General features: G+C 49.3%; 52 protein-coding genes, 1 rRNA gene, 1 pseudogene and 1 riboswitch. Of the genes and pseudogenes, 10 read left to right on the top strand and 44 right to left on the bottom strand.

Annotation, left to right across the window (positions count from 1 at the left end; translation table 11 throughout):
* Positions 1 to 114 precede the first annotated feature (114 nt).
* Complete coding sequence (locus tag I8U19_RS09250; protein WP_033099653.1) at positions 115 to 2,451, bottom strand: FtsK/SpoIIIE family DNA translocase; 2,337 nt, start codon at positions 2,449 to 2,451, stop codon at positions 115 to 117.
* Positions 2,452 to 2,834: 383 nt separating this feature from the next.
* On the opposite strand from I8U19_RS09250, the gene I8U19_RS09245 reads away from it, so the two are divergent.
* From I8U19_RS09245 to I8U19_RS09235, 3 genes are read left to right on the top strand one after another with little or no spacing between them, the layout of a single operon-like run.
* Positions 2,835 to 3,581, top strand: coding sequence for a (Fe-S)-binding protein (locus I8U19_RS09245; protein ID WP_033099652.1), 747 nt, complete (start codon positions 2,835 to 2,837; stop codon positions 3,579 to 3,581).
* Positions 3,571 to 4,998: a LutB/LldF family L-lactate oxidation iron-sulfur protein gene (locus I8U19_RS09240; protein WP_198055753.1), complete on the top strand. Its 1,428-nt coding sequence runs from the start codon at positions 3,571 to 3,573 to the stop codon at positions 4,996 to 4,998. The genes I8U19_RS09245 and I8U19_RS09240 overlap by 11 nt, the downstream gene beginning before the upstream one ends.
* Positions 4,995 to 5,708 carry a LutC/YkgG family protein gene (locus tag I8U19_RS09235; RefSeq protein ID WP_033099650.1) on the top strand — a complete coding sequence of 238 codons (714 nt, stop codon included), beginning with the start codon at positions 4,995 to 4,997 and terminating at the stop codon, positions 5,706 to 5,708. The genes I8U19_RS09240 and I8U19_RS09235 overlap by 4 nt, the downstream gene beginning before the upstream one ends.
* A 157-nt stretch (positions 5,709 to 5,865) precedes the next feature.
* On the opposite strand, the gene I8U19_RS09230 is transcribed toward I8U19_RS09235, so the two are convergent.
* The 8 genes and pseudogenes from I8U19_RS09230 to I8U19_RS09200 form a co-directional block, all read right to left on the bottom strand.
* Entirely contained in the window at positions 5,866 to 7,341 is a 1,476-nt protein-coding gene (locus I8U19_RS09230) for an NAD-dependent malic enzyme (protein ID WP_198055752.1), read from the bottom strand.
* 222 nt (positions 7,342 to 7,563) lie between these two features.
* Positions 7,564 to 7,767 carry a hypothetical protein gene (locus I8U19_RS09225; RefSeq protein WP_198055751.1) on the bottom strand — a complete coding sequence of 68 codons (204 nt, stop codon included), beginning with the start codon at positions 7,765 to 7,767 and terminating at the stop codon, positions 7,564 to 7,566.
* Between the two features lie 59 nt (positions 7,768 to 7,826).
* Positions 7,827 to 9,257 carry an FAD-binding oxidoreductase gene (locus I8U19_RS09220; protein WP_033099723.1) on the bottom strand — a complete coding sequence of 477 codons (1,431 nt, stop codon included), beginning with the start codon at positions 9,255 to 9,257 and terminating at the stop codon, positions 7,827 to 7,829.
* Between the two features lie 42 nt (positions 9,258 to 9,299).
* Positions 9,300 to 10,628: pseudogene (locus I8U19_RS17275) on the bottom strand ((Fe-S)-binding protein); the annotation flags it as partial.
* Complete coding sequence (locus I8U19_RS09215; RefSeq protein WP_052153948.1) at positions 10,618 to 11,967, bottom strand: FAD-binding oxidoreductase; 1,350 nt, start codon at positions 11,965 to 11,967, stop codon at positions 10,618 to 10,620. The pseudogene I8U19_RS17275 and the gene I8U19_RS09215, both read right to left, overlap by 11 nt.
* Before the next feature lie 338 nt (positions 11,968 to 12,305).
* The gene (locus I8U19_RS09210; protein ID WP_033099647.1) at positions 12,306 to 12,521 is read right to left on the bottom strand and encodes a YlzJ-like family protein; all 216 of its coding nucleotides are present in this window, start codon (positions 12,519 to 12,521) and stop codon (positions 12,306 to 12,308) included.
* Complete coding sequence (locus tag I8U19_RS09205) at positions 12,518 to 13,258, bottom strand: ClpP family protease (protein ID WP_033099646.1); 741 nt, start codon at positions 13,256 to 13,258, stop codon at positions 12,518 to 12,520. The genes I8U19_RS09210 and I8U19_RS09205 overlap by 4 nt, the downstream gene beginning before the upstream one ends.
* A gap of 387 nt (positions 13,259 to 13,645) precedes the next feature.
* Positions 13,646 to 14,716 (bottom strand): undecaprenyldiphospho-muramoylpentapeptide beta-N-acetylglucosaminyltransferase, encoded by a 1,071-nt coding sequence (locus I8U19_RS09200; RefSeq protein WP_033099721.1) that lies wholly within the window; start codon positions 14,714 to 14,716, stop codon positions 13,646 to 13,648.
* A gap of 275 nt (positions 14,717 to 14,991) precedes the next feature.
* On the opposite strand from I8U19_RS09200, the gene bacA reads away from it, so the two are divergent.
* Positions 14,992 to 15,795 carry an undecaprenyl-diphosphate phosphatase gene (gene bacA / locus I8U19_RS09195; RefSeq protein ID WP_033099645.1) on the top strand — a complete coding sequence of 268 codons (804 nt, stop codon included), beginning with the start codon at positions 14,992 to 14,994 and terminating at the stop codon, positions 15,793 to 15,795.
* 128 nt (positions 15,796 to 15,923) lie between these two features.
* On the opposite strand, the gene I8U19_RS09190 is transcribed toward bacA, so the two are convergent.
* From I8U19_RS09190 to I8U19_RS09180, 3 genes are read right to left on the bottom strand one after another with little or no spacing between them, the layout of a single operon-like run.
* Positions 15,924 to 16,091, bottom strand: a complete 168-nt coding sequence (locus I8U19_RS09190; RefSeq protein WP_081943679.1) for a FeoB-associated Cys-rich membrane protein — start codon at positions 16,089 to 16,091, stop codon at positions 15,924 to 15,926.
* A gap of 15 nt (positions 16,092 to 16,106) precedes the next feature.
* Positions 16,107 to 18,119, bottom strand: a complete 2,013-nt coding sequence (gene feoB, locus I8U19_RS09185) for a ferrous iron transport protein B (RefSeq protein ID WP_198055750.1) — start codon at positions 18,117 to 18,119, stop codon at positions 16,107 to 16,109.
* Entirely contained in the window at positions 18,116 to 18,352 is a 237-nt protein-coding gene (locus I8U19_RS09180) for a FeoA family protein (RefSeq protein ID WP_235281589.1), read from the bottom strand. Before I8U19_RS09180 ends, feoB begins: the two co-directional genes overlap by 4 nt.
* Before the next feature lie 303 nt (positions 18,353 to 18,655).
* Here I8U19_RS09180 and I8U19_RS09175 point away from each other — a divergent pair, with 303 nt between their 5' ends.
* On the top strand, positions 18,656 to 19,273 hold the full coding sequence (locus I8U19_RS09175) for a DedA family protein (protein ID WP_152568464.1): 618 nt from the start codon (positions 18,656 to 18,658) through the stop codon (positions 19,271 to 19,273).
* A gap of 50 nt (positions 19,274 to 19,323) precedes the next feature.
* Here the strand turns inward: I8U19_RS09175 and I8U19_RS09170 are convergent, their stop codons facing one another.
* The 4 genes from I8U19_RS09170 to I8U19_RS09155 all read right to left on the bottom strand — a co-directional run bounded on the left by I8U19_RS09170 (position 19,324) and on the right by I8U19_RS09155 (position 24,087).
* Positions 19,324 to 20,298, bottom strand: a complete 975-nt coding sequence (locus I8U19_RS09170) for a pyridoxal-phosphate dependent enzyme (protein WP_198055749.1) — start codon at positions 20,296 to 20,298, stop codon at positions 19,324 to 19,326.
* A 378-nt stretch (positions 20,299 to 20,676) separates the two neighbouring features.
* Entirely contained in the window at positions 20,677 to 21,162 is a 486-nt protein-coding gene (locus tag I8U19_RS09165) for a hypothetical protein (RefSeq protein ID WP_198055748.1), read from the bottom strand.
* Complete coding sequence (locus tag I8U19_RS09160; protein WP_232337246.1) at positions 21,134 to 23,212, bottom strand: HelD family protein; 2,079 nt, start codon at positions 23,210 to 23,212, stop codon at positions 21,134 to 21,136. The genes I8U19_RS09165 and I8U19_RS09160 overlap by 29 nt, the downstream gene beginning before the upstream one ends.
* A 170-nt stretch (positions 23,213 to 23,382) precedes the next feature.
* On the bottom strand, positions 23,383 to 24,087 hold the full coding sequence (locus I8U19_RS09155) for a cysteine hydrolase family protein (RefSeq protein WP_198055746.1): 705 nt from the start codon (positions 24,085 to 24,087) through the stop codon (positions 23,383 to 23,385).
* A gap of 195 nt (positions 24,088 to 24,282) precedes the next feature.
* Between I8U19_RS09155 and I8U19_RS09150 the strand changes: the two genes are divergently transcribed.
* Both I8U19_RS09150 and pdaA read left to right on the top strand, forming a co-directional pair.
* Entirely contained in the window at positions 24,283 to 24,648 is a 366-nt protein-coding gene (locus I8U19_RS09150) for a four-helix bundle copper-binding protein (RefSeq protein WP_198055745.1), read from the top strand.
* Between the two features lie 131 nt (positions 24,649 to 24,779).
* Entirely contained in the window at positions 24,780 to 25,565 is a 786-nt protein-coding gene (gene pdaA / locus I8U19_RS09145; protein WP_198055744.1) for a delta-lactam-biosynthetic de-N-acetylase, read from the top strand.
* A 63-nt stretch (positions 25,566 to 25,628) separates the two neighbouring features.
* Here pdaA and I8U19_RS09140 read toward each other — a convergent pair whose 3' ends face one another.
* Positions 25,629 to 26,720 (bottom strand): alkaline phosphatase, encoded by a 1,092-nt coding sequence (locus I8U19_RS09140; RefSeq protein WP_255517832.1) that lies wholly within the window; start codon positions 26,718 to 26,720, stop codon positions 25,629 to 25,631.
* A 507-nt stretch (positions 26,721 to 27,227) separates the two neighbouring features.
* On the opposite strand from I8U19_RS09140, the gene I8U19_RS09135 reads away from it, so the two are divergent.
* On the top strand, positions 27,228 to 27,575 hold the full coding sequence (locus I8U19_RS09135; RefSeq protein WP_198055743.1) for a YkgJ family cysteine cluster protein: 348 nt from the start codon (positions 27,228 to 27,230) through the stop codon (positions 27,573 to 27,575).
* Positions 27,576 to 27,807: 232 nt separating this feature from the next.
* Here the strand turns inward: I8U19_RS09135 and metE are convergent, their stop codons facing one another.
* The 24 genes from metE to rimP all read right to left on the bottom strand — a co-directional run bounded on the left by metE (position 27,808) and on the right by rimP (position 51,651).
* On the bottom strand, positions 27,808 to 30,099 hold the full coding sequence (gene metE, locus I8U19_RS09130; protein WP_198055742.1) for a 5-methyltetrahydropteroyltriglutamate--homocysteine S-methyltransferase: 2,292 nt from the start codon (positions 30,097 to 30,099) through the stop codon (positions 27,808 to 27,810).
* A 143-nt stretch (positions 30,100 to 30,242) separates the two neighbouring features.
* A riboswitch (cobalamin riboswitch) is annotated at positions 30,243 to 30,446 on the bottom strand.
* 208 nt (positions 30,447 to 30,654) lie between these two features.
* Complete coding sequence (gene rnjA, locus I8U19_RS09125) at positions 30,655 to 32,328, bottom strand: ribonuclease J1 (protein WP_033099635.1); 1,674 nt, start codon at positions 32,326 to 32,328, stop codon at positions 30,655 to 30,657.
* Positions 32,329 to 32,511: 183 nt separating this feature from the next.
* Positions 32,512 to 33,384 carry a 4-hydroxy-tetrahydrodipicolinate synthase gene (gene dapA, locus I8U19_RS09120; RefSeq protein WP_198055741.1) on the bottom strand — a complete coding sequence of 291 codons (873 nt, stop codon included), beginning with the start codon at positions 33,382 to 33,384 and terminating at the stop codon, positions 32,512 to 32,514.
* 28 nt (positions 33,385 to 33,412) lie between these two features.
* Positions 33,413 to 34,642 (bottom strand): aspartate kinase, encoded by a 1,230-nt coding sequence (dapG, locus tag I8U19_RS09115; RefSeq protein WP_033099633.1) that lies wholly within the window; start codon positions 34,640 to 34,642, stop codon positions 33,413 to 33,415.
* A 14-nt stretch (positions 34,643 to 34,656) separates the two neighbouring features.
* On the bottom strand, positions 34,657 to 35,694 hold the full coding sequence (locus I8U19_RS09110) for an aspartate-semialdehyde dehydrogenase (RefSeq protein ID WP_198055740.1): 1,038 nt from the start codon (positions 35,692 to 35,694) through the stop codon (positions 34,657 to 34,659).
* A 103-nt stretch (positions 35,695 to 35,797) separates the two neighbouring features.
* A complete protein-coding gene (locus I8U19_RS09105) occupies positions 35,798 to 36,400 on the bottom strand; it encodes a dipicolinate synthase subunit B (RefSeq protein ID WP_033099716.1) in 603 nt (200 codons plus the stop codon).
* Positions 36,401 to 36,408: 8 nt separating this feature from the next.
* Positions 36,409 to 37,305, bottom strand: coding sequence for a dipicolinate synthase subunit DpsA (dpsA, locus tag I8U19_RS09100; protein WP_198055739.1), 897 nt, complete (start codon positions 37,303 to 37,305; stop codon positions 36,409 to 36,411).
* Positions 37,306 to 37,414: 109 nt separating this feature from the next.
* On the bottom strand, positions 37,415 to 37,657 hold the full coding sequence (locus I8U19_RS09095; RefSeq protein ID WP_033099630.1) for a YlmC/YmxH family sporulation protein: 243 nt from the start codon (positions 37,655 to 37,657) through the stop codon (positions 37,415 to 37,417).
* Between the two features lie 226 nt (positions 37,658 to 37,883).
* Positions 37,884 to 38,066 carry a Spo0E family sporulation regulatory protein-aspartic acid phosphatase gene (locus I8U19_RS09090; RefSeq protein WP_033099629.1) on the bottom strand — a complete coding sequence of 61 codons (183 nt, stop codon included), beginning with the start codon at positions 38,064 to 38,066 and terminating at the stop codon, positions 37,884 to 37,886.
* 15 nt (positions 38,067 to 38,081) lie between these two features.
* Positions 38,082 to 38,525, bottom strand: a complete 444-nt coding sequence (gene dut, locus I8U19_RS09085; RefSeq protein ID WP_033099628.1) for a dUTP diphosphatase — start codon at positions 38,523 to 38,525, stop codon at positions 38,082 to 38,084.
* Positions 38,522 to 39,772, bottom strand: coding sequence for a M16 family metallopeptidase (locus tag I8U19_RS09080; protein WP_033099627.1), 1,251 nt, complete (start codon positions 39,770 to 39,772; stop codon positions 38,522 to 38,524). The genes dut and I8U19_RS09080 overlap by 4 nt, the downstream gene beginning before the upstream one ends.
* 81 nt (positions 39,773 to 39,853) lie before the next feature.
* A complete protein-coding gene (locus tag I8U19_RS09075; RefSeq protein ID WP_232337245.1) occupies positions 39,854 to 40,819 on the bottom strand; it encodes a polysaccharide deacetylase family protein in 966 nt (321 codons plus the stop codon).
* 110 nt (positions 40,820 to 40,929) lie between these two features.
* Complete coding sequence (gene pnp / locus I8U19_RS09070; RefSeq protein WP_198055738.1) at positions 40,930 to 43,047, bottom strand: polyribonucleotide nucleotidyltransferase; 2,118 nt, start codon at positions 43,045 to 43,047, stop codon at positions 40,930 to 40,932.
* Between the two features lie 131 nt (positions 43,048 to 43,178).
* Positions 43,179 to 43,448 carry a 30S ribosomal protein S15 gene (rpsO, locus tag I8U19_RS09065; protein ID WP_033099624.1) on the bottom strand — a complete coding sequence of 90 codons (270 nt, stop codon included), beginning with the start codon at positions 43,446 to 43,448 and terminating at the stop codon, positions 43,179 to 43,181.
* A gap of 142 nt (positions 43,449 to 43,590) precedes the next feature.
* Positions 43,591 to 44,535: a riboflavin biosynthesis protein RibF gene (ribF, locus tag I8U19_RS09060; RefSeq protein ID WP_198055737.1), complete on the bottom strand. Its 945-nt coding sequence runs from the start codon at positions 44,533 to 44,535 to the stop codon at positions 43,591 to 43,593.
* Positions 44,535 to 45,443 carry a tRNA pseudouridine(55) synthase TruB gene (truB, locus tag I8U19_RS09055; protein ID WP_198055736.1) on the bottom strand — a complete coding sequence of 303 codons (909 nt, stop codon included), beginning with the start codon at positions 45,441 to 45,443 and terminating at the stop codon, positions 44,535 to 44,537. The genes ribF and truB overlap by 1 nt, the downstream gene beginning before the upstream one ends.
* A complete protein-coding gene (locus I8U19_RS09050; protein WP_033099621.1) occupies positions 45,440 to 46,414 on the bottom strand; it encodes a DHH family phosphoesterase in 975 nt (324 codons plus the stop codon). Before I8U19_RS09050 ends, truB begins: the two co-directional genes overlap by 4 nt.
* Positions 46,414 to 46,770 (bottom strand): 30S ribosome-binding factor RbfA, encoded by a 357-nt coding sequence (gene rbfA / locus I8U19_RS09045; protein WP_033099620.1) that lies wholly within the window; start codon positions 46,768 to 46,770, stop codon positions 46,414 to 46,416. Before rbfA ends, I8U19_RS09050 begins: the two co-directional genes overlap by 1 nt.
* A gap of 26 nt (positions 46,771 to 46,796) precedes the next feature.
* Positions 46,797 to 47,081: a DUF503 domain-containing protein gene (locus tag I8U19_RS09040; protein WP_033099619.1), complete on the bottom strand. Its 285-nt coding sequence runs from the start codon at positions 47,079 to 47,081 to the stop codon at positions 46,797 to 46,799.
* Positions 47,081 to 49,384 carry a translation initiation factor IF-2 gene (gene infB, locus I8U19_RS09035; RefSeq protein ID WP_198055812.1) on the bottom strand — a complete coding sequence of 768 codons (2,304 nt, stop codon included), beginning with the start codon at positions 49,382 to 49,384 and terminating at the stop codon, positions 47,081 to 47,083. The genes I8U19_RS09040 and infB overlap by 1 nt, the downstream gene beginning before the upstream one ends.
* Positions 49,385 to 49,407: 23 nt before the next feature.
* A complete protein-coding gene (locus tag I8U19_RS09030; protein ID WP_033099617.1) occupies positions 49,408 to 49,707 on the bottom strand; it encodes a YlxQ family RNA-binding protein in 300 nt (99 codons plus the stop codon).
* Positions 49,700 to 49,984: an RNase P modulator RnpM gene (gene rnpM, locus I8U19_RS09025; RefSeq protein ID WP_033099616.1), complete on the bottom strand. Its 285-nt coding sequence runs from the start codon at positions 49,982 to 49,984 to the stop codon at positions 49,700 to 49,702. Before rnpM ends, I8U19_RS09030 begins: the two co-directional genes overlap by 8 nt.
* A gap of 25 nt (positions 49,985 to 50,009) precedes the next feature.
* Positions 50,010 to 51,167 carry a transcription termination factor NusA gene (nusA, locus tag I8U19_RS09020; RefSeq protein WP_033099615.1) on the bottom strand — a complete coding sequence of 386 codons (1,158 nt, stop codon included), beginning with the start codon at positions 51,165 to 51,167 and terminating at the stop codon, positions 50,010 to 50,012.
* 22 nt (positions 51,168 to 51,189) lie between these two features.
* Positions 51,190 to 51,651: a ribosome maturation factor RimP gene (rimP, locus tag I8U19_RS09015; protein WP_198055735.1), complete on the bottom strand. Its 462-nt coding sequence runs from the start codon at positions 51,649 to 51,651 to the stop codon at positions 51,190 to 51,192.
* A gap of 338 nt (positions 51,652 to 51,989) precedes the next feature.
* On the opposite strand from rimP, the gene pepF reads away from it, so the two are divergent.
* Positions 51,990 to 53,801 (top strand): oligoendopeptidase F, encoded by a 1,812-nt coding sequence (gene pepF, locus I8U19_RS09010; RefSeq protein WP_033099613.1) that lies wholly within the window; start codon positions 51,990 to 51,992, stop codon positions 53,799 to 53,801.
* 327 nt (positions 53,802 to 54,128) lie between these two features.
* Entirely contained in the window at positions 54,129 to 55,442 is a 1,314-nt protein-coding gene (locus I8U19_RS09005; RefSeq protein ID WP_198055734.1) for a serine hydrolase domain-containing protein, read from the top strand.
* Positions 55,443 to 55,795: 353 nt separating this feature from the next.
* Here I8U19_RS09005 and I8U19_RS09000 read toward each other — a convergent pair whose 3' ends face one another.
* The 3 genes from I8U19_RS09000 to I8U19_RS08990 all read right to left on the bottom strand — a co-directional run.
* Positions 55,796 to 56,659, bottom strand: a complete 864-nt coding sequence (locus I8U19_RS09000) for a phosphotransferase family protein (RefSeq protein ID WP_198055733.1) — start codon at positions 56,657 to 56,659, stop codon at positions 55,796 to 55,798.
* Positions 56,660 to 56,954: 295 nt separating this feature from the next.
* On the bottom strand, positions 56,955 to 57,428 hold the full coding sequence (msrB, locus tag I8U19_RS08995; protein WP_198055732.1) for a peptide-methionine (R)-S-oxide reductase MsrB: 474 nt from the start codon (positions 57,426 to 57,428) through the stop codon (positions 56,955 to 56,957).
* Positions 57,429 to 57,587: 159 nt separating this feature from the next.
* Positions 57,588 to 57,671 (bottom strand): 16S ribosomal RNA (locus I8U19_RS08990); the annotation flags it as partial.

Raw genomic sequence — 57,671 nt, 5'->3', positions numbered from 1 at the left:
AACATATTCCGAAACCGAATTTTATGTATTTCGGAGAACTATGTTTATATAAATTGAATCCATTTTTTCCGGCTGTTTTTTATTGCTCATAGTAATTTATATCATGCTTGTTCACTATTTGGCTACATTTTTCTTTTCTTGATATTGCTCCAGTGTTATTAATACTTCCCTGGGCTTGCTGCCTTCATACGGCCCGACGATTCCATTGCTTTCCATCATGTCGATCAAGCGCGCCGCCCTTGTATAACCAACCCGCAATCTCCGTTGCAAAAGCGAAACGGACGCCGTCTTCGCTTCCAAAACGAGCTGAACCGCCTGCGGAAACAGTTCATCATCCACCCCGTCCATCCCCTGATCCGGGGCCGTGGGAATCAACTCTTCCTGATAACGCGGTTCCTGCTGTTTGCTCACAAAGCGGACAACCGCTTCCACTTCATCATCGGAGAGAAATGCCCCTTGTACGCGGATCGGTTTGGAAGCACCGATCGGCAAATAAAGCATATCACCCCGTCCCAGCAATTTTTCCGCTCCCCCCATGTCCAAGATGGTGCGGGAGTCGGCCTGTGAAGAAACGGCAAAGGCAATTCGCGAAGGAATATTCGCCTTGATCACCCCTGTGATTACATCGACAGAGGGCCGCTGCGTGGCGATGATTAAATGAATCCCTGCCGCCCTGGCCATTTGGGCAAGCCGGCAAATCGCGTCTTCCACGTCGGAAGGAGCCACCATCATCAAATCGGCCAGCTCGTCCACAATGACGACGATGAAGGGAAGAGGCTCCAGGTTCTTCTCTTTGTTTTCGGCCGCCATCTGGTTATAGCGCTCAATATCTCTCGCCCCGTGCTTGGCAAACATTTCATACCGTTTTTCCATCTCGGTCACCACTTTTTTCAGGGCGATCGCCGCCTTGCGCGGATCCGTGACAACAGGGACCAGCAGATGGGGAATTCCGTTATATACATTCAATTCCACCATCTTGGGATCGATCATCATCAATTTCACTTCGTCCGGCCGGGCTTTGTACAGCAAACTGGTGATGATTCCGTTGATGCAGACGCTTTTTCCCGAGCCGGTCGCTCCCGCTACCAGCAAATGCGGCATGCGCGCGAGGTTGTCAACAATTGGTTTGCCGTAAATATCCCGCCCCAGCGCAATGCTCAATTTGGAGGGATGATCGCGATATTCAGGGCTTTCCAAAATATCCCTCAGTCCGACCAGAGAAACCTCCTGGTTCGGCACCTCGATGCCAACAGCCGGTTTTCCCGGTATGGGCGCCTCAATGCGGATATCTTTCGCGGCCAGGGCCAAAGCGATATCATCTGCGAGATTGACAATCCTGCTCACTTTCACCCCGATCTCCGGCTGAATTTCATACCGCGTCACAGTCGGGCCCCGATGAATCCCGGTCACCTTGGCCTTGACTCCGAAGCTTTCCAGCGTCTCCTTCAGTGTGCGCGCATTCTCCCTATGGTCGTCTTGGTCCACCAGACTGCGCTTTTTCGTTTCCCGGAGCAAGGTCGTCGGCGGCATCAGATAATGCGCCATTTCATCTTTCGAATGAAAGCGCACTTCCATCGTTTCTTCTTCCTCGGCATCCTGCTTCTCCACCTGCTCAGTCTTCGGTTTCGTTTTCAACTTTAGCGCTTCCGGAATCATTTTTTCCAGTTCCAGCTCCATTTGCGTTGCTTGCTGCGCCTTTTCTTTTTCATTTCCCCCGTAGATGGCGTCTTCAAAGTCATAAATCACCGGTTCGATCGGATCGCGGCTGACAGAGGCTGCCGCCTTCGTTTCCCCGGATCTTTTTCTCCTGATCCGCTTCGGTGGTTGCTTCTGTTTGTAGTATTGGCGCAACCAATCGATGATCAGCTGTCTGCCCCGTTTTTTCCAGGCACGGAATAATTGTTTCACGATCCCGAAGAATTTCACATAAGAAAAATCGGCCACGAGCAAAATTCCGCACAGCACCAATGCGCCCAGTACAATCAATGTCCCCATATCATCAAATAAAAAGTGCAATAAGGCATAAGCGAAAGCACCGGTCATTCCGCCCCCGACATCAAGAGGAAGGCGGGAAGTCCGTTCCTCCAAAAGCAAATTCCATGTCGTGTCCACAATTCCGCTGTTCGTATGGATCGTTTGAAAAGTCCAATAGTGATTTAACGTCAGAAATGAAACGAGAATCATCGTCAACCCGCTCATGCGCGGAGTCCATTTCCGTGGCCATTTGCGGTTGGCCATGACATAAACGGCCAGCCAGACTCCCAGAAGCGGAATCACAAAATTCCATGTACCGAAGACAAACCGGGCCAAGTAAGTCAAGTTCCGCCCGATTGCCCCGTAGCTGGCCATGGTAATAAAAGAGGCAGCGAGAATCACAATCCCGTAAATCTCAAACAAAATCTCATTTTTGAGCGATTTCTCCGCATTTGCTTTTTTCTTTTTTCGTGCCATATGTATCACCTTTCACAAAACCGTCACTCTTCATTATAACATGGAAAAGCTTGCCTGCAGAATGGTCCGTCCTAAATTTTGGGAATAGAGTGAAAGAAGAGATATTTTTATTGCCTGACCGAAGAGGTACGTTTTGCCAATCTCAGCAGGGGATCGGGCCTGTTGAGACCCTTCGGAACACAGGCAGGTTGGATAGCATATTCACGAGCCGATTTGCAACAAGCTTTCAAAAAGGATCATTCCCCTCCAAGCGTAGTTGAGGCGGCCGGGTCTTTTATACGGAAATAATTAGATATGATATAATAATCTAAAAAAATTTAATTGTTACAGAGAGGAGGCAGGCGCCGTCACTGGCCTTTCGCAAGTGGTCCAAGGCGTAAAAAATGAGGGTTTCCTTATTCGTAACCTGTTTGACTGATGTATTTTTCCCGGAAGTGGGTAAAGCCGTTGTCGAGATACTGGAAAGGCTTGGATGCGAGGTGGATTTTCCCGAAACGCAGACATGCTGCGGCCAGCCTGCCTATAACAGCGGGTACCACCTGGAAACCAAAGAGGTGGCCGAGCATATGATCGAAACGTTCGAACCGGCTGAATATATCGTAACACCATCCGGTTCATGCGCAGCGATGTTCCATGAATATGAACAGTTATTCAGCGGTCAGCCGGATTTACAAGCACGTGCCCGGGCCCTGGCGAACAGAACCTATGAATTCACCCAATTTTTGACTGAGATCTTGCAGGTTGACGACCTCGGGGCGGAACTCCACGCAACAGCCACTTATCACCCTTCCTGCCACATGAACCGTCTTTTGGGGGTAACGGAAGCTCCGTACCGCCTGCTGGAAAATGTCAAAGGGCTGAAGTTGATTCCACTTCCTCATGCGCATGATTGCTGCGGGTTCGGCGGCACCTTCTCTGTCAAAATGAATGCGATTTCATCCCGGATGGTCGATGAAAAAGCACAGCATATCGAGGAAACAAGAGCCGGGCTCCTGATCGGAGCCGATTGCAGCTGCCTGATGAATATCGGCGGCCGTTTGAGCCGCTTGGGAAAACCGGTCAAAGTGATGCATATCGCCCAAGTGTTAAACCATCTCCGGCAGAGAGGGGATGAAAAAGATGCCGATTAAAATCGGACAAGATCCCTTTTTTAAACGCGTCGAAAGCGGAATCAACGACCGGCAGATGCAGAAAGCCGTCAGTTCCGCACAGGAACGATTTCAGAAACGCCGGCGGGAGGCAACAGAAGAGCTTGGAAACTGGGAAGAGTGGAGAAAATGGGGTGAAGCGATACGCGCTCATACCATGCGCTATCTGGACTACTATTTGGAGCAACTCTCCGAAAATGTAAGCAAAGCCGGCGGGCACGTTTTTTTCGCCCGGACTGCCGCGGAAGCGAATGAATACATCATCCGGATCATTAAAAGCAAACAAGCAACCCGTGTTGTGAAATCCAAGTCGATGATGACTGAGGAAATCAGTTTAAACAAAGCCTTGGAAGAAGCAGGCTGCGAGGTATTGGAAACGGATTTGGCCGAATTTATCTTGCAAGCCGATGATCATGACCCTCCTTCCCATATTGTCGTCCCTTCTTTGCACAAGGACAGGGAAAAAATTCGTGAAATATTTGCGCGCCTGGGGTATCAGGGTTCTGCCGTCCCCGAAGAAATGACGCGTTTTGCCCGCAACTATCTGCGCAAGAAGTTCCTGTCCGCCGAAATCGGCATTACCGGTTGCAATTTTGCGGTAGCCGAATCCGGTTCGGTCGTTTTGGTGACAAATGAAGGAAATGCCCGCCTCTGCACAACCCTTCCCAAGACGCAAATCACCGTAATGGGGATGGAGCGGCTGGTTCCCACTTGGGAAGAACTGGATGTATTGGTCACATTATTGTGCCGAAGCGCTGTCGGCCAAAAATTGACCACTTACGTAACCGGGCTGACCGGTCCCCGGCGGGAAGGCGAGGGAGACGGGCCGGAAGAATTCCATTTGGTCATTCTCGATAATGGCCGTTCAAATATATTGGGCACGGAATTTCAAAGCATCCTTCACTGTATCCGCTGTGCTGCCTGCATCAATGTCTGCCCCGTCTACCGCCATATCGGCGGGCACGCATACGGATCGATTTACCCCGGGCCGGTCGGGGCAGTCTTGACTCCGCTGCTGGCTGGTTATGACGAGTATAAGGAGCTTCCTTACGCTTCCAGTTTGTGCGCGGCATGCACCGAAGTTTGCCCTGTCCGGATTCCCCTCCATGAATTATTGATCGAGCACCGCCGGAAAATAGCGGAGGACGAGAAAAAAGCTCCGCCGGGTGAACGGCTGGCCATGAAAGGATTTCGCCTGGCCGCCACTTCGCCAAAACTTTATCGGCTTGCGTCCAAAGCCGCGTCCATAATGGCAAAACCGTTAACGGAAGAAGCAAAGCTGAAAACGGGCTTCGGTCCGCTTAAACCCTGGCTGGAAACACGTGACTTCCCGGCACCGGAACAGGAAACTTTTCGGGAGTGGTTCCAAAAACAGCGGAAAAAGGGGGAAAATTCATGACCATTTTAAACCGGGACGCTTTTTTAAATAAGCTGGCCGAAAGGCTGGGGCGCCCGCGCATGCGGGAGGAGATACAAAAACCGGAGTGGGATCAGGCCAGACTCGTTCCGCCGGAAGATAGAAAGGGGTGTGAAGAGTGGGTTGAGCGCCTGGAAAAACAAGCACAACTCAATCGCACCACCTTTTTCCGCATACCGGCTGACTTCCTGCCCGAAGCAGTTTGGAAGATGATCAAAAAGGCCGGGGCGAAAACGGTTATTACCTGGGATGATGTGCGTTGGAACGAGTACGGACTCGATCCGGCATTGAATGCCAAGTTGGAGGAGCATAGGATCAGGCTTCAGCAATGGTGTGACGAACAAGCAGCGGAAAGCATTTCGCTGGCTGAACAGGCGATGATCGGCATCACCTTCAGTGACTTGGCTCTGGCCGAATCTGCAACCGTGATGTTACTCAACGGACGGGGAAAAGGAAGATCCGTCAGCCTGTTGCCGCACAAGTACATCGCCATCATTCCGAGAAGCACCATCGTGCCACGGCTCACCCATGCAACCCGTGAAATCCGTCGCCGCATAGAGAAAGGGGAATTGCTTCCTTCCTGCATTAACTTTATTTCCGGACCGAGCAACAGCGCAGATATTGAAATGAATCTGGTGGTGGGCGTTCACGGACCGGTGGAGGTCACTTATATCGTCGTGGATGACCGCTAAGCGTTATCCCTGCGGTGAGAAGGGACGAGTGCTTATCTGAGCGCAAAAAAAGCCCACTCTTTTGATCGAGCGGGCTATTTCCGGCAAATCCAATCACATGGCAGGAGTGATCGCCAGTGGGGAAAGGAACCTCTTCCACTCAGGCTTTGTCATTCTGTCACATCGAAAAACTGAAGGCATTTACCTTGGCAGCAATCCCTTTGGCCATTTCTTTTTGCGTGCTGCGCCGGTCGCGCCTGGCCACTCCCGACTGATAGGCGGCTTCGATCACCGCTTCTCTCACCTTTTCCACTACACGGCTGTTAAATACACTGGGAATGATATACTGCTCACTCAGCTCCTCATCGGAAACGACGGAAGCGATGGCCTGAGCGGCAGCCAATTTCATCTCTTCGGTGATTTTGGACGCGCGGCAATCGAGGGCGCCTCGAAAAATCCCGGGAAAACACAGCACATTATTAATTTGGTTCGGATAATCGGACCGGCCTGTCGCCATCACCCGAACATAAGGTTCCGCTTGATCCGGCGCAATTTCCGGAACCGGATTGGCCATGGCAAATACAATCGGATCGGGAGCCATGCTTTGAATATCTTCCACTTTCAAGACACCGGGACCCGAAACCCCGATAAAAATATCCGCTCCTTTTATCACTTCGGACAGAGAGCCTTCAAGCCTGCGGGGATTGGTATGGGCTGCATACCAATTCCAGAAAGAATTCTCATACCTGCGGGTTGCGACAATCGCCCCTTCCCGATCGACACCGATCACATCCCGCACACCGGCGGCCAACAGCATCTTGGTGCAGGCAATTCCGGCTGCACCGATGCCGCAAACGACCACTTTGCAATCGGCCAGATCTTTGCCGACCAATTTGACCGCGTTAATCAGCCCGGCCAGGGCCACGACCGCCGTTCCGTGCTGATCATCATGAAACACGGGAATATCCAGTTCCTGCGAAAGCCGTTGTTCAATCTCAAAGCATTTCGGAGAGGCGATGTCCTCCAGATTAATCCCGCCGAACGTCGGGGCCAGCGCCTTGACAATTCGGATGATCTCCTCCGTATCCTGCGTCGCCAGGCAAATTGGAAAAGCGTCCACTCCGGCCAGCTGTTTAAACAGCATCGCCTTCCCTTCCATCACCGGCATGGCCGCTTCCGGTCCGATGTTTCCCAACCCGAGCACTGCTGAACCGTCTGAGACAACCGCCACTGTATTTCGTTTGATCGTGAGTGAATGGGCCCGCGAGGATTTTTCCTGAATCGCCTTGCAGACCCTCGCCACTTCCGGAGTATAGACGCGGGACAGATCATCGCGGTTTTTGATCGGCATTTTGGGCACCGTTTCGATTTTTCCTCCCAAGTGCATTAAAAAGGTGCGGTCCGAAACGTTGATGACGTGAACACCGGAAATTTCTTTCACGATCGACACCAGCCGGTCGCCCAATCCGTAGTCGGTAATATTGACGGTAATATCGCGAATGGTGAATGTTTTTCCTTCCTGAATCACGTCGATGGCAATGATATCCCCGCCTGCTTCACTGATGATTGAGGCGATTTTCCCGAACGAAACCAATTCTTTTTCCAGTTTTAATCGCAAGATGATACTCGTCTTTGCCCCCATTGAAATGCTCATTCAGATCGCCTCTTTTCTGATGATATATAGTCCGGGAAGGAAATGGCCCGATTAACCTCCGGTATAAGCCCTGATTGGTTTGCCCGCCGGATCGCTCCTGTCCTCCGACCGCATTCTCCCATGCGGATGAATCGGCAGCTTCAAAACAGCCTAAAGACCGATGCTCCGCGTTCAGGGCATGTTTCACCATTTTGCGGTTGCCGGACCCGGTTCTGTACACCTTCAGGGACGGGAACGATTTTCCAGCCCCGCCTCGACGGAAGCGGTTTTATCAGAAATCCGGCAATGTTCCGGCATCAATCGCTTTCTGCCGTTCAATCCGCTTTTATTCCATGGCATCCCGGGACAAAAAATTCGCGTGCCAATCCCGAAAGGGAATGCAAGGGCTTCATTCGTTGTGGTTATTTCGACTCCCTTTATTTTCATTTCTTATCCATCCCCACCGGAACTCCTTTTCTCTTTTTTTAACACTTCGTGAACTTCAATCAAGAGCGGCCTCCACTTCTGTCATCCGTTCCTGCCGGCCGCCTTTTCATCTCGGCACAGCGGGCCGGCGTCGGAAATATTTTGCCGGGATTGCATAAATTTTCAGGATTAAATACCTCGCGAATTGCCAATTGCACAGCCAGCTCCTTCTCGGAGAAGAGATAGCGCATCTCTTCCCGCTTTTCCAGACCGACACCGTGCTCCCCGGTGATGCTGCCACCCACCTCGGTGCAAACCTTCAAAATCGCCGATCCCGCCCGGACGGCTCTCTCTTCTTCACCGGGGATTCGCGCGTCAAACATGATGAGCGGATGCAAGTTACCGTCTCCGGCGTGAAAAACATTGGCAATGCGCACTCCATGTTCGCGGCTGATCTCTTCAATCCGGGACAGCACTTCCGGAAGCCGGCTGCGGGGGATGACTCCGTCCTGGACCAGATTATTCGGGGAAATGGTTCCGACGGCGCCAAAAGCAGTCTTGCGGTTATTCCACCAGCTCTTTCTTTCTTCCTCGGAAGAAGCCGGGCGCACTTCCCGCACCCCGTGTTTCCGGCACACGTCCACAATGCGCTCAATCTGTTCGTCCAAACCCTCGGCAATTCCGTCCACCTCGACCAATAAAACAGCCCCGAGATCGCGTGGATACCCTATCGGAAACGTCCCTTTTTCCACGGCTTCTATCGCCAGGTTGTCCATCATCTCCAAAGCCGCCGGGTAAATCCCCGCAGCGATGATGCCGGTAACCGCTTCGCTCGCCTGTTTCACCTCATCGAACATGGCGAGCACGGTTCGCACCCCTTCCGGCTTTTTTTCAAGCCGTACCGTGATCTCCGTCACAATGCCCATCGTCCCTTCCGATCCGACAACCAATCCGGTTAAATCATACCCGGGTTCGTCGGGAAGACCGCCGAGTTGAACCACTTGACCGTCGGGCAACACCATGGTCAAACCGAGAACGTGGTTGGTGGTGACGCCGTATTTGAGACAGTGGGCCCCTCCGGCATTTTCACCCACATTTCCCCCGATGGTACAAACCTGCTGACTCGAGGGGTCCGGGGCGTAATAGTAGCCGTGACCGGCAACGGACTCTGTCAGGTGCAGATTGATATACCCTGGTTGCACCACTGCCCGCCGGTTCGGGAGATCGATTTGCAACAGGCGGTTCATCCTGGCCAGACTGATGATGACCTCGCCACCCGTCGGAGTGGCCCCTCCGCTCAAACCGGTTCCCGCTCCGCGCGGAATAAAGGGAATTCCCCTCTGAGCCAGAAAGCGGACGACCTCTGCTGTCTCTTCCGTGCTCCCGGGAAAGACAACGGCTCTGGGCAACGCCTTTTTCAGGGTGTAGGCATCACACTCATAGGCGAGTAAATCTTCCTGACGGAAAAGGACGGCATCCTTTCCGACACAGCGCTGCAGGGCGGCAATCAGTTCCTGATGTTCACCGCCATCCTGTCTGCCGGCCGTCTCCTGCTCATCCCCTTCCCCGCAGCGATAAGCCTCGTCCAGCAATTCAACCGTATGCACGACCCGTTCCCGTCCGCGGCGCTGATGAACGCCCATCGATATTTGCAGCATGCAACCGGGATTTCCCATAGCAATCCAGTCCACGTCCGGCGGAACATCATCCATTTTACGTTCCAGAAGGCGCCCGGCCATATCAGGGTAAACCAGGTTATAAATCCCCGCACTCCCACAGCAACGGTCGGCTTGGGGCATCTCAATCAAAGTCAGCCCCGGAATTTGTTTAAGCAGCTGCCGCGGCTCGTTTCGCACTTTTTGTGCATGGGCCAAATGACAGGCATCGTGATAGGTTACGACCCCTTCCACCCTGCCGGACGGCGGTCTCAGACCGATCTCGCACAAAAAAGCGGAAATGTCCCGCACCTTTTTTACAAACTCCTGCGCCTTTTCATGGTAATCGGGATCGTTTCTGAGGAGTTGGTCGTATTCTTTCATCGCTGCCCCGCAACCAGCTGCATTGACAATGATGGTATCCACATCCGCCCGCAAAAACGAATCAATATTTTGTTTCGCCATTTTTTTTGCGGTCTCCCGATCCCCTGCATGTATTTGCAGGGCCCCGCAGCAAACCTGCCCCCGCGGCACCGCCACTTCCAAACCGTTGCGGCTTAAAACCCGGACTGTTGCTTCATTGATTCCCGCGTATAAAACATCCATCACACACCCGGCCAAGAAAGCCACACGCCCGCGCTTTTCGCCAAGCGCCGGGGTCACTTCCGCCAGGGTCTGCCGGGAAAATCGCTTCGGAACCGGCGGCAGAACCGCCTCCATCTTCCGGATGTGCTCGGGTAACAACCGGAGAATCCCCGTTTTTCTGACTAAAGACTGAAGACCTGATTGCTGGTAAAACCGGAGCAGACGGCCCAGCGCATGCAAGCGGCCGGGATTGGGAAAAAAATGCCGCAAAAACAACCGGTTGATCCGTCCCTTTACTCCCCGTGGAGGCATGGCCTGATAAAGCTGACCGCGCGCCTCTTCGATCAAGGCACCGACCTCCACCCCCGAGGGACAGGCCGTTTCGCAAGCCCGGCAATCCAGGCACTGAAAAACCGGATCAAACAAGCCTTGGTTTAAGGAAATCCGCCCTTCGCCCGCTGCTTTGATCAAATGAACGCGCCCTCGCGGAGAATGGGGCTCCAGTTTCTCTTCCTGATAAGTGGGGCACGCGTCCAAACACATGCCGCAATGGATGCATTTTGACCATTTCTCCGGATCGGGCGGATCAGCAAACGGATATCCTGTCAGCGGTTTTGTTTTCTTGATCGGATCAGGCACGATTGATCCCTCCTGCCCATCGACCCGGATTAAAACGCCCTTCCGGGTCCAAACTGGATTTGATCTTTTGCATCAAAAACAGTCCGGACGGCATTTTGCCCCAAACGGGGATCTTCTCTTTCAAAAAGGAAGGGGCATGCAGCATCACCACATAACCAAACCCTTCTTCAATCCGCTGCCGCACCTTTTCAATCAGTTCTTTGGCACAGGCCCATTGATTCTCGTCTGGCCGGAGGACAGCCAGGGTGATCCCGGTGCCCGGTCCCCCGTGAACCAACGCTTCTATGCCCGCTTCTTCCGCCAGACGATGCACCAGTTCAACCACCGAGTCCGCCTGATCAGGCAGCGTGCTGATTTTCAATGCAACTTTTTCCGCACTTTGCGCATCCCTGGCATGTGGCAGAAGTTCTCCCAATGAACGCCATAGTGCAGCCGCCCATTCATTTCGCAAAATCTCCCGAATCGTTATCCCTTCTTCCTTTGCCCAGTTCACCACCTGGTTCTGCTCCTTGGCAACCGCCTTGCTCTCATCTTCAAATCCGATCATCAAGCCAAACGAATCATGCTCACCGGGAAGAAGCGATGTCAGCACCGAATCATTCACCAATTCGGCCGCAGAAGGTTCCAGCGACGAATCCAGCAGGCGCCGGCTGAACCGCTTCAGGGAAGGAAGATCCCCGTTTTCCAGGATGATCACTGTTTCCTCCGGCGGCAAGGGACGCAATTTAAATGTGCATTCACTAATCACGCCCAGAGTTCCGAGCGATCCGACAAACAGCTTATTCATGTCATATCCGGCGACATTCTTGACGACTTTTCCACCAGTCGAAATGATCTCGCCATCAGCCAGAATCACTTTAAGTCCGGTCACCCAGTCACGCGGCGTTCCATACTTCAACCGTTTGGGGCCGGTCAGGGCGGCAGCGACTATTCCGCCCGCCGTACTCAACTCCGGCCATCCCGGATCGAGCGGCAACATTTGCCCTTTTTCCCGCAAGACCGACTGGATCCTGCTCAGCGGAATACCCGCTTGCACTGTCACCATCAAGTCTCCGGCGGAATATTCCGCAATCTGATTGTATCTGGCCAGCGACAAGGTAACCGCCGCCTCTCTCCGGTCAGGATGGCCATAACTTGCGCGCGCCCCCAGACCTTGAGGGTTGATTACTGCTCGCGCCTCGCCGGCCCAGCGGATCACTTCAACTGCATCTTCCTCCGATTCGGCAAAAACGACCAAATCGCCACCGGCATCATCAGCCGGTAACATCACTTTGTTTTCTCCCAGCCGTTCAATCAGACGGTTTCGGTCTGTTTGGGTTATATCGCGTTTATTCACGGTCACAGCCTCTCCCCTGTATGACAAGATGACAGCGCCGGGATTTCAATTTTCCCTTTGATACAATTCAACATACGATTGTCTCTGATGGTGCAAATGATGCTCCATTTCCTTCGCCGCCGTTCCGTTCGAACTCCGTAAAAACAACCGATCGCATCATCCTCCTTTTCCCCTTGTTTCAGTCCAGCCAACGTATATCGTATATAATATATTATATAGAATAATTAAATTATTTTCCCATGTCATTTCATCTCTGTCATCGCAAGGAGAACTCCGGCAACATTACCCAAAAAGAAAAAAAGAACCCTTAACGAATTAAGAGTTCCTGAGGTGTTTTTCACAAATTAAACCCGTGGCTGGTTGGTAATCTTCATGCCCGGTTGGTAGCGCGGATCCAGGTAATGAGCCGGATCGGGACTGATCAGGCGAACCAGCGTCGCCTCTCCTTCATTTTGCTTGTTCACCAGCATGGTTATTCCATCCACAGTCATCTCTTCCAGTTTTATTTGCGACGGATCATAATAAGCGAGGTCCAACGGAAAGGCAGAATAATAAATCATTGCAGCAACGCTCCCTTTTTTCGGGCTTCAATTCTCGTGTTCAATTCGGCCAGTGCATCAGAGATGCCCCCGACCTTGTCGATCAATCCATACTCGACGGCATCCCGGCCGATCACGTTCGTTCCGATGTCCCGCGCCAATTCCCCCGTCCGGAACATCAATTCGCGAAATTTTTCTTCCGAGATATCGGAGTGTTCCGCCACAAACCGGACAACCCGATCCTGCATTTTTTCCAGATATTCAAATGTTTGTGGCACACCGATCACCAAACCGGTCAAGCGTACGGGATGGATGGTCATGGTTGCCGTTTCGGCGATAAAGGAAGTGTCGGCAGCGACAGCGATCGGCACCCCGATGCTGTGCCCTCCCCCGAGAACGACTGAAACCGTCGGCTTGCTCATCGTGGCGATCATCTCCGCAATGGCCAGTCCTGCCTCGACATCTCCGCCGACCGTATTAAGGACGACGATCATCCCTTCGATTTTGGGATTTTGTTCCACCGCGATAATCTGGGGAATCACGTGTTCATATTTTGTTGTTTTGTTCTGCGGCGGCATCACTAAATGCCCCTCGATCTGGCCGATAATATTTAGACAAAAGACATTGGTTTCCAACTGGGGCACATTAATTTGCCCTAACTGTTGCAAGGCATGAACCGTTTCATTCTTCTTCTTTAACTCCTCTTCGGAGGGCCTCGCCTCGGTTTTTTCTTTTTCCTCATTCGGTTGGTTGGTCATGGAAAATCATCCTTTCCTCTCATCTCTCCTTAGTATGTACGAGAGGGAGGCCTTCTAATAAAAAATTAAACAATAACGCCGGGTCTCAATGTTTTCCAATATTTTGACCAACGGCGCATCTTTCTTCATTTATTTTCCATAAATTCCTTTGTTATCTTTATTTCAACTTTCCTTCCTTTTTCTTATAATAGAGGAGAGATAGCATCCTTCCATTTGCACTCCTTGTCCAAGCTATCTCAAACGGAAACGATGTTCCCCGGTTTTGAGGACGCCAGTCGTCCTCTTTTTTTTGCATGCAAAAGCACCTGTTCTCCCCAGAAAGGAGGCAGGTGCTCACTGGTTTGACCAAGAAGTGTCGGTTTGTCCTGTTGCCGGAACACGGCGCTCTTAAGCCTTTGCCAGTTCCTCAATCATCCGGATCACTTTGTCGCGCGGATCTTCACCCTCATTTTTTTCCATTTGCGCAACCACTTCCGCCCTCCGGTCAAACAGGCGAAATACTGCATTTAAAAAAGTTTCCGCCGTCATTTCTTCTTCCTGCAGCACGTCGCAATATCCCATCTTTTTAAATGACTCTGCGTTCAGGATCTGATCCCCGCGGCTCGCTGCTTTTGAAAGCGGAATCAAGAGCATCGGTTTTCTCAGGGCCAAAAATTCAAAGATCGAATTGGAACCGGCGCGGGAAATGACCAGATCGGCCATATTCATGAGATGCGGCAATTCGTCAGAAACGTACTCAAACTGCTTATAACCCTCAAATTGCAGCGAACTGTCAACTTGCCCTTTACCGCAAATATGGACAATTTGAAATTGTTCCAGCAGTGAAACCAGATTTTCCCTTACCGCTTCATTAATCCGCTTGGCACCAAGACTTCCTCCCATGATAAGCAAAACGGGTTTATTCGGCGAAAACCGGCAGATCGCCAATCCCTGTTCGCGATCTCCTTGTTTCAGCTCTTCACGGATCACGGCTCCCACATATTCGGCGCGATCCGACTTGAAATAGCGGGTCGTTTCCGGAAAGGTCGTAATCACCTTCGAGGCAAACGGGGTCGCCAATTTGTTGGCCAGACCCGGAGTTAAATCGGATTCATGGATGATCACCGGAACCCGATTCAACCAACCGCCGATTACAACAGGGACGGAAACAAATCCTCCCTTGGAGAAAATAAGCCCGGGCTTTTGCCGTCTGATCAGCCGGTAAGCCTGAAAAATCCCTTTTAAGACGCGAAACGGATCTTTAAAATTGTTCCAGTCAAAGTAACGGCGCAGCTTACCGGTGGAAATCGCATGGTACCGGACCTGATCCAGCCCGGCGATCAACTGCTTTTCAATCCCGTTTTCAGATCCTATGTATTCCACTTCCCAACCTTCCCGCAAAAAGTGCGGAATCAACGCCAGATTGACGGTGACATGCCCTGCAGTCCCGCCGCCGGTAAACAAAATACTCTTACGCAAAGAAAAGCCTCCTTTCCGCTTTTGCCTTTTGGAATAAATCCATTTTAACAGCTTTTTCACCAACCACATCAAAAAATTATTTGAAAGAATAATGGAAAACAGAAATTTCCATTTTAATGGATGATCCCCCTGATCATCCGGGTAAAAAACCATAACCGTAATCATCCAAAGAGGGCATACCATACATGTGGACATTTACTTTTTCCGTCAGGTTAAAATCCTGTGATCAGCTGCAACCTGATTTATTCATCCCGAGAAAGGCGGAGTGAAAATTAATGGATATTTTAATCGGATCGATTTTGGGCATGGTGGAAGGCTTGACGGAATTCGCCCCTGTCTCCTCCACCGGACACATGATACTCGCCGGTCATCTGCTGGGATTTGAAGGAACCGTCCGGGCTACGACGTTTGAGGTGGTGATCCAACTCGGTTCGATCTCGGCTGTCGTTGTCTTTTTTTGGAAACGCCTGCTGAGCCTGGTTGGGCTCTATCGCACCCCCGGGCAGGAAAAAAGCGCGCACTTGAATCCCGTTCATATCCTCCTCGGAATGTTTCCGGCCTGTCTCCTCGGACTCTTGTTTCACAACTACATAAAAGAGAAGCTGTTTACAGCGCAAACGGTGATCTGGGCTTTAATCCTCGGTGGGATTCTGATGATCCTAGCTGAGGCATTTCGCAAAGCGCCCCCCTCTGCTGCAAACTTGGATCAGGTAACCTACAGCCAGGCGTTTATTGTCGGCTTGTTTCAATGCCTTGCTCTGTGGCCCGGTTTCTCGCGTTCCGGTTCGACCATTTCAGGTGGATTGCTGGCGGGAATGAATCATCAGACGGCATCGGAATTCACCTTTATCCTGGCTGTTCCGATGATGGTGGCCGCTACCGTAAAAGACCTTCTGGATAACTGGGAGCTTCTTCACGCCAGCGACCTTCCTCTCTTTATAGCCGGGTTTGTCACTGCGTTTGTCTTTGCCCTGATTTCGATCCGGTTTTTCCTTCGACTGATCAGCCGGCTGAAATTGACGCCTTTCTCCATTTACCGGTTTATCCTGGCCATCGCCTTTTGGGGTCTCATGAAATGATGCGGAGATACCATGATCAATATCAGAAAAGCCGGGAACAAAGAGATCGCGCGGCCCGGTCCGAACAACCCGCAAAAAAAGAACAGCCGGAGAGGCGAAACTCTCAAAGCTGTTCTTTTGCCTTGTCCTTATGTCAGTTTTGATGGGTCGGTTTTAAGGTCGGCACACGGACTGGAGCATGATTTTTTCATCGAACAGGCCTGACATTTCCCCAGCTTGCTCCTTTTGACAAAACGGAACAAAGTGAAGGCGGCATAACCGAAAATGATGAGACCGAGCAAAATGTCCACCAGCATCCTCTCTCCCCCTTTTCATTGAAATCCCAACCATTTGCCCCCCTGATAAATGATCAGCGAGATCACGTAGGCGACCGCCAGCGCATATCCGACGGAGAACCAGGTCCATTTCGCCGATCCGGTTTCCTTTTTGATGACGGCCACAGTCGCCAGACACGGAATATAGAGGAGGATAAAGGCCATAAAGCTGTATGCCTGCAGCGGGGTGAAAAAGTGCGAAATGATTTGCCCCAGGCCGGCATCACCCGAAGTCGCGTAAATGATGTTCATGGTCGACACAACGACCTCTTTGGCCAGGAAACCGGTAAGCAAGGATGCTCCCGCCTGCCAATTGCCAAATCCGAGCGGGGCCAAAAGCGGAGCGAGGATTCCTCCGATTTTGGCCAAAAAGCTCTGGTTCATCTCGACTCCGAACCCACCGGGTCCCGCATACCCCAACAGCCAGATGGCAACGGAACCCCCAAAGATAAACGTCCCCGCTTTTCTCATAAAACCTTTTCCCTTTTCCCAGGTGCTCCGCATTAACGTGAGCCACTGCGGAACCCGATAGGGCGGCAACTCCACGACAAAAATCGATTCTCCGTCATCCATCAGGCCGGTTGAGAACAGTTTGGCCAAAATCAAAGCCACAACCACCCCCAACACATAGAGGGACAGGACGATCAGCGCCTGATGTTCTTTAAAAAAAGTTCCCACAAACAGACTGTAAACCGTCAACCGTGCTGAACAGGACATCAAAGGGGTCAGGATGATGGTCAGCAACCGCTCTTTTGGCTGCTCGATGGTGCGGGCGGCCATCACTCCCGGCACATTACAGCCGAAGCCGATAATCATCGGAATAAAAGCTTTGCCGTTGAGGCCCACCGCTTCCATCAATTTGTCCATCACCATCGTCACACGCGCCATATATCCTGAATCCTCAATAAAGGAAATGAGCAAAAACAGGATAAAAATTTGCGGAACAAAGACGAGAACGCCGCCGACTCCGGCCACAATTCCCTGAATCACGACAGCCTTCATAAATTCCGACGCCCCGATTTGTGTCAATAACTGCGTCAGGGTGTCAGCGAGCGGACCATTGATCCATTCATCAAGCAAGTCGGACAATGGTGTGCCGAGCCAATCAAAAGTAAGCTTAAACATCAAGTACATAAACAGCAAGAAAACAGGAATGCCCAGAAAGCGGTTCGTCACAATCTGATCAAGGCGATCAGTGAAGGTGACGCCAACTTCCTTGGCCCGGGTCACACAGCTTTCCAAAACGGATTGGATAAAGCGGCTGCGCACCCGGTGTATATGCTGCTGAAGCGATTTTACAGACGCTTCGGCGCACACCTCACGTTCTGCCTGTTCAAACAAACGCTTCAAGTCTTCTTCGGAAATGTATTTGGTTAACAGCCCTTTCACCGTCTGGTTGCCTTCAAAAAATTGCAGGGCAAGCCAGCGCTTTGAAGGCAATGACAGCCCGTCCGGAATCTTTGAACACAACTCGCGCATGGCTCGTTCCAAAGGCAAACCGTAATCCAGATGCAAAGGCTCTTTGTTTTCTTTGGCACTTTCCGACAATCGGCCGGCCAATTCGGCGCAACCTTTGCCGGTGCGGGCGACAATGGGAACCACCTGACAGCCGAGCTGTTCTCCCAAACGCTCCGCCTCAATCAGGCTCCCCCGTTTTTGGGCCACATCGATCATATTAAGCCCGATCAAAACCGGTTTTCCATACTCCAGCAATTGGATGGTTAAATACAAATTTCGTTTTAACTGTGAAGCATCGACAATATTTAATATCAAGGAAAATTCATCATGTAGCAAAAAGTGCGTCGCCACGCTCTCATCGCGTGATACAGGATTGAGCGAATAAATTCCGGGAAGGTCGATTAAGGTGCCTTGCTTGTTTTTCAGGGTACCCACTTTCTTTTCGACGGTCACTCCGGCCCAGTTGCCGATATATTCGTATGAACCGGTCAGGATATTAAACAGGGACGTTTTCCCCGTATTTGGGTTACCGGCCAACGCAATGTTGATCATATGCGTTCCACTTGAATGCCCAGAGCTTCCTGACGCCGGATGCCAATGCATTGACCATCGATCTCGATTGCGATCGGCCCCCGAAACGGCAAAATCCGTTTAACCGAAACAACGGAGCCTTCCATAATGTCCAAATCGACCAAACGCTGTTGCACAATCGGATTTACATTCGCTGTATCGATAATCCGTACACGATCTCCCTGTTTGATTTCCGTGAGTAAAATGGTTCTCACCCCAGTAAAATAATGATAATCATTATCAATTCATTTACATTATATGAGATAAATTCTCATCTGTAAATGATTTAATGCAAGCATGTGATGGAGGTATTCATGAAAGCGAGCGGCCTTTGTCTCCGCTGAAGTGGTCTATGTCAATAATCAACGCACTTGAATTTGATCATTATATCTGCTGTTTTCACAGCAAGAAAAAAAGGAAAAAATAAAGGGGAGGAGTATCAAATCCGATTGCCAGCATGTTGCTTCTGTAACATTGCCTCAAATCAGTTGACAAACCACCTGACAGAAGGGATTCCTTTGGAACACAAAGCACTTATTCACTTGCTCCTGCATTACAAATATATCGGCATCTTCAGCCTCTTTATGTTCGGGTTGATCGGGCTGCCCGTGCCGGATGAAGTATTGCTCACACTCATCGGCATTTTGGTCACAGAAAAAAAACTGGCGTTGATCCCGAGCGCGCTGACCAGCTATGCAGGCAGCGTAACGGGGATGTCTTTCAGCTACTGGATCGGCCGGGCTTTAACCAAGACCTTAGTCAAAAGATTCGGCCGTTGGTTTGGCATCACCCCGGAGCGATTGGGAAAGGCACATACATGGTTTGAACGGTACGGAAAATGGACGATCAGCGCCAGTTACTTCATTCCCGGTTTGCGTCACGTGATCGCTTACTTTTCCGGTTTCAGCCGTTTATCCTACCCCCGTTTTCTCCTGTTTGCCATCATCGGCGCCGGCTTCTGGATCACCCTGTTTCTTTCTTTGGGCCTGTTGCTCGGACGGGATTGGCTGTTTTTGCTGGCGGCCATTCACCGCTATATGCTGATTGCCGTTTGTCTGGCCGCAATGTTGTTGCTGTTCGGCTGGTCTCTCAAAAAAACCATGACAAAACCCCGGAAGAATCCCGAACATGATTAACATGCCGCCTTCCGGGGCCTTTCTTTTCCGCGCCATCCTCTTTGGCTCCGCTATATATCCCACTTTCCGCTGATTTTCGCCCACAAGCCGGGGTCCAGATTCCCCCCGCTGATGATGACACCGATTTTCTGCCCGCATGCAAAGGGAACTTTCCCTGCCAACAAGGCGGCCACCGTTACGGCTCCTGACGGCTCCACCACCCACTTGAAGCGAGTAAAAATATAGCGCATCGCCTCGATAATCTCCTCTTCCGTCACCGTGACGATTTCGGAAACATGATTTTGGATGACGGGAAACGTCAATGTCCCGAGTGAAGTGGTTCGCAGTCCGTCCGCGATCGTATCGGGTGAGTCGATGGTTACCCGCTCTCCTTTTGCCAAGGATAAGGCTGCATCATTTGCCTTGGCGGGTTCGGCTCCGACGATGCGAATCGACGGATTCACTCCATGCGCGGCAATGGCCGTCCCGGAAATTAATCCGCCCCCGCCAACCGGGGTCATGATTCCATCCAATTCCGGTACTTCTCTCAAAAGCTCCAATGCAGCCGTCCCTGCCCCGGCGATCACGCGCGGATGATCAAAAGGGGGAATCAAGACCATTCTCTTTTGCTCCATCCACCTCTTGGCAACCTGTTCGCGATCTTCTTTCCACCGGTCATAAAAAACGATCTCCGCCCCATAGCCCCGGGTTGCTTCCACTTTTACCCCGGGGGTATCCTGAGGCATGACGATGACCGTCTCAATCCCCAGAATTTTGGCGGCCAGCGCAATCCCCTGGGCGTGATTTCCGGAAGAAAAAGCGATAACGCCCCTTTTTTTGTCATCGTCGTCCAGTCCGCTGACAGCATGGTAAGCCCCGCGAAACTTAAAGGCTCCGCCGCGCTGAAAATGTTCGCATTTGAAATAAACTTCGTACCCCGTCCACTCATTAAATGAACGGGAAGTCATGACCGGAGTCCGGTTTGCAATCCCGTCCAGATTCTGCGCTGCTTGCACAATATCATCAAAGTTTACGCTTTTCCCCACTTTGATCCGCTTCTCCCCTCTTGGAGCCGGCCATCGCAAGATCCGGGATACGCCGGCAAAATTCCGGGCAGTAACCAAAGCCCGGATAGAAAACAAGCCCGCTCCGTTTCTTTCCTTCGCCTTCTTTAGATCACCCTCAAGGAAAAAAACCCATTCCCTTCTTCAGAAATCCGCCTCTTCACCGGGAATCACTGCCGAAAAACGCAGCACAGCCCGGTGTCCTCCGGCTGAACCACCTCAAAACATGCAAATGCGATGCGTGAGCAATATTCCCCCGCTTTTCTCCTTCCTGGGCAATCATCCATACGGCTGTGCCAAAGACTACATATAACGAATACATATATTGTATCCCAATTGTCAGTGCGAAAGGAATGAAGACTATGCACCACAAACAAAGGGGAGAATTTGACCACCCCTATGCCCATCTCCAGCAACAGCCATTTCCGTTTCCTCCGAGCCGGCCTCAACAACCGATGCAGCCCGGACAACCAACCACCCCGTCTCAGCCGCTGACGCCATACCCGATGATGCCACGGCAACCTTCGCAACCCGGACCGGGAGGACCTTCCCCGACCAGGCCATCGTACCCATCCCCCATGCCAGCCAGACCGCAACAACCTTCACCGCCGGGGCTCGGAACTGGTCCGACCCGTTCGATGCCGAATCCCCTGCAATGGTTTCTTCAATATATTTATCGACCGCCGCATCGGTATTAAGAACACCTTGGCGCGTCATCGACAGGGCTGACGATTTCCAACTGAAAGAAACCGTCAGCCCGTTTTTTGGCCCCGCCACTCTGCATGATTTTCTCACCCCGCCAGGAAAAATAGACGGTTCAATCAACTGAAGACAAAAGGCCTTCAACTGCCCCTTCCTGTACAGCATCGGCCAACGAACGGCCGATGAGCGGCGAACAAGGATCGTTGCAGAGCAAATAAAGCTGATGCAGGGCCCGTGTACACCCGACAAACAGCAACTTTGCGTTTAATTCGTCATCAGGATAATGTTGATCATCAAGGTCCATCATCACCACCGCATCAAATTCCATCCCTTTGCTCAAATAAACGGGCAGGATGGAAAGGCCGCCCCGATACTCAGTTTGACCGGAGAGGATCAGGTTGGGCTGCCATCCGTTCGCCAACAATTGTTCATATATTTTTCTGCTTTCTTCTTCCGTTCGCATGATAATCGCCAGCGATTGAACTTTGGCAAACGTTTGCCGGAGCAATTGCAAAAGCTTCTCCAGCCTCTCCTCCCTGCCGGCGTGAATCACACGGACGGGTTCCCCGCTGCGGTAAACAGGTTTGGCCAGAGCGACATCCCCTGCATATTTGCTCACAATCTGATTGGCAAAGCGTATGATCTCCATCGTGGAGCGATAACTTGTATTCAGCTCAAATTTCCGAACCTGATCCTGATCGAACACCTCAGCCAATTCACGCCACTCTGTAATCCCGCGAAAGGAATAAATGTTTTGCAACAAGTCGCCCAAAATTGTAAAAGAATTTCCCCGGCAGTGCTTTTTTAAGATCGCCAGTTGATAAGGCGATACGTCTTGCGCCTCATCCAAAACAATGTGATCATACACTTCCTTGGCATCCAGTCCGAAAAAGCGGTGCTTAATTGCCACGAGCGGGGCCAAGTCTTCCCATTCGATTTCTTTCTTTTTCCCGGCCACCATCCCGTATTCCGCCGGCAAAGATCGCAGCAGCTGCTGATACCATTTCAAGGGAGTGTGATTCGGCCATGTTTTCATAAAGCTGCGCAACCGGGCGGATGCTTTCTTTTTTATCTCTCTGCGCGGATCAAGATGGCGGATTTCTTTATATTCCGTTTCCAACCAGCGTTTGATCCGGGCCATCACCCGCTCTTTGCGCTTCATCAGCGGCTCATGCCGATATTCCTCATAAAACCATTTTTGAATTTCTTCAGCCGGCAGATGCTTGTTCTCCCAGGCCACAAACGGACGGTCTGGCACAAAGGACGCCTCATACTCATCCAGTCGTTTTTCCACCAGTTGCATAAAACGGATGCTTCCTTTGAAACGGGCAACCTCACTGCCCTTTGTCCCCTCCGTTCGCTGCTCAAACCACCATTCCAACCGTTCATCCTGACTTCGCAACTCCACTTGCTCTTCCAATTGTTCCAAAGCCCAGTCGGCAAATGTGGTTTGTTTTACATCCCCCACTCCCAGTTCCGGCAGTACATCGGAAATATAATCAATAAACATTTGGTTTGGAGCAAATATAATCATTTTCTCCGGGCGGATCTTTTCCTGGTAGCGGTAGAGTAGATAAGCGAGCCGATGAAGCGCGACCGTCGTTTTCCCGCTGCCGGGTACACCCTGAATGATGATGGCCCGGTTACGCTCCGCGCGAATAATCTGATCCTGTTCATACTGAATCGTCGACACAATGTCCCGCAGGCGGTGATCTTTATTTTCCTCCAGACGATAAAGCAAAAATTCATCAGTCACGTTCACATTTTCCGCACCGCGCACATAACTGTCGACGACCCGCTCCAACTGCTGATTTCGAATGGCGATATTCCGTTTCAAATGGACTGTTCCTTCAATGCGTCCATCGGGAGAATCATAATAAGCCCGATCACTCTGTCCGGAAAAAGAATAAAACATGCTCGAAACCGGCGCCCGCCAATCAACCACCAGCAAATCGCCAGTATCCTCGTCTTGAAGTCCCACTTTGCCAATATAAATGGGAACCACCCGGCTTGTTTGCTGCTCCTGAAAATCAAACCGTCCGAAATAAGGTTCCTTTTTGGCAATGTCCAGATTTTGCCTTTGTTTTTGCCGCTGAGCGTCCAGCGCTTGTTCCACAGGATCCTTCCCATAATAACGGGGGATTCCATCCAGTGTTTTTTGTTGCTGTTCCACTTTTTTCAATACATCTGCCAATTTTTTCTTCTCCTCATTAAAAGGGTATCCAACCGATTCACATCCTTCCAAGAACAGTAAAAAGCACCGGGATTGGACGGTGCTTGCATTAAATCCATGTAATTTTTTAAAACGGGAAATGGTTATATTCTACACCATTTCTTTCTTTCCTCCAAAAATAATATCAAAACTCATTCGAATTCCGAAAAAAGGTCCAGTACAGAAGACGAAGTGGGCAAACACCAATCTCTTTGCAAAACAAACGCCAAAGTTTTCCAGCTGATCAGACATACTCCCGCCAAGATCATCTGCTGAATGACGGATTCCGTCACAACCGTTTTCTCCTCTTCTTCTCCAATCACCATAAACACCTGGTATCCCTGTGATACTGCCGTGAGCGCGGTAAAGACGGCGGCCGGATCGAGTCCTATCCCGGCCAAAATCAGACTTTTGCACTTCGTCTGCCTGATTGCCCCAACAAAATCACAATGCTCCCAGGCATTGGTCTCTGTTCTCGGAAGAATCGGCACTGCCGGAAAGAGGCTGTGCAATTTTTGCTCCAGCACCCCTCTCCTGCTTCCCTTCTCCGTCCTCAGCAAAGATATCAACGCCGGCATCTGAAAAATCCCCGCCAGCCGGCCAAGCGCAATCATCCGTTTCATCAATCCGGAATGTGCCACCGGACCGGCAGCAGCCAGCAGCTCCTCTTCCAGATCCAGATAGACCAGAACCATCCTGCCCGGATCGTGCTGCGGAGGAGCGGGCCCCATTTCCGGAAACGGTTTTCCTATTTTAAACCAACCGGGATCAACACCTTCATAATGGCGTTCATTATGAACTTCATGATGCACTTCATGGTGCACTTCCGTAAAAGTGCCACGTCGCTTCCTATTCATAATATTCCCCTTTTTACCCCTCTGATCCTTTCTTCAATGTATGCCCGGTTCTTCACAAAAGAGACTGTCTCATCTGTAACCGGACAGCAGGCCATTGCAATAAATCCCTGAACATGGGAAAAACGGCCATATCCTTTTGTGTTCATGACGAATAGCTTAATTAGGGACATCAGCAGAGGAAATGGAGGAATCATGATGCCACGTCGTACCGAATTGGCCCGGACGGCCGAACAATGTGCACGAACCTGTGAACAGCTGGCCCATACCCTTTGGCACCGGCAGGACGTGCACCGGAGAATGAGACAAATCCGCCTGTTGCAGGATTGTGCCTTTTCCTGCAGACATTTACACCTGTTACTTATCAGAAATCGTCCGGAAGCAAGACAAGAAGCGGAGCGCTGTGCTTCAATCTGCGAAAGATGCGCCAGGGAGTGCCGGAAATTCTCCGATCCGGAATCCCGCCACTGCGCCGAGGTGTGCACGAACTGCGCCAGAGATTGCCGAAACTACGTCCGCGCTCGGTCGTTCAGTTATGAGTGGGATCTGTACAGCTATTTTTAAACCGGGGCCTCCCGGTTTTTTTATGCATCCATCCAATATCCTATATATGGATGGATAACTGTCCGCTGAGCGAGAGATATTACCCCTAGCCAAATTCAGGAGCCATCAAAAGGAAAGGAGTGAAAACCAACATGAAACAAGTGCGATTGTTTGGCCTTGTATTCGCCATCATCTGTCTGTTAATTGTTCCCCTTGACGCCAAGGCACATGAAGCAAAACCGTATCACTTCGGGTTTAAAAAGAGCAAAAACGGCCAGCTTCCTTCCATCGCCCAGGAAGGATTCATGGAGATCCTGAAAGAGCATGGGGCCATTTTCCTCGGGGATTCTCATAAAAAAGAGCTGTATCTCACCTTTGATAACGGATATGAAAATGGATATACCGGCAAAATCCTCGACATTCTCAAAGAAAAAAAGGTTCCTGCGGCCTTTTTTGTTACGGGTCATTATGTCAAAGACCAGCCCGAATTGATCAAACGAATGGTTAAAGAAGGACATGTGATTGGCAATCATTCATGGAATCATCCGGACCTGACCCGGGTTTCGGCCGACACGATCAAAAACGAGCTGACCCAAGTGAAAGACGAGGTCACCCGTATAACCGGTACGAAAGATATGCATTTCCTCCGACCGCCCCGGGGGATTTTCAGCGAGCAATCCCTGGCTGTCAGCGGCAAACTTGGCTATACGAACGTTTTCTGGTCCGTCGCTTACAAGGATTGGGATCCCAAAAGGCAAAAAGGCTGGAAATATGCTTATGAGAATGTAATGTCCCAACTCCATCCCGGGGCTGTGATTCTGCTGCATACCGTCTCTAAGGACAATGCCGAGGCATTGAGCAAAATCATCGATGATGCCAGAAAGCAGGGGTACCAATTTAAGAGCTTGGAACAACTGAAAGTGAAAAATTACCGGTAGGAATATGGAAAAAAGAAGGAGCCATGCCCGGCTCCTTCGACTTCATTTTTCACGGGTATGTCCTTATTCTTTTCTTGATAAACCCATGGCCTGAATCAGGGCTTCATGGATTCGCGTGTTTTCATAAACCCCCATAAACAGCCGGCCGCCACATCCTGCTGCCGTCAACGGAACATCAACAGCCGTATGCCCCGTGGTTGTCCAATCAGCAAAAAACTTCTGGTCAGAATGGGCTACATCGAAAGGCCCGTCTTCTCCGGATATGGATTTTTCGTCACCAGACTCATCTTTGCTGTCCGCCTCTTCCACAGCCAAGCCGCCGGTTTCATGATCAGCGAGGACGATGACTAAAGTATCCGGATGTTTTTTGGCATATTCCTTTGCCAGGGCAACTGACTTGTCCAGCTGTTGTCCTGCTTTGATCATTCGTGTCGCGTTATTTTGGTGCCCCATCTCATCAATCGCTTCCTCTTCGACCATCAGGAAAAAACCTTTTTTGTTTTTGGACAAGGTATCGATCGCTTTTTTCGTCATTTCAGGGAGGGAAACAACCGGGGCATACTGATCGCCATCGCCTTCAGGAAGCTGTTTGAACATTTCTTCATTCGCAAAAAGCCCAAGCAGTTTGTCACCATCCGCTCTTTTTAATTGCTCTGCATTGGTAACATAGTCATAACCGAGCCGCTTCGCTTCTTCAACAAGATTCCCCTTTGTCCCTTTGCTCGCTTCACTTTGGCCTTCCGCCGGATGATCAGGATAAGCGCCGGGATTTCCCGCCGGGTACCAATAATCTTCCCCACCGCCAAGGAGAACGTCGACTTTGCTGTTTTCAAGGTACTGTTTGCCGATCTCGCTCTGCAAGGAACGATCGGAGACATGTGCTCCAAAGGCTGCCGGCGTGGCATCGGTAATCTGGCTGGTTGTAACCAAACCGGTTGATTTGCCTGCCTTTTTCGCCCGTTCCAAAACAGTTTCCACCGGCTGGTGATTGACATCCACTCCGATGGCCCCATTGTAAGTTTTTACCCCGGATGCCATTGCCGTTGCGGCAGCGGCCGAATCCGTCACCACACTGGCTGAAGAAGTGTGAACCTGACCGATGTAAGGCATATCATTCATGGACAGCGCAGCCGTTGCGATCAATTTTCTGTTCAACTTTTCCCTCTCCTATCACTGATTTGTTTAATCTCCTCCATTCTAAATCGGTTTTATTAAACAATCTTGAAGAAACTGCAAAAATAGAATTCATTTCGTGTTACTGAATCAAATTTCCAACAACTGACCTAAGAGACAGACCTACAGCCTGCGCGCTGAACAGACCGAGATCCATCATGCTCGAGAAGAGGCATCAGCATTTCCCGAATGATGATAATCCATTTTTTGAACCGGAAGGAGATGAAGGGATTTTGAAATTCAGACAAGAAAAACTTAGCGCGGGAGACGGTTACCGGGGTACAAGGAAGAGCATGTCCAAAATTGCCCGGCGTTTACACAAACAACGTCTTGTTTTCGAATAAAGCGCGTTCCACGCACCCATTTAATATTGACAAATAACTAATTTTATGTTATTATTAAATTTTATTTGACAAACTAAAACACCACCTGTTATGATGGATACGAGACGAAACCCAATCCGGCAATCCACAGAGACAGGGGGTACATATGGAAAACTTACCATGCAAGGGATGCAGAGGATTATGTTGCGGACCTGTTCCTGTTACAGAGCGAGAGCTTAAGATAATAAAAAAGAAAATTAGATCGATGCCACATAAACAACGTTTGGCATTGGAGAAACAACCGCGGTTTTATGGAACGTGTATCTTTTATGACCTGGAAAAGGACCGATGTGGGATTTATTCGGCAAGACCGGAAATTTGCCGTGTGTTTGGCTATCATAAAAACCTGTCTTGTTTCCGCAAACCCGAATTGGCGACAAAAGATAATTGGACAGCCAAAGAAAAACATGTTGGTATATTGTCTAAGGATTTTACTTGGAAGGACTTCAAATGACGTTTTTTGGTTTTTTTCAACGCTTGGCAATTTGATCATCCGCCATCCTTCATTTGCGTGAATGGAATGCGGATGCATCTTTTGTTCGAAAGAAAACAATTTTTTCACTATAAAGAATAAATCCAAGGCCATGAAACAGTTCGATGGCCTTGGATTCATTACCCACTGCGCCGACCTCTCCGTTGATCCCAATCCGGCATTGTTCCGGAAATTACCCCGTTCTGCAGATTGTTCAGCACTCGGACAAACGATTACGGACAATCTGTGTCGCTTTCACCATATTTTTCAGTGAAGCGACGGTTTCCTCAACTCCACGGGTTTTTAAGCCGCAATCAGGATTAACCCAGAACAGTTCAGGTTCCAGAACTTGCAGGCCGCGTTCAATGATGGCAATGATTTCATCAGCGGACGGAATTCGCGGACTGTGGATATCATATACTCCCAGTCCGATTCCTTTGTCATAGTCATAATCTGTAAACGCAGATACCAATTCCCCGTGGCTTCGCGATGTTTCGATTGAAATCACATCCGCATCCAACCGGCTTATGGAGTCGATAAAGTCATGAAACTCACAGTAGCACATATGAGTATGGATTTGCGTCGTGTCTTTCACCGAAGAAGTCGTTAGGCGAAATGCCTTCACTGCCCAATCCAAATACTCCTTCCGTGACGATTTTTTAAGCGGCAATCCCTCCCTGAGGGCTGGTTCATCCACTTGGATCATCTTTATTCCGGAAGCTTCCAACGCTTCCACTTCTTTTCTCAATGCCAGAGCAATCTGCCAGGCCACTTGCTGTCTCGGCAGATCATCACGAACGAATGACCAATTCAAGATGGTTACGGGCCCTGTAATCATTCCCTTGACCGGTTTTTCCGTGAGGGATTGGGCAAAAACACTTTCCTTCACACTCATGGGTTCAAGAAACTCCACATCACCATAAATGATGGGTGGTCTTACACAGCGCGATCCATATGACTGAACCCACCCATTCTGCGTAAAGGCAAACCCTCCCAGCTTCTCACCAAAAAACTCCACCATATCGGTCCGTTCAAATTCCCCGTGAACCAGAACATCGAGCCCGATCTCTTCTTGAATATGGATCCAGTTTTTGATTTGCTTCCGGATAAATTCATCATAACGCTCTCCTGTCCACTCTCCCTTTCTCCACTTTCGCCTGGCTTGCCGCACTTCTGAAGTCTGCGGAAAACTCCCGATCGTCGTGGTCGGCAACAGCGGGAGTTTCAATACGTCCTGTTGCTTCTTTCGCCGCTCCTCAAACGGGAGGTTACGTTGCAGATGATGAGTTTGCAGATTTTCGACAGACCGATGCACTTCCGCACGGTTTCTCACCGGGGATTGAGCCAATTGACGCAGTGCCGCACGGCTGTTGTCCAATCTCTCCGAAACAGTGTGGAAACCATGGTTAAACCCTTTGACCAAAGCGGCGATTTCATCCAGTTTTTCATCGGCAAAAGCGAGTGCATTTTTTATTTCCGGTTCCAAATAAGTCTCATGTTTGACGGAGACAGGAACATGCAACAAACTGCAGGATGGTTGCAGCCATATGCGGTCCGGGGAAACATAACCGGTGATTTCCCTGATCAACTCCGATTTTTTCGGCAAATCCGAACGCCAAACATTTCTCCCGTCAACCAGCCCAACCCCCAGCACTTTGTCAGCAGGAAAACCATACATTTTGATATATTCAAGATTCTTCTCCAAACCGTATGCAAAATCCAGCCCAATCCCTTGGACGGGCAAATCGATCAGCTCCGGATACCATTCGGCATAATCAAAATAAGTTTGCAGCATGATGCAAAGCTGAGGGGCTGCTTCGTGCAATTGCCTGTAAATGTATGCGACCGTTTCCATCTCTTCTTTGCTGATGGATGTAACCAGAACCGGTTCATCAAATTGAATCCACTCAACGCCTTCCTGCTCCAATTCCTGCAAGATTTGCACATACAACGGCATCAACTGCAAGATAAACGCAGGCAACTGTGCGCGTTCGTACCCCTTGGAAAGTTTTATAAACGTATAAGGCCCGACAATCACCGGCTTCCCTTGAATCCCCAGTTTTTCTTTTGCCTCGCGATAAGCTTTAAGAGGTTTATTTTCCGTCAGGGTTGGTTGCACTCCCTCATATTCCGGAACAATGTAGTGATAATTCGTGTTAAACCATTTTGTCATTTCACAGGCAACTGCTGTCTGATTTCCTCGCGCCATCGAAAAATAAATATGAAGCGGAACTTCTCCTCCTTCATGGCGAAACCGTTTTGGTACCAGCCCAAACATGACAGCCATATCCAACATATGATCATAAAACGTAAAATCGCCCACAGGGATCAAATCGATTCCATGATCTTTTTGCTTTTGCAGATGCGACAGACGAATCTGTTCCATTCGTTTAAGAAAATCGGCTTCTTCCAATTTTCCTGCCCAAAACGCTTCCAGAGCCTTTTTCCACTCGCGATTTTCCCCAATGCGCGGATAGCCTAAGTTACTGCTTTTGATCCTGCTCATTCTGCAAACCTCCCATATGAGTTCATACATAATAAAAAAGCATTCCCAACGTTCACAGAGAGCGTTAGAAATGCGAAAATAAGCAGGATCAGACAGACGAACCCCTTCACTTTTCTAACACCTCCCTATCTCCCGTAGGTCAAGCAGTGTTGTCAGAATAGGCAGGTCTCCTGGCTCCAGGATCTTCACCAGCTAAACCGCCTTCCCAATCCAGTCAAGGATCAGTGACATCATCTTTTTAGCTGATTCCCCTGTCACAGTGGCGGGACCGCACCGGATTCACACCGGTTTCCCTATTAAACTTTAGAGATGGCTTCCTCTAAAGTACCTATTCCCACTATTTTCATTTGTTTTTGCTATTATAAAGGATCATCAAAGAAAGAACAAGAACAAATTGCTGAATTGTTTTTTTACTGTCCCAAAAACAGATTTCCTCCATGCGCCCATAACACAATCCGTTTATAAATGTTGTCAGCAATCGATTTTACCTCAAATTAAAAAGCCACAACCCCTGATGTTTCAAGGGTTGCAGCCTCTTGTGCGGTTTAGATCCGATTATACTTCCATGATGATTGGCAGAATCATGGGACGGCGGCGGGTTTTCTCAAACAAGAATTTGCTTAGCGCATCACGAATACTTGTTTTCAGGGAAGCCCACTCGCTCACTTGTTCCCTCATACATTTTTCCATCGTTTGGCTTACAATGCGATTCGCTTCTTCCAAAAGCTGTTCTGATTCGCGAACGTAGACAAAGCCGCGCGAAATAATATCCGGACCGGAAAGAATCGTACCGTTTGTTTTACTTAGGGTAACCACAACGACTAAAATGCCGTCTTGGGAGAGTAGTTTACGATCTCTTAGTACGATGTTTCCAACATCTCCAACGCCTAGTCCGTCAATCAGCACTTTCCCTGTCTGAATTTTGGGACCATATCTCGCTTTTCCGTCTGAGAATTCGACTGTATCTCCGTTGTCACAGATAAAAATATTTTCTGGGCGCACTCCCACAGATTCGGCAAGTTGGGCGTGAGCACGCAACATGCGGTACTCACCGTGAATCGGAATAAAATATTTGGGTTTCATCAGGCTTAGCATCAGTTTCAAATCTTCTTGAGAACCATGTCCTGACACGTGAACATGAGAAGTCGTACTGTAAACGACATCAGCGCCGATGCGGAACAGCTGGTCAACAGTGCGGCCGATCAATTTTTCATTCCCCGGAATCGGCGTCGCGGCGATGATCACCGTATCGCCGGGCAAAATCTCCACTTTCCGGTGGGAAGCGTTTGCCATGCGCGTAAGTGCAGACATCGATTCCCCCTGGCTGCCGGTGGAAATCACCGCAACCTTGTTGGCCGGAAGGTGATTAATTTCATCCGGATCTATCAATAAATCTGATGGAATCTCCAGATAACCCAATTCCGAGGCGATATTTACCACATTCACCATACTGCGTCCGACCACCGCCAATTTCCGCCCGTACGTGTGGCAAGCGTCCACCACTTGCTGGATGCGGTGTATGTTGGAGGCAAATGTGGCTACAATGACCCGTTGCTTCGCTTTCCGAAATACTTCTTTAATTCCGTCACCAACCGTGCGTTCCGAACCGGTAAACCCGGGACGTTCTGCGTTGGTACTGTCCGACAACAAACATAAAACGCCTTTTTTCCCTATTTCCGCCATTTTGTGCATGTCGGCCACACGACCCCCGACAGGGGTCAAATCAAATTTGAAATCACCCGTATGCACCACAGCCCCTTCGGGAGTCTCAATGCAGACTCCGACCGAGTCCGGAATGCTGTGGTTCGTATTGAAAAACGTGGCCTTCAAATGGGAACCTAATTTGATTTCCGACTGGTTATTGATCACATGCCGTTTCGTGTCATTCAGCAGATGTGCTTCTCGAAGCTTATGTTCGACCAATCCCATTGTCAGTTTCGTCGCGAAAATGGGAACGTTTAGTTGCCGCAAGATATATGGAAGACCGCCAATATGATCCTCGTGTCCATGTGTTAAGATAATTCCGCGTACTTTCTCCCGATTCTCAACAAGATACGTGATGTCCGGAATGACAATGTCGATTCCCAACATGTCCTCTTCAGGGAACATTAAGCCCGAGTCAATGACGACAATGTCATTCTCGTACTGCACCACATACATGTTTTTTCCGATTTCATCCAACCCACCGAGAGCAAAAACGTAGAGTTTGCCCCGCTGGTTTTTTGTCACAAATGTACCTCCTATATATTCTGTTGTCGTCACCCTAAACCGCACAAATCTCACTTGTTCTCATTATATACGATCAAAAAATATGTATGCAACCAATTCTTGTTGAAACGGAGCTGAAGAAATCATCGCGATTGAGGAAAAATGAGAAAAACCGACCTGCACATACAGATCGGCTCATTCTGATTATAATAATTCCCTGATCCATTCATCCGTTGCCGCCCTTTGCAGTTCATCCATTTCTGTGAGCGGCAACCGGACATAAGGCTCCGACCAGCCCTTTTGCGCCATCGCATACTTTAACGGCACAGGGCTGGATGTGATAAACAAACCGTGGAAGACGGGCAACAGTTTCTGATGAATGGCGATCGCCTTCTGATTGTCACCGGCAAAAAAGGCATCGATCATCTCTTTTATCTCTCTGCCGACCAAATGACTGGCCACACTGACCACACCGGCTCCGCCCACAGCCAGCACCGGCAGGGTGATTCCGTCATCGCCGCTGTAAACGGCCACATCCGGGGAAATGGAAGCGATCAGGTTGGAGATTTGCCCCATGTTTCCGCTCGCCTCTTTGATCGCCACGACCTGATCCAATTCGGCCAGGCGCTGCATCGTATCAACAGTCATATTGACACTGGTGCGCCCGGGGACATTGTAAAGCATGACCGGCAGTGACGTCGCAGACACAATCGCCTTAAAATGTTGCACCAGTCCCTCTTGCGAAGGCTTGTTATAATACGGTGCAACCAGCATGATTCCGTCGACACCGATCTCTTCCGCCTCTTTGGTCAGTTCGATGCTTTGCTGTGTATTGTTGCTGCCGGTTCCCGCAATCACTTTCACGCGTCCGGCCACTTTCTCTTTGGTAAAACGGAACAAAGCCAATTTCTCTTCGTGAGTCAAAGTAGGCGATTCGGCTGTTGTTCCTGAAACGACGATCCCGTCGCTCCCCGTTTCGATCAAGCGCTCAATGCATTCTTCCAGCCGGGGCCAATCAATTTCGTTTTCCTTGGTGAACGGGGTGTACATCGCAGTAATTAACCGGCCAAAAAACATATCTCTCACTCCATTTCCAAATGCACGCTCACGCATAATTGAGATTATGCAGGTTAAATTTCCGGTGAAGGGCACGAATGGCTTTTACCATATCTTCTCCGTGCACCAGCACCCAGATCGTCGTATGCGAATCGGCCGACTGCAAAATTTGTACATCTTCTTCAGTCAGCGCTTCAGAGATTTTCGCCATAACCCCCGGCACCCCGGCAATGCCCGCACCAACGACCGAAACTTTGGCACAGCCGCGGGAAAGTTCCGGAGTTAATCCCAAGTCGCTGATGATGGCTGCTGCCTGGTCGGCAAGGTCATCATAAACCGTATAAGCGATCTCACACGGATTGACACTGATGAAGTCGACACTGATCCCATGGTCGGCCATCGCTTTAAACACGCTTACCTGCCAATCATATTGGCCCTGGTTTACACGGATTTTTATTTGCGTCACATTGGGCATCTGTGTAATCCCGATAATCGTGGTTTCCCGCACTTCACTGGCCGGGCGGTCGATTTCCGTCAAATGCGTCACCAGTGTTCCCTTATGATCCGACATCGTCGACCGCACGCGAATCGGGATTTGCGTTTGCATGGCAATTTCAACGGCCCGCGGGTGGATCACTTTGGCCCCCTGAAACGCCAGGTTGCACATCTCGGTATACGTAACCTGTTCCAGTTGGGCGGCATCTTCAACAATGCGCGGATCAGCGGTCATGATCCCTTCGACATCAGTGAAAATATCCACATATTCTGCATGCAAAGCGGCCCCCAAAGCGGTCGCGGTCGTATCGCTGCCGCCCCGGCCCAATGTCGTGATCTCCCCATCGGTTGTCTGCCCTTGAAAACCGGTCACGATCACGACATTTCCTTTTTCCAGTTCATGTTTGACCCGCTTGGGATTGACGGTAATAATCTGTGCGTTGGTATGATGATTATTCGTAATGATTCCCGCTTGTCCACCAGTCAGTACACAGTTTTGAATTTCATGTTTTGTTAAGAGGGAAGAAATCGTGGCGGCGGAAATAATTTCACCACAGCTCATCAACAAGTCTTTTTCGCGCGGAGTGATTACGTCCCCATATTGTTTGGAAATACTTAATAGTGTATCTGTTGCATAGGGGTCTCCCTTTCTCCCCATCGCAGAAACCACGACGACCAGACGATATTCTTCGGCCAGCGCCTTGCGAATATGATGCAATACGCGCTGGCGCTGTTCGGGGGTCGCCACTGAGGTTCCGCCAAATTTCTGTACGATGATCCTCATGGTGTATCCCTTCTCTATCTTTCATTTTCAATGAGTACTTCCGCAATTTGAATCGCATTGGTGGCTGCCCCTTTGAGCAGATTGTCGGAAACGACCCACAGGTTGAGTCCGCGCGGATGATTCAGGTCACGCCGCAGCCGTCCGACAAACACCTCGGTGCGATCCGCAGAATGAAGCGGCATCGGGTAAATTTGCCCGGCAATGTCATCCTGAACCACAATTCCCGGCATCTCGCTTAAAAGTGCCCGAACCTCATCCAATTCAAAATCTGATTTTAATTCCACATAAACAGATTCGCTGTGTCCGCGGAAAACCGGTACGCGCACACATGTCGCCGTTACGCCGATCGAGTCATCGGCAAAGATTTTTTTCGTCTCACGGACCATTTTCATCTCTTCCAGGGTAAACCCGTTTTCTTCAGCTACATCCACTTGCGGAATCACATTAAAAGCCATTTGGTAATGCCGATCCAATTTTCCCACCGGAAGCACACTGGCGGTCACTTCATCCCCGTTCAAACTCGCCTTCGTTTGCTGCTCCAGCTCGTGGATCGCCTGCCAGCCGGCTCCCGAAACAGCCTGGTAGGTGGAAACGATCACGCGTTCGATGCCGTAGCGATCATACAGCGGTTTTAGTGCAACGACCATTTGAATGGTTGAACAGTTTGGATTGGCAATAATCCCTTTATGATTTTTCGCCGCTTCCGGATTTACTTCCGGCACCACCAGGGGAACTTCCGGATCCATCCGAAACGCATTGGAATTATCAATCACAACCGCTCCTCTTTTCGCCGCTTCCGGCGCGAGCACCTTACTGACACCGCCGCCCGCACTGAACAGGGCAAAGTCAACACCGTCAAAGCTCTCCGGCGTCGCTTCTTCGACCACCACTTCTTCCCCGCGAAAAGTGATCGTTTGCCCGGCAGATCTTTTGGATGCAAGAGGGCGCAATTCTTTTACTGGAAAATTTCGTTCATCCAAATACTTGAGCATTTGTTGTCCCACAGCCCCGGTTGCTCCGACGACAGCTACTGTGTATTCCCTGTTTGCCACTCAATTTCCCTCCAATAATCCTGATCATATGGGAGTCGTCCTCCAAACAGCAAAAAAGCAGGCAATTGGAGGACGTCTGTCTTATTGCGAAAGCTCTTATCTATTATGAAGTGAAATCGCGATATTTTTCAACTATTAATGGTTGCAACTGCCTTCCTTCAATGGCTGACAAACAGGTTTCGGGGATCAGTTCCATCCGCGCCACCATTGATTTCGGCTTTTTTTCCGGAGCATCCTGACCAAAAGGAACAAAATATACATCTTTTGTTGTCAGCAGACAGGCCAGATTCTTTGCGTTCAACCCCAGTGCGTCGTTGGTGGAAATGGCCAACACGACCGGCCGGTGATTGCGCATCTGCGCCTTGGCGGCCATCAGCACCGGCCCATCTGTCATCGCATTTGCCAGACGCGATAATGTATTCCCCGTACAAGGGGCAATCACCAGGCAATCCAAAGTTTTGGCGGGGCCGAGAGGTTCAACCTCGGGGATGGACATAAGCGGTTCCTGCCCGGTAATTTCTTTGATTTTTCGCTTCCAATACTCCGCCGTCCCAAACCGGCTGTCCACCGTTGCGACGGTATGGGAAATAATCGGAACCACTTTTGCCTCCATTTCAACCAATCGCTGCATTTGCGGCAGAACCTCGTCATGCGTGCAGTGGGACCCTGTCATGGCAAAACCGATTGTCAATCCGGCAAAGCTGATCTCCCTCACTACACGGCTCCCTCCTTTTGCAATTCGGTTGTCATCAGTTGCGTGATGGTTCGGGCGAGGATACGACCCGCCGTCTTCGGCGCCACTATACCCGGCAAACTCGGAGCCAAAATCGCCTTGATTCCCCGTTTCTCGGCAAAGGTGTAATCCACTCCGCCCGGTTTGGAAGCCAGATCAATGATCACCACATCATGAGGAACTTGTGCCAGCACTGTGGAAGTGATAATGAGGGCGGGAATCGTATTAAAAATCAAATCGGCATTGCGGACATACTGAGCCAAATCCTCGATATCGAACGATTCCATCCCCATTTCAAAGACCCTTGCTTTATAGGCGGAACCACGCACCCCCACCTTGACCCGTGCCCCGATTGCATGAAGCGTTCTCGCCAGCGACATCCCGCATCTTCCCAGCCCGAGAACGATGCATTCAGAACCGTGGATGGTGATGTCCGTATTTTGGATCGCCATCATCAATGCTCCCTCCACGGTCGGAATCGAGTTATAAATGGCAACGTCATCCCGCTCCATCAGTTCAAACAGAGCGATCTGATATTTTTGGCAGAGATTTTTCAAATATTGTGTTGCCATCCCAGCAAACATCAGGCAATGCTTGGGAAGCGCCGCCACATGTTCTTCTGTGAGCACCAGGGTTTTGGAGGTAAATACGCTGTTTACCATCCCGTACTCATCTGTTCCGATAATGGGTAAAACGAGGACATCAGCTTGCCTCAACACATCTGCCGATAATTCCTTCAAGGTCGCGCCGCTGAGGGGGCTTTGCAAATTGTCATAACCGATGAGACTTACCCTGGCATCCATCTGGATACAGCTTTTTATAACTTCCAACTGTCTCGCATCTCCACCGAGGAAGACAACATGCTTACCTTCCAGCATATGCAATTAACTCCTTTCCCCGGAAGAATAAGTACACAAAAAGGCATTGCCAACTAATCAATCCTTGCTTGCATCATATGAGGGTGTTGGGTATTCGGTTCCGCACTTTTTATCCTTTCTGCTCAGCCGTGCTGATGATCACCATCTCCGGCCCCACTTTTTTGACCAGACGCCAGGATAATTCAATCTGCCGCGATTTCTTTTTGAACCACGAGGAACCCACCGGGATCAAAATGGATTCGATTTTTCCGGTCTGCGGGTGAAAAGTCAGATCCGCATGCAAAAAGTTTCCCAGTCGCTCACCGTTAACCAAATCAATGCATTCCTTTTCGGCAAATTCACTCCAACGCATATTTCTCCTCCATTTTTGCTCAGCATGATAAAAAAACTTTCTTTACCTCATATTTATGAACGGAAAAAGCAAAACATAAGAAAAATCCCCCCGCTGTTGCAGGGGAAAATAAACATTCCTCTTATCGCAAGCACGATCCGGGGGAAAGCCTGAACAGACCCGTTCCTCATTGCGCTTTGACACAAAAAAGCCCGGGGGATTATCCGATGCGCCCCCCAGGCTTTCTTTATTGACAACACTTTTTTTTGGCTTTTTGCACTTCGAGGATGAGCAGATCCAACTTCATGGAAAGCGGCAAGACTTCCGCAGCTCCCAAGCGAACGGGTTCACCGCTCACAAACTGATACAGCTCATGCCTGAGCCGCTCCAATTCTTCTTCCACTGCCTTGCATGGCAAGATTTCAGCCATGAAGATCCCCTCTTCCTATTTGCCGGTATGACCAAACCCACCTGCACCGCGAGCTGTTTCATCCAACTGCTCCACGATCTCCAACGATACCTGCGGCACCTCTGCGAAGACAAGCTGAGCAATGCGATCTCCGCGTTCAACGCTAAACGGTTCATCCCCCAAATTAAGCAAAATGACACCAATTTCGCCCCGATAGTCAGCGTCGATCGTACCGGGAGAATTGAGAACGGTGATCCCCTGCTTTAAGGCCAAGCCACTTCGGGGCCGTACTTGCGCTTCCAGGCCCGTCGGCATGGAAACGGCGATTCCGGTAGGGATCAACTTCCATTTCCCCGGCTCGATCACGGATGTTTCCTTTACCGCTGCATGAAGGTCAAATCCGCTGGAACCAATGGACATTTTTGTTGGAAGAGGCAAATCTTCGTTTCCTTGTAGTTGAATAACTTTGACACCGATCAAGCGAGTTCCTCCCTGAAACCTTCTGGTATTTTACCGTCAGGTGAGATGAGAGCCAGCGACATGGGAGAGGTGAAAAGCTCACAAGCCAGCTCATTGACATCATTTAAGGTAATCCGCTCCACACTGTCCACGATTTCATCCATGGACAGATGCCTTCCCAGCAGAAGCTCATTTCTTCCCAAACGGCTCATGCGATTGTTTGTGCTCTCCAAGCCCAACATCAAACTGCTTTTCAGCTGTTCTTTTGCTTTGTTCAATTCATCAGCGGTCAATCCATGCCGTTTCACTTGCTCCAGTGTCTGGCAAATGCATTCGCACACTTCTTCTTCCTGGCCATGCTTGGTTCCGGCATAAACGGCAAACACGCCCCCATCGCGATGCGCGGAGTGATATGAGTAAACAGAATAAGCGAGGCCCCGCTCTTCCCGGATTTCCTGGAACAAACGCGAACTCATGTTTCCTCCGAGAACATTATTAAGTAAAACCAGCGTATAAATGCGTGAATCCCGAATCGAAAGTCCCGGAAGGCCAATGCAGAGATGAGTCTGTTCCGTCGGCTTTTGTCTTACTTTCACCCCCGGCACAAATCGGAGGGGATTCGTCCCTTTGACCGCCGACTTTCCTTGAAATCCGCCAAATGATGCGACGATTTGGTCGTAATAATCATCCGGCAGATTCCCGGCCACCGCAACCACCACCTGGTCCGGCGTATAATGATCCTTTTTGTATTCAAGCAGGGCTTCTCTCGTAAAGCGGAGGACCGTCTCCTCATTTCCGAGCACGGGATAGCTGAGAGTGTGATTCCCGAGTGAGGCGACCGACAGCAAATCGTGAACCAAGTCGTCCGGTGTATCTTCCACCATGCGAATTTCCTCAACAATCACCTTTTTCTCTTTTTCAATTTCGCCCTCGGCAAAAACGGAGCCAAAAAACATATCCGTGAGAATTTCCAGAGCGGTGGAAAAATGTTGATCCAGCACTTTTCCGTAATAGCAGGTGATTTCTTTGGAAGTAAATGCGTTGACATGGCCGCCGATCGCATCAAAAGCCTCCGCCAGCTGCCTCGCCGATCTTTTTTCCGTCCCCTTGAACATCATGTGCTCAATAAAATGGGAAATTCCGTTATTTTGTTGATTTTCATCTTTTGAACCCGCACCCACCCAGATGCCCAGCGCGACAGAGCGGACATGCGGGATTTTCTCGGCGACGATCCGAACCCCGTTTGGCAACGTATGTTTTACGATCAAGTAAGATCCTCCTTATCCACGGCAAGAGAGCATTAATCAAGCAGTATCCATACTATAACAAAACTTGCATATCCGCTCAAATCAATCTGCCCGATTGGATGAAAGAACTTCACCGACCGTTGTCCATTTTAATCCTTTTCTCTTCCCCTCACGCAAAATTTGCCGCAAAGCTTTTACCGTCCGGTCTGTCGGATGCGTCAACAAAAGGTGACCTGGTCCGAGTTCCCTTTTCACTTTGGTAACCATCATCCCCGGGGAGACGGATTTGCGCCAATCGACAGTGTCAACAGTCCATAAAACCGTTTGCAGCTGGTGCTTGGCTGCGACTTCACATACCATCCGGTTAAAATCACCTGCGGGAGGAGCAAACCATTTGCTTTTGGTGTTCAACGTTCGCTCAATCAGGGACTCGGTTTTCCCGATTTCCCGTTCCATTTGATTCCTGCTAATTTTGCTCATCAACGGATGCGAATAAGCGTGATTGCCGATCTCATGCCCGTCGACTGCGATTCGCCGTGCCATGTCCGGATTTTTTTCCAGCCACGAACCATCAAGAAAAAATGTGGCTTTTACCTTTTCCTCTTTCAATATCTTTAGCATGTCAGGAATATATTCCGTGCCCCAGGCCACATTCACCATCAAAGCAACCGCTTTTTTTCGTTCATTCCCACGGTAAACCGGTTGGGGACCGAGATCGCTCAAAGAGACTTTCGGGGGAATCTCCCGATAAACCCAAACGATTTTCGACTGATCTTTTTGTCTGAGAGTCCGTCGCACCGTTTCTTCTATGTTCACTTCCCTGCCATTTAGGCCGGGAATCGCTTTCCATACCCGATCAACCCGTGCATCAATCGGTTTTATGTAATACTTGGCTGCCTCTTTTTTCACCCGTTCATAAAGCGGGTTTTCTTCATCAAAATAATGAAATACCTGTATTGATTTATGATTTTTCACAGATGCCACATAAGATTCGATCACTGGTGTTTGCACCAAGACGACCATAAAAACAACAGACAAGAGTATGGATGCCGCCCGGATCGGAAACAAGGCTTGTCACCTCCTTTTTTCCTACCATATGCGGGCAGGCATCTTCCTATTCTTCCCCTGAAAACGTAAAAAAAGAGACAGATCGCTCTGACTCTTTTGTTGCTTCCCTGTCACGATTCTTTTTTCTTATCCGCCTGCTCCTTCAGAAGCACTTTCCGGGATAAGTTAATCCGGCCTTGGTCGTCGATCTCTGTCACTTTCACCATGATCGAATCACCGACCTTGACTACATCGCTCACCTTGCCCACACGGTTGATATCCAATTGGGAAATATGGACAAGCCCCTCTTTTCCAGGGAAGAGTTCCACAAATGCGCCGTATTTTTCCACGCGCTTCACTTTGCCGAGATAGGTTTCTCCCACGGCGACTTCGCGCACCAGATCTTCAATGATCTGTTTTGCCCGTTCATTTTGTGCGGGATCGGGCGAAGCGATGTAAATGCGTCCGTCTTGCTCAATATCGATCTTGACGCCGGTCTCCTCGATAATTTTATTGATGACGCGACCGCTCGGGCCAATCACATCGCGAATTTTGTCAGGATGAATTTTCATTGTGAGGATCTTGGGCGCATACGGCGAGAGCTCTTTTCTCGGTTCGGAAATCACTTCGGCCATATGATCCAGGATAAACAGGCGCGCTTTCCGCGCTTGATCAAGGGCACGCTCCAGGATCTCCCGGTCGATCCCTTCAATTTTAATATCCATTTGCAGCGCTGTTACCCCTTTTCGGGTACCCGCCACCTTGAAATCCATATCGCCGAGATGGTCTTCCATGCCTTGGATGTCAGTCAGGACAACCACATTGTCTCCCTCTTTGACCAATCCCATGGCAATCCCGGCCACCGGCGCTTTAATTGGCACCCCGGCACTCATCAAGGCGAGGGTGGATGCACAAATGCTCGCTTGGGAAGTGGAACCGTTTGATTCCAAAACTTCGGAAACAAGGCGAATCGTATACGGGAATACCTCTTCGGAGGGGATCACCGGTTCCAGGGCCCGTTCCCCCAAAGCACCATGTCCGATCTCCCTGCGTCCGGGTGCACGAATCGGTTTCGCTTCGCCCACGCTGAAAGGAGGGAAATTATAATGATGCATAAACCGCTTGGACTCTTCCAGATCAAGCCCGTCCAAAATCTGCACATCACCGAGCGCACCCAAGGTACAAACGCTGAGAACCTGCGTCTGTCCCCGTTTGAACAACCCGGAACCGTGCGTGCGGGGCAGAATATCGATTTCGCTGGACAGAGGGCGGATCTCGTCGTATTTCCGTCCATCCGGCCGCTTTTCTTCTTCCAAGATAAGACGGCGTACTTGTTCTTTTACGATCTGATCGAATACGTGGAAAATCTCGCTTTCTTTTTCCGCATATTCCTCCTCGGCCATCTCTTGCGCCAATTGCTGTGCCACCTGTTCTTTCACTTGGTCAATCGCATCTTGGCGCGCCTGCTTTTCCGTCACCTGAACCGCGTCAATGATCGCCGAAGTTGCCAGTTCGCGTACCCGCTGGTTGATGGTTTCATCCACCTGATACAGCTGTGTCTCCATTTTTGGAAGACCCACTTGGCTCACAATCTGTTCCTGGAAGGCAACCAGCTCTTTGATTACCTCATGGCCGAAAAGAATCCCTTCCAAGATCACCGATTCGGGGATTTCATCAGATCCGGCTTCCACCATGTTGATTCCGTCTTTGGTGCCGGCCACGACCAGGTGCATTTCCGATTTTTCCATCTGCTCCACTGTCGGATTGATGACGAACTTCCCGTCGACCCTGCCGACCACGACACCGCCGATCGGCCCTTTAAAAGGAATGTCGGAAATGGAAAGTGCTGCCGAGGCCCCGATCAGAGCAGCAATCTCAGAGGAACAATCCTGATCGACCGACATCACGGTTGTCACCACTTGGACTTCATGGCGAAACCCTTCATCAAAAAGCGGACGGATCGGACGGTCGATCAGCCTTGAAGCAAGAATCGCTTTTTCACTGGGCCGTCCTTCGCGTTTGATAAAACCGCCCGGGATTTTTCCTACTGCATACAACCGCTCTTCATAATTGACCGTGAGCGGGAAAAAATCCGTGTCCCGCGGCTCCTTGGAAGCTACGGCTGTGGCCAAAACCGCCGTCTCCCCATAGCGAACCATGACGGAACCATTTGCCTGACCAGCAAATTTTCCAACTTCTAAGATCAGTTTACGACCTGCGAGCATCGTTTCAAATATTGCCGGTTCCATGTTACAGTATTTTCCTCCTCTCGAAAACGTACATAAACAATCCATAATTCTTCATATGTACATTATGATCCTTCTCCGGTCATTTTAAAAGACAATAAGTTAAAAAGCGGGGCAAATGCCCCACTTTTTGGCTATCGACGCAATCCGAGTTTTTCGATCAGCTCGCGATAACGGGTAATGTCTTTGTTCTTCAGGTAGTTGAGCAAATTACGGCGTTGCCCTACCATTTTCAAAAGACCACGGCGGGAATGATGATCTTTTTTGTGGTCTTTCAGGTGAGCGTTCAGCTCATTGATGCGATGGGTCAAAATCGCAATTTGCACTTCCGGAGATCCGGTATCTCCTTCATGCTTTTTAAATTGGTCAATGATTTCTTTTTTGCGTTCGTTTGTCAATGCCATTGTGTATCCTCCTTTTGCTAAAACCCCCGTGACCCAGAGTATCGCCGAGGCATCGATCCACCGAGCCAGGGTTAAACCCAGCAGACAGCGCCTGCTGACACCGGATAAGTATATCACAGGAAAGCACGGAGTACAATAACCATTATTCTACAAATTCTTTCAGCCAGTTCTCCGCGTATTCCCGATCGGACTGAATTTGCTTAATTAATTCGTCCACAGAGGGAAACTTCTTCTCTTCCCGGATAAATGAGAGGAATTCCACTGATAAAATCTGTCCATATAACTGCACATTTTTCCCCAGAAGATGAACTTCCAGGCTCTCGCGGGGAACCGGGTCCGCAAAGGTGGGACGAACCCCGATATTCATAATCCCATATGATTTTTCACCGCCGACTGAAGCACTGACGATGTATACGCCCCGTTTGGGCACAAGATAAGGATCAAGCAAATCGAGGTTGGCAGTGGGAAAACCGATCTTCCGTCCTCTCTGGTCCCCGGTCACCACTTTCCCTTTCAGCTCATAGGGACGGCCCAGAATTCGGCAGGCAACTTCTACATCTCCCGCATCCAGCGCCTGACGCAAGCGGGTGCTGGATGCGGCGATTTCTCCTGACAAGATCGGCTCAACAATGCGCGTCACAAACCGGCCCCGGGCGAGAAGCGGGAGGTCGGACGCCTTTCCGGCGGCACATCGGCCAAACGTAAAATTAAAGCCGGTGACAATCCCTTTGACCCCCAGCGGATGCAATACTTTCTCCACAAAATCTTCCTTCTTGAGCGAGGCAAAATCAAGGTCGAATTTTATAACATACGTTCGCTGTACTCCCAACTTCGCAAACTGATCCAGCTTGGCCGGAAGCGGAGTCAGGTAGCGATTCACGCCCGCCTGCCCCAACACCTCTCGCGGATGGGGATGAAACGTCATGACCGCCGGCACCGCATCCAGTTCTTTAGCCAGCATGACCGCTTCCTTGATCACAGCCTGATGCCCGAGATGCACACCGTCAAAATAACCGATCGCAAGCACAATTTTTTGCGCTTTTGGATCTTGTTTCTCAATCGGATAAGTTAAAAATATCGTTTCCATCAACATTCCACTTCCCGAAACACTTTTTCCGGTTTCGCCAATCCGCCGGGCATCACTCGATACAAAGCACAAAATCGTCCGGATTCCGAGTAAACCCGCACCAGGCTTCCCGATGCAGGCAAGCCTGAAAACCGAAGTTCCCAACCGTCCAGGACGCGTTTGACATCTTCATCACCAACAACCAGCGATGGCCATAAGCTGAGCGCATCGCCGGGGGAAACGAGATATTCTCCCAGCTTTTGCTGCTCTGCCGCCTGGGCGAGTTCTTCCAACATCCAGCAATCTTCCAAGTGAAACGGACCGCTTTGCGTGCGGACAAGCCCGGTCATGTGAGCAGGGTAACCGAGCGCTCGTCCGAGATCGACGCAAAGCGTACGGACATAAGTCCCTTTGGAACACAGGACATCAAACGAAATCTTGGGATAAGGTGTATCTTCGATCCCCAGCAGATGCAGTTCATAAATGAAGACTTTCCGCGAAGGACGCTCAATCTCTTTTCCCTCACGAGCCAGTTCATACAGTTTCTTTCCTTTGATCTTTACCGCAGAATACATCGGCGGAACCTGCTCAATCTCTCCTGTAAAGCGGCTGAAAATCGCTTCAACACAAGGATGATCCAATTTTTCCACGGAATCTGCCTTTGCCGTGATTTCACCCGTCTGGTCTTCCGTATCGGTAGAGATTCCCACCATAAACGAACCGCGGTACCGCTTCGGCATGGCCTGAATATACTCGGCTATGCGGGTCGCTTGTCCCAAACAAACAGGCAGCACGCCCTCCACTTCCGGATCAAGCGTGCCTGTATGTCCCACTTTTTTTTGTCCTGCCAAACGCCTCACTTTGGCCACAACGTCGTGGGAAGTGAGCCCTTTTGGCTTAAATACCGGCAAAATCCCGTGGTATGTCATCTTTTTTCACACTCCAGTTCCAGGCGAAGGCGGGGAAGCATTTTTTCTTCCGCTTCCTTGAGCGAACCGTGAAAGGTGCATCCGGCTGCCCGGGCATGTCCACCGCCGCCAAACGCTTTGGCCACCTTTCCGACATCGACGAACTCCCGGGACCGCAAACTCACTTTTACCGTCCCGTCCTCCGTTTCCCGGAACAGGATTCCGACATCAACCCCCAAGATGTTTCGGGCGTAATTCACAATGCCATCCAGATCTTCATGTGACTGCAAAAAAGCGTCCGTATCCTTCCTGCTCAAACTCATCCAAGCCACAAGCCCGTCATCGGATCGGCGCAGGCTGGAGAGCGCTTTTTGCAGCAATTGAAGCTGTTCGATGGTCACCGTTTCAAGAACGGCATCGGCGATTTTGTGGGACTCGATGCCCGTATCCACCAGCTGTGCGGCAATTCTCAGGACTTTGGGGGTGGTGTTGGAATAGCGAAATCCGCCGGTATCAGTCAATAAACCGGTATAAAGATAACTGGCCAGCCGTTGATCCAGGGAAACCCCCGCCTGTTCAACCCAATCGAACAGAATCTCAACCGTCGCCGCCGCATCGGGCACGACGATGTTGACATCTCCAAAGCGTTCATTGGTCGCATGATGATCAATATTGATGATGAAGGCATCTTCTGCGAGCAACTGCCGGATGTTGCCCATCCGTTCCCGATCAGCACAATCGAGCGCGATCACATGACGAAAGCGCCCGCTAATCTGATCAGTGGAAACGATCTCTTTTGTTCCCTCCAGGATGAAAAATTTCTTGGGAACGGGGGATTCATTCACCATTGTCACCTGTTTGCCCCATCTTTTCAACAGGTATCCTGCGGCAAGGGTGGAGCTGACTGCATCTCCATCCGGATTGACATGAGATACAATCAGCACTTGATCCGCTTCGCTGATGAAATGTTGAAGAGACTCAAACCACACCATTATTCTTTAGTCCCCTCTGTTTTCACTTCGTAAAGCAAGCGGGAAATGTGTTCGCTGTGCTCCAGCGACTCATCCATCACAAACAGCAGCTCGGGAACGTGGCGCAACCGGATGCGGCGCCCGATTTCCGAACGGATATAACCTTTGGCTTTTTCCAGTGCGGACAGCGTTTCTCCTTTTTCTTGAGCGCTTCCCAATACGCTGATATACACTTTGGCAATTTGCAAGTCGCCCGTCATTTCCACCCTGGTGATGGTGACAAAGCCGATGCGCGGATCTTTGATCTCTTGCTGAATGATTTGGCTCAGCTCTTTCTTTACCTGTTCGCCGACACGGCTTACCCGAATGCGTGCCACCTTCAAAACCTCCTAACACTCTTGAGTTACACATATGTGACGACAGCATCGTAAATCTCTAGCTCATCGAAATTCTCGATGAGGCGAAGCGCCTGCTGCAGTTCCTGTTCAACCACTTTCCTGCTGCTGCCCACACCGACGACAGCGATTTCCGTCAACTGGCGATCATCTTGTTTTCCCGTTTCCGCCACCGATAGATTGAATTTGTTGCGAACCTTGGCTTGCACACTCTTGATGACACGGCGTTTATCTTTGAGGGAAGCGGAAGCAATCACCCGCCCTTTGATCTCCAGTAGGCCGATGACGCTCATTACTTCCGTTCCACTTCTTCAATCACATATACTTCGATAAGGTCGCCTTCTTTGATGTCATTATAGTTTTGCAGGGTTAAACCACATTCATACCCCTGTGCAACCTCTTTTACATCATCTTTAAAGCGTTTGAGCGTATCCAGTTTGCCATCGTGAATAACAACCCCATCGCGGATGATGCGGGCATTTCCATCGCGAACGATCTTGCCTTCGATGACATAACAGCCGGCGATGGTTCCCACTTTGGACACTTTGAAAATTTGCCGAACTTCGGCCGAACCGACCACTTTTTCTTCAAACTCCGGATCGAGCATTCCTTTCATGGCCGCTTCGATTTCTTCAATTACATTATAAATGACCCGGTGCAAGCGAATATCCACTTTTTCCTGTTCGGCCATGGAACGGGCATTGGGTTCGGGACGGACGTTAAACCCGATCACAATCGCATTGGATGCCGACGCCAGGATGATATCCGATTCGCTGATCGCTCCGACACCGGAGTGAATGATTTTTACGTTCACGCCTTCCACATCGATTTTTTCCAGTGAACTTTTCAGCGCTTCTGCCGAACCCTGAACGTCTGCCTTGATGATAATATTGAGATCTTTCACTTCGCCCTCTTTGATCTGTTTGAAGAGGTCATCCAGGCTGACACGGCTGCTGGCGCCACGCTCTTCCTCGATTCGCTTCTGCATCCGTTTCTCGGCGATGGCCCGCCCTTTTTTCTCATCTTCAAACACCATGAACTGGTCTCCCGGGCTTGGAACATCAGGCAAACCCAAAATCTCGACCGGAGTGGACGGCGGTGCGGTTTTAATGCGGCGACCGCGATCGTTGATCATCGCCCGGATTTTGCCGAAATAATTGCCGGCGACAATTCCGTCTCCCACCTTCAGTGTACCGTTTTGTACGAGAACCGTCGCAACCGCTCCGCGCCCCTTATCAAGCTCTGCTTCGATGACGACGCCGCGAGCACGTTTATTCGGATTTGCTTTCAGCTCTTGTACTTCAGCCACGAGCAAGACCATCTCGAGGAGATCTTCAATTCCGTTTCCCGTCAAAGCGGAAACAGGAACGAAGATGGTATCCCCGCCCCATTCTTCGGGAACCAGGCCGTGCTCCATCAGCTGCTGCTTAACCCGGTCAGGATTGACACCCGGTTTATCCATTTTGTTCACCGCGACGATAATCGGCACATTTGCCGCTTTGGCATGGTTGACCGCTTCGATTGTCTGCGGCATCACGCCATCATCGGCAGCGACGACCAAGATGGTGATATCTGTCACTTGTGCACCACGTGCCCGCATGGTCGTAAAGGCGGCGTGCCCCGGAGTATCCAGGAAGGTAATTTTCTTGCCGTTTACTTCTACCTGATAAGCGCCGATATGCTGGGTAATTCCGCCTGCTTCCCCCGCGGTGACGTTACTGTTGCGGATCTGATCGAGCAACGTGGTTTTACCGTGATCGACGTGGCCCATGATGGTGACAACCGGCGGACGTTCCACCAAATCCTCAGGTGCATCCACTTCTTCTTGCTCTTCAAAATTGGATTCATCCACTTCTTCTTTGTAAATGACGGTGACATCAAACTCTTCCGCGATCACGCTCATCGTCTCTACATCGATTTCCTGGTTGATGGTTGCCATGACGCCGTGGGAAATCAGCTTCTTGATCACCGCGGATGCTTCCCGGCGCAACAGTTTGGCAAAGTCAGCCACTGTGAGCGGGCCGGAAACGGTGATTTCCTTGGGCAGAACCGGAGCTTGTTTTTCCCGGTTTTCTCCCTTGCGGTCCCCTTTTTTACGGTTGCGCCCTTTCCCGCGCCCGATGGCAAAGTCTTTGGGCGGATCGTCTTTTAATTTGCTGAAACGGCCTTTTTTCGGATCTTCTTTTTTCGCGCGCTTCGGCTGCTCCACTTTATCCTTTGCCATGAAGCCGGCGGACTTTTGGACTTCCTCGGCGGCGGAAATCCGCGGCTGACGCCCTGGCGATTTCGGCTGATTTTGTCTCTGGTTCGGCCGGTTTGGACGCGAATTTCTCTTATTTCCCGACGGCCTTTGGCTTCTTGAACCTGACTGGTTTTGATTTTTCGCTTGTTGTTTCACTTTCTTCTCTCCCTGAGCCTTCTCTTTTGCTTCCGAAGGGGCTCCCCCTTCTTTATTCATGTGTTGTTCCACTTTCTGGATCATTCCTTCATCCAGTACGCTCATATGGTTGTTCACCTTCATGCCAACCTGTTCCAACAGATTGAGCATCTCTTTACTGGAAATTTTCATTTTTTTGGCATACTCGTAAACTCGCATTTTGGCCAATCGATTCACCCCCGTCAAGTACTTACCAGCTTGGCAAACGAACGGGCAAAACCCGCATCCGTCACGGCTACAACCACTCGTTCGTCTTTTCCAATCGCTTTCCCCAATTCTTGCCGCGTTCCGTAACGAATGAGCGGAACATCATAGGATGAACATTTATCTGTAACCTTCTTCTCGGCATTTTTAGCCGCATCCGTAGCCAGAAAAACGAGCTTAGCTCTTCCAGAACGTACTTCCTGCAAAACCAATTCTTCTCCGGACACTACCTTTTTCGCCCTCGTGGCAAGCCCGAGCAACTGCAGGATCTTATCCATCTGATCCGGGGTCAAGCGTTTTTACATAATCGCGAAGCTGGTCATAAAGTTCGGATGGTACTTGCACTTTGAGGGCTCTGTCCAATGCTTTCTTTTTCTGTGCCAAATCGATATACTCCATTTTTGCGCACAAGTAAGCACCGCGTCCTGATTTTTTTCCGGTCGGATCAATTACGATCTCATTTTCCGGTGTGCGCACAATGCGAACAAGGCTTTTTTTAGGAAACATCTCCTGCGATGCAACGCACTTGCGCATGGGAACTTTACGTTGCTTCATTTTTTAGAGCAACCTCCCCACCAGTTTATTCATTGATAAGATCTTCGATTTCACGGATTTCTTCTTTTTCCTCTGCGCCAGCCAAATGCGCCTCTTCTTCTGCGGTCCGATCTTCTTCTGCAATCGGATCTTCTTCCCCGATCAGATCGTTCTCCGCTTCTGATTCACTTTTAATATCGATTTTCCAATTTGTCAATTTGGCGGCCAGGCGGGCGTTTTGCCCTTCTTTGCCGATCGCAAGCGAAAGCTGATGATCCGGCACAACGACCCGCGCCATTTTTTCCTCTTCATAAACGGTGACGGAAACAACCTTGGACGGGCTCAGCGCATTGGCAATCCACTCATCAATCTGATCAGACCAACGCACAATGTCGATTTTTTCACCCCGCAACTCGCTGACAACCGTTTGTACGCGAGCCCCGCGGTGCCCCACACAAGCTCCGACCGGATCCACATCCGGATTGTGCGAAGCGACAGCCACTTTGGAGCGATAACCGGCTTCACGGGCAATCGCCTTGATTTCGACGATACCTTCATAAATTTCCGGAACTTCCAATTCAAACAGGCGTTTCAACAATCCCGGATGAGTGCGGGAAAGAAAGATTTGCGGACCTTTCGTCGATTTCTCTACTTTGGTGATAAAAGCTTTCACACGGTCACCGTGTTTGAACCTTTCACCGGGAATCGTTTCCGCATGGGGAAGAAGCGCTTCCACCCGTCCCAGATCCACGTAGTAATAGCGGCTGTCCGCCCGCTGGACGATCCCCGTGATAATGTCTTCCTCACGGTCCACAAAGTCTTTGTAAATCGCCGTCCGCTCTGCTTCGCGAATTCGCTGGGTCACCACTTGTTTCGCCGTTTGGGCGGCGATGCGGCCAAAATCGGCGGGCGTTACTTCGATTTCGACAATATCCCCCAATTGGTAGTTCGGATCGATCTCCCTTGCCGCATCCTGCGAAATTTCCAGACGGGAATCCAAAACCTCTTCCACCACTGTTTTACGGGCAAACACCCGGACTTCTCCGGACTGCCGGTTAATGTCAACACGCACGTTCTGCGCTGAATGGAAATTCCGTTTGTATCCGGAAATCAATGCAGCTTCAATCGCTTCAATCAAAATATCTTTGCTGATCCCTTTTTCTTTTTCTAACTGCTCCAGGGCCTCGATGAACTCGGCATTCATCGGTCCCATTCCTCCCTTCGCTTTAGAACACGACGCTCAAGCGGGCTTTTGCCACTTTTTCAACCGGTATTTGAAAACTTTTTTTCTTTTCTTGAATGGTAAGTTGCACCCCATCGTATTGGCTCAACACACCATCAAATACCTTTTGCCCATCAATCGGTTCATACGTCGTAATATGCACATTTTTTCCCACGGCTTTATGAAAATCTTTTCCTTTTTTCAGGGGTCTTTCCGCACCCGGAGAAGAGACTTCCAGGATGTAGGCACCCGGAATCGGATCAGCCTCGTCCAGAGAATCGCTCAATTTTTCGCTGACGCGACTGCAATCATCCAGGTCTACCGGACGCTCCTCACGATCAATGAAAATGCGCAAAAACCAATTGTTCCCTTCTTTCTTGTACTCTACGTCGACCAGTTCCAATCCTTCTGCTTCCAAAATCGGCTTTGCCAGTTTTTCCACTGCTTCTGTTACCTGCCGACTCAAAGCCAACCCTCCTTAAAAACGGCTAATGACAGAACATCTTCGGCAAAATGCAAAGAGTGGGTCAGCGCCCACTCTTTTACCAACAGATGTATCTACAATAAGTATAGCCAAAGCGATTATACCACAATCATCAAATCGCTGGCAATTGCAAATCCTTGCTCCCGACGTGCGGAAAACCAAAGGGCCGATCGAAAAATGCAGCGATCCCAGCGATGCTGATCGCTCAGAAACCGGACCGCGCCGCGACTTCCCCGAAAAAACGGGACACATCATTTCTGATTACGATAACAAATAGTATAATAAACATGTGACCTTCACGATCCAGAAGGAGGATGACGATGACAAAGCAAAATAGCAAGCAATTACCCCAACGATCCGAAATCCCGGTGGAATACACCTGGCGGCTTGAAGATATTTTCGACAGCGACCAAAGTTGGAACGATGAATTCGACCAAGTAAAAGAACTGTTGCCCAAAATATCCCAATACAAAGGAAAACTTGGCACTTCATCCGAAACGCTCTTGGCCGCCCTCAAATTTCAGGACCATGTGCTCTACCGCTTGGGAAAGCTTTATACATACGCGCACATGCGTTATGATCAGGACACCACCAACTCCTATTTCCAGGCACTGAATGACCGGGCAAAACGGCTGTATTCCGATGCGGCAAGCGAAATGTCTTTCATGGTTCCGGAAATTCTTAGCATCAGTGAGCAAAAATTACAATCCTTTATTCAGGAAAACAAGGAATTGCAACTATACAAACACGCATTGGATCAAATCAACCAAAAAAGGCCTCATGTCCTGTCCGAACCGGAAGAAGCGCTTCTTGCGCAGGCCAGCGATGTGATGCGTTCCTCAGCCAATACATTCGGCATGCTGAACAATGCCGATCTTCGCTTTCCGACCATCATTGATGAAGAAGGAGACGAAGTGGAGATTACTCACGGGCGGTTCATCCAGTTTATGGAGAGCAGCGACCGCCGGGTGCGCAAAGATGCTTTTATGGGGCTTTACGCCACTTACAATAAATATAAAAACACCTTTGCCAGCACGCTGAGCGGGGCGGTGAAGAAAAATAATTTCTTCGCCAAGGCGCGCCGTTACCAATCGGCGAGACAGGCTGCCCTGTCATCCAACCACATTCCGGAAAAAGTATATGATCAACTGGTGGAAACGGTGAATGACCATCTTCACCTTCTGCACCGCTATGTTTCGATCCGCAAGCGCGCTCTCGGGCTTCCGGAACTTCACATGTACGATATTTATACACCGCTGGTAAAAGATGTGAAATGGAAAGTGACCTATCCGGAAGCACAGCAGATTCTCCTCGAAGGCTTAAATGTGTTGGGGGATGAATATATTTCCATCCTGAAGGAAGCATACGAAAACCGGTGGGTCGATGTTTATGAAAATAAGGGCAAACGCAGCGGAGCCTATTCTTCCGGCGCATACGGAACCTCGCCTTATATTTTGATGAACTGGCAGGACAACATGGACAATCTGTTTACGCTGGCACATGAATTCGGTCATTCCGTCCACAGTTACTACACCCGGAAGCACCAGCCTTTTGTTTACGGCGATTATACGATTTTTGTAGCGGAAGTTGCTTCCACTTGCAATGAAGCACTTTTGAACGACCATCTGCTCAAGACCACAAATGACAAACAAAAACGGTTATATCTTCTCAATCATTATCTGGATTCTTTCCGCGGGACGGTATTCCGCCAGACGATGTTTGCCGAGTTTGAACACTTGATCCATCAAAAAGCCCAAGACGGTGAAGCGCTGACCCCTGACTTGCTGACAACTCTTTATTATGAGTTAAACCGGAAGTACTACGGAGACGAAATCGTCAGTGACAAGGAAATCGGACTGGAATGGGCGCGCATCCCCCATTTCTATTACAATTATTATGTTTATCAATACGCAACCGGCTTCAGTGCAGCGGCGGCTCTGTCCAGCCAGATCTTGAGCGAAGGCAAACCGGCTGTGGACCGCTATCTCTCTTTCCTGAAGGCGGGCAGCTCCGATTATCCGATCGAAGTGCTGAAAAAAGCCGGCGTTGACATGACGACGGCAGAGCCGATCAAGCAAGCGCTAAAAACATTTGAAACGAAATTGGATGAGCTGGAAGAGCTCCTCTTCTGACAAAAGAACCCTGCCCTTGCCCGTCAAGCAAAAAGCCATTGAGTCTATGAAGCAGTACTTTACAGACTCAATGGCTTTTTTGTGTTTGTAGCAGGAGAACAAATGTTTATCATCAAATGTTATTGTTACATAGAATATTCGATGTTGGATGAAGGTGAGTACAAGTTTGATAACGGAAGGTTCAAGAACTCCGGAAAAGGCTGGAACTGCTGATAAAACGGCTCAGTGCCTTTCAGGGGTAAAAGAGCGAAATCTGATCTGAATAGCGCAAAGACGCTTCCAAAAAACAGTTTTCCCAAAACATTTCGAATCAGGAGTGGATGCTATTTGAAAGCGATTATTTCCCAATTAGAAAACTATATGAGTAAGTTAGAAGAAAATCGTTATTTTAATGGATCTGTATTAGTAGGTTATAAAGGAGAAATTTTACTAAGCCGTGGTTATGGTTGGAGTAATATAGAACATACTGTACCGAATACACCTCAAACTAAATATCGAATTGGCTCCATCACTAAAGGTTTTACAGCCATGGCTGTTCTTCAGCTGCAAGAACAGGGACTACTATCGGTGTTAGAACCCATTCGTAATTATATTCCCGACTTTCCCAAAGGTGATCAAATCACGATCCATCACTTGCTTACACACACTTCCGGCATTCCTAATTTTGTTAAATTCCCGGATTACTGGACCAGGATTATGCGATTGCCTTCTACTTTGGATCAAACCATCGATTTATTCAAGAATCTTCCTCTGGAGTTTATACCCGGAGAACGGTTTTCTTATTGTACATCGTCCTACATTTTACTTACTAAGATGATTGAACGACTTTCTAAGCAATCCTATGCCAGTTTTCTAAATCGTTACATTTTTGGCCCGCTTAAAATGAATGACACGGGTGTAGATGATGGTCGTACGATAGTCCATAATCTTGCTTCAGGATATTCTGTCTGGAAAGAGATAATTCATACAGAACACATGGACATGTCCATTCCTGTCGGGGGATATGGGTTGTATTCTACAGTCGAGGACTTATATCGCTGGGATCAGGCTTTATATACAAATAAACTCGTATCATATGAGTCACTCCAATCTATGTTTACTCCTCATCTGGAAAACTATGGTTACGGATGGGCTGTTCAACAGCTGGAGATCGGTAACAAATATCATACTTGTATTAGTCATTATGGGGATATCAATGGTTTCTGCGGAAATATTCTTCGATTCGTAAACGATAATCTTACAGTTATTATCTTGAGCAACCTAAATATTACTCCGGTAACATGGATCGGAAAAAACCTAGTTCGTTTATTTTTTGGTGTACCGATCTCATTTCCTGAAGTAACGACATCAATTGATCTAAATGAAAGTGTTGTTAAGCACATAATTGGAATCTATCAGATAGAAAACTCTGAAAGAAAAATAACAATTACCTATGAAGGAGGACAATTACATCTAAGTGTGACTAAAATGCATGGAGCACCTTTTCAATATCCAATACACCCTGTTTCCGTCACTGAAGATTACATCCAGTTCAGAACTGAATATATTGATGAGACATTAGTATTTAATATAAACAAAACTCCCATTCAATTAATGTATAGAGAGATGGATCAGACACATATAGCCTTTCATTTAAGCTAATTAGATAAATAAGCTCATATCCCAGGGGACCGGATTTCATATTTGAGTCGCAGTATCTTATTTGGCGACGGCATCCGTCTGTTCCTTTCAGACCCGGAAGGGTTTATATCAAATTACGGAAGTGATGCTCCCTTTACCCCTTCCAGAAAGCACTCAAACGCACAAAGAAGGCGGTAGAAATAGCGTGCATGCAGCAAACAAAACTAAAAAATAAGATAAACAGGGATGCTCAATGGGCCATCCCCGTTTTTTTTCTGCATTTTACCTGCGGAAAAACACCTGTGGTATTCTCCCATAAAAATCTGTCTATTCTTTTAAAGGCATATTTTTGTTATCGTTTTTTCTCATAGAGTTTATATACAAAATTCCTTATTTAGAGTCCAATCTAAACGACGAATCCACTCGTCTTGCACATCCTTTGCAGCATTTTCCACACGCAACAACACATTCCAAACTTTAGCAATACAATAAGCCTTTATGAGATTAGGCTCATAAGAAATATTTCTGTGTGAAGCATATCCATTAATAAAAGATTCAAGGAGAAAATCAGCCTTGTCCGGATAATGGAAATTCGTAAACCAATATACCCACGCCAAATCATTTAACGGATGCGCCCACTCCGCCCACTCCCAATCCAGTACAGACAGCTTCTTTCCAGGTGATATCAATATATTATGCGGCCCATAATCCCCGTGGGTTAATACCCACTCACTTTCCCTTTCCTCAATGACTGACAAAATCCCGGCTGATGACGTTTTTAATGATAAAGGTACGAAGTCCAAGTCGAACGCTGTTTCTCTCAGAGAATTCAAGGAACTCTTTCGAATAATTCCATTCCCATTAAGACAGGTAATAGCATGAATATGAGAAGCAAGAGTTATACCAAGCAACTTGTATAATTCAACAGCATCATTCCACTTGTGATCGTCTAAAATGAACTGACCGTTGATTCCTTCTCGGTAATCCATAACCATTATTCTGAAATCGAACAGATCAAATGTTTCATATAAAGCAGGAGTGATATCGGATCCATTAAGCAGGCTGAGACAACTAATTTCGTTTAAAGCATCCTGGTTATCCCTTCGTGCAATCTTGGCAACTAATAATGGATCTGTACCGTCCATTAGAACTGTCGAGTTCGTATACCCCCCTTTTAATGGAGTTATTTTCAATGCACCGTATTGCTGAATCAATTTTACAAAAATTCGTTCCATCATTTTAGGTGACCTCATTCTTTCAAGTCAGATGTAAAACAATGATTGAACAATCTATACATTACTCTTCTAGATGATCAAAGTTGTTCTTTTTCAACTAAAGATCATATCAAACGACAGAACGGGATGCCCAATTGAGCATCCCGTTTCTTTTTGATTGAATTGTGAAAAGCACTTGGTGTATAAGCTTGGTCAGTCACAGGCAGCGCATGTTTGTAAAGTACTACTGCACAGGTGGCTCTACGCGATTTGTGATACTGGTGGAACAGGCGCTAAAATTTTCCGGGCACCGGGTTCTTTACTTTTCAAACAGATGCAGGTATTCGCCATAACCCTCTTTTTCCAGATCTTTTTTGGGAATGAAGCGGAGCGCGGCTGAATTGATGCAATAGCGCAAATGTGTCGGAGCAGGGCCGTCATTAAACACATGTCCCAAATGGGAATCTGCTTCCCTGCTGCGAACCTCCGTACGAATCATGCCAAACCGGTCATCCAGCTTTTCGACGATTTGCTCAGGATGAAGCGGTTTGGTAAAACTGGGCCAGCCACATCCGGCATCAAACTTGTCCAGAGAACTGAACAAAGGTTCACCGGAAACAATATCCACATAAATCCCTTCTTCATCATGATCCCAATATTCATTGCGAAAGGGAGGTTCTGTTCCTTCCTTTTGTGTCACTTCATACTGGAGAGCAGTCAACCTCTTTTGCAGTTCCTCTCGATTCGGAATCGGACGGCGTGCCCGTCTGACTTTCGAGGACTCTTCTTTCATCACTTTGCACCTCTTTTTTCGATACTGGTAAGTTTTATTATATACAAAAAAGATTATCCAGTTTGGATAATCCATAAACGGTATTCCCTGAAAACTAAAGAGTGAGTAAGGCATGACCCGAGAAGTATCGGTTCATTTGCTCTGTGAAGAGCTCCTTAGAAAGGAGGTGATCCATCCCCACCTTCCGGTAGGGATACCTTGTTACGACTTCACCCCAATCATCTGCCCCACCTTCGGCGGCTG

Origin of the sequence: Thermoactinomyces sp. CICC 10523 (assembly GCF_016055105.1) — a bacterium.
Classification (GTDB): domain Bacteria; phylum Bacillota; class Bacilli; order Thermoactinomycetales; family Thermoactinomycetaceae; genus Thermoactinomyces_A; species Thermoactinomyces_A daqus.
This window is presented reverse-complemented; position numbering and strand designations above follow the sequence as displayed.

Excerpts from the sequence above, each read along its gene's own strand:
- I8U19_RS09250 (WP_033099653.1), bottom strand. The coding sequence starts at position 2,451 with ATGGCACGAAAAAAGAAAAAAGCAAATGCGGAGAAATCGCTCAAAAAT.
- rnpM (WP_033099616.1), bottom strand. The coding sequence starts at position 49,984 with ATGAAGCAACGTAAAGTTCCCATGCGCAAGTGCGTTGCATCGCAGGAG.
- bacA (WP_033099645.1), top strand. The coding sequence starts at position 14,992 with ATGGATATTTTAATCGGATCGATTTTGGGCATGGTGGAAGGCTTGACG.
- ribF (WP_198055737.1), bottom strand. The coding sequence starts at position 44,535 with ATGGAAACGATATTTTTAACTTATCCGATTGAGAAACAAGATCCAAAA.
- I8U19_RS09240 (WP_198055753.1), top strand. The coding sequence starts at position 3,571 with ATGCCGATTAAAATCGGACAAGATCCCTTTTTTAAACGCGTCGAAAGC.
- I8U19_RS09235 (WP_033099650.1), top strand. The coding sequence starts at position 4,995 with ATGACCATTTTAAACCGGGACGCTTTTTTAAATAAGCTGGCCGAAAGG.
- I8U19_RS09135 (WP_198055743.1), top strand. The coding sequence starts at position 27,228 with ATGGAAAACTTACCATGCAAGGGATGCAGAGGATTATGTTGCGGACCT.
- metE (WP_198055742.1), bottom strand. The coding sequence starts at position 30,099 with ATGAGCAGGATCAAAAGCAGTAACTTAGGCTATCCGCGCATTGGGGAA.
- I8U19_RS09040 (WP_033099619.1), bottom strand. The coding sequence starts at position 47,081 with ATGAGCGTCATCGGCCTACTGGAGATCAAAGGGCGGGTGATTGCTTCC.
- I8U19_RS09190 (WP_081943679.1), bottom strand. The coding sequence starts at position 16,091 with ATGCTGGTGGACATTTTGCTCGGTCTCATCATTTTCGGTTATGCCGCC.
- pepF (WP_033099613.1), top strand. The coding sequence starts at position 51,990 with ATGACAAAGCAAAATAGCAAGCAATTACCCCAACGATCCGAAATCCCG.
- I8U19_RS09225 (WP_198055751.1), bottom strand. The coding sequence starts at position 7,767 with ATGAAAATAAAGGGAGTCGAAATAACCACAACGAATGAAGCCCTTGCA.
- dpsA (WP_198055739.1), bottom strand. The coding sequence starts at position 37,305 with ATGCTGGAAGGTAAGCATGTTGTCTTCCTCGGTGGAGATGCGAGACAG.
- dapG (WP_033099633.1), bottom strand. The coding sequence starts at position 34,642 with ATGAGGATCATCGTACAGAAATTTGGCGGAACCTCAGTGGCGACCCCC.
- rpsO (WP_033099624.1), bottom strand. The coding sequence starts at position 43,448 with ATGGCATTGACAAACGAACGCAAAAAAGAAATCATTGACCAATTTAAA.
- I8U19_RS09205 (WP_033099646.1), bottom strand. The coding sequence starts at position 13,258 with ATGACCAACCAACCGAATGAGGAAAAAGAAAAAACCGAGGCGAGGCCC.
- I8U19_RS09050 (WP_033099621.1), bottom strand. The coding sequence starts at position 46,414 with ATGGTGTGGTTTGAGTCTCTTCAACATTTCATCAGCGAAGCGGATCAA.
- I8U19_RS09155 (WP_198055746.1), bottom strand. The coding sequence starts at position 24,087 with ATGAATAGGAAGCGACGTGGCACTTTTACGGAAGTGCACCATGAAGTG.
- I8U19_RS09210 (WP_033099647.1), bottom strand. The coding sequence starts at position 12,521 with ATGATTTATTATTCTGCCTTTCCGTTGGACCTCGCTTATTATGATCCG.
- I8U19_RS09000 (WP_198055733.1), bottom strand. The coding sequence starts at position 56,659 with ATGATGGAACGAATTTTTGTAAAATTGATTCAGCAATACGGTGCATTG.
- infB (WP_198055812.1), bottom strand. The coding sequence starts at position 49,384 with ATGCGAGTTTACGAGTATGCCAAAAAAATGAAAATTTCCAGTAAAGAG.
- I8U19_RS09230 (WP_198055752.1), bottom strand. The coding sequence starts at position 7,341 with ATGAGCATTTCAATGGGGGCAAAGACGAGTATCATCTTGCGATTAAAA.
- feoB (WP_198055750.1), bottom strand. The coding sequence starts at position 18,119 with ATGATCAACATTGCGTTGGCCGGTAACCCAAATACGGGGAAAACGTCC.
- I8U19_RS09245 (WP_033099652.1), top strand. The coding sequence starts at position 2,835 with ATGAGGGTTTCCTTATTCGTAACCTGTTTGACTGATGTATTTTTCCCG.
- I8U19_RS09095 (WP_033099630.1), bottom strand. The coding sequence starts at position 37,657 with ATGCGTTGGAGTGAATTTGCCGAAAAGGAATGCATTGATTTGGTTAAC.
- I8U19_RS09030 (WP_033099617.1), bottom strand. The coding sequence starts at position 49,707 with ATGGATAAGATCCTGCAGTTGCTCGGGCTTGCCACGAGGGCGAAAAAG.
- msrB (WP_198055732.1), bottom strand. The coding sequence starts at position 57,428 with ATGAAAGAAGAGTCCTCGAAAGTCAGACGGGCACGCCGTCCGATTCCG.
- nusA (WP_033099615.1), bottom strand. The coding sequence starts at position 51,167 with ATGAATGCCGAGTTCATCGAGGCCCTGGAGCAGTTAGAAAAAGAAAAA.
- pdaA (WP_198055744.1), top strand. The coding sequence starts at position 24,780 with ATGAAACAAGTGCGATTGTTTGGCCTTGTATTCGCCATCATCTGTCTG.
- I8U19_RS09090 (WP_033099629.1), bottom strand. The coding sequence starts at position 38,066 with ATGGCTGAAATCTTGCCATGCAAGGCAGTGGAAGAAGAATTGGAGCGG.
- I8U19_RS09150 (WP_198055745.1), top strand. The coding sequence starts at position 24,283 with ATGCCACGTCGTACCGAATTGGCCCGGACGGCCGAACAATGTGCACGA.
- dapA (WP_198055741.1), bottom strand. The coding sequence starts at position 33,384 with ATGTTTTTTGGCCGGTTAATTACTGCGATGTACACCCCGTTCACCAAG.
- truB (WP_198055736.1), bottom strand. The coding sequence starts at position 45,443 with ATGACATACCACGGGATTTTGCCGGTATTTAAGCCAAAAGGGCTCACT.
- pnp (WP_198055738.1), bottom strand. The coding sequence starts at position 43,047 with ATGGAACCGGCAATATTTGAAACGATGCTCGCAGGTCGTAAACTGATC.